This window comes from Demequina sp. NBRC 110051, from assembly GCF_002090055.1.
GTDB lineage: Bacteria > Actinomycetota > Actinomycetes > Actinomycetales > Demequinaceae > Demequina.
In genome coordinates, this window is record NZ_BBRH01000007.1 from 173,015 (window position 1) to 229,893 (window position 56,879).

Genomic DNA, 56,879 nt, shown 5'->3' on the forward strand with positions numbered 1-56,879 from the left:
CCCGGCGCGACGTAGCGTCCGAACAGAGCCAAGAACGCGGCCAGGCCCACGATCGCGACCACATTGTTGAGCACGGGCGCCCACATGAACGGGCCAAACTGCTCACGCGCATTGAGGACCTGCCCCAGCAGCGTGTACAGGCAGTAGAAGAACAGCTGCGGGATGCACCAGTACGAAAACGCGACGGCGAGCGCGGTGAGCTCCGGCGGCCAATCGTTCGTGTACAGCTCGACCCATACCGGCGCGAGCAGCGTCGCGACGATCGTCACCACCAGGGAGATGACGGTGCCGAGGGTGAGGATGCGGTCGACGGTGCGCTTGCCGCCCTCGCGCTGGAAGGCGCGCACGATTTGCGGCACCAGCACCGCGTTGAGCACGCCCGCGGCCAGGATCGCGAACATCGCGTTGGGCAGTCGGTTGGCGATGTCGTAGGCGTTCGCCGCAGCGGCCGTCGCGCCGATCGCGGCGACAAGCATGGCGTTGCGCACGAATCCGAGCGCGCGGGAGACCGCCGTGCCGGAGGCCATGATCGCGGTGTTGCGCGTGATGGAACGGCGCGGGCGGCCACCCAGCGTCTTGTCGCGGTCGTCGGCGCCCTGAGCCGCGTCGTCAGCGCCCGTCTCAGCCATCCTTGCCGTCCTTGTGGTCTGCCGCGGCGCCGTCATGCGCCACCGCGTCCTCGGTGGCGCCGTCCTCTTCGTGGCCCGGGTCGGCGGTCGGATCGATGGTCGCCTGCGACGGAGCCAGGCGGGTGTCCTTGCGGCCGCGGCGGATGGTGCGGATCACGCCGGCGATGAGCAGCAGCACCAGCAACGCCGTGAAGATGGCCGCGCCGGCCGTGCCCCAGTCGGCGCGCACACGAATATCGAAGGTCTGCAGTGGAGAGATCGCCTCGCCGTCGGCGCTTTCAAGACCCACGACCACCGTGACGTTCGCGGTCGAGACGGCGGAGACCGGGACCAGCGTCGTCGCCTCCAGCCCCGCCCCCACGGACACGGTCGGCGAGTCCTCGACGATGAGGTTCGGCGAGTTGCTGTCCATCTCGACCACGACGGACACGTCGCGATCGAGCCCGTTCATGACGGTGATGGGCACATCTCCCGAGTCGGCGAGGAGGTTGAGGTCGGAACCCTCCGCGATCGTGACCGCCCCGAGCGTCGCATCGGCCCCCGCCAGTGCCGTCGTGAAGGCGCCCTCCCTGAGGGCCGATGCCGTACGGCCCTGGGTAGTCACGCCGGCTACCAGGCCGGCTGCCCACTCGTCCATGGCATCGGCCGGTCTGTCGACGATGGTCGACAAGGTGGTGAGGTTGTCGTAGTGACTCACCAGACGTTCCACGTCGTCGGCCGCGAGGTCCGCATCCTCGCCCGCCGTCTGGGGAAGCGAGGCCTCCGCGATGTCCGTCGACGCCGCAAGGTCCGTCATCGAGATGGGCGTCACCCAGGGGGCGTCCAGGAGGGTCTCGATGAGGTGCGACATGCGTCCCGTGACAGCGCCGTCGCCGCCCACCGACACCAGCACCTGGTCGTCGCTGAGCGCGGAGGCGGCCAGGAGTGCGCCTTCGACGGCGGGGTCGGCCGAGGCCGCCGCGATGATCTCCGTGAGCACGCGGTCGGGAGAGACGATGGGGAGGTCGGAGTCGCCGGTGACACTGACGGTGCCCTCGAGCGCGTCGGCCCCCAGGGTGCCTGGCACCACCAGCGACGCCAGAGCCCCGGCCTGTTCCGCGAGGGCGACCGACGCGTCGTCGGCGACCGGCAGCGGCGCCAGCAGCGGCATGGATCCGGTCGTCAGGACCGTCGAGGAGCTCGGTCGGTTGACCGCGAAGTCGTAGAGTTCGCCGCCGCCCCCGTGGGCAAGGGACGTGAGGTCGGGGCCTCCCGCGGGAAGGCGGAGAACCTCGCGCTCGAGGAGGCCGGCGTCGAAGACCATCGCGTTGGTGAGCACGGTGGGGTCGACCGCGACGGCGACGCCGTCGAGCGCCGTGTCCTCGAGTGTCGAGGCGACGTCGAGCGCGGTGCCTTCTGCCAGCGCGAGGACGGCGACGTCGACGCCGGGTACCTCGGCATCGGCCCACGTGATGGCCACGGCGGCCACCTGAACGGAGCCGTCGGGGGACTCGAGTGAGATCTCTACGCCGTAGACCCCCCACTCGTCCTCGGGCAGTCCCAGGTCGGCGGCATCGGCCTCGACGGACATCGATGCCGCGGCGCTGGGCTCGAGCGTGATGCCGGGAAGTGCTTCTTCCTCGGCCTCGTCGGTGGTGCTGTCGTCGGTGGTCTCTTCTGCCGTGTCTTGGTCCGCGTCGGGATCGGCCTCGGGTGCCCGTGCCACCTCGGTGGTGGCGGCATCCGTGGGGTCGTCGAGGAAGGCCGCGAGGTCGTCGGTCGACTCCAGCGGTGCGTCCGTGAGGGACAGCGTTACCTGGACGCCTTCGAGCGGCTCGTCGCCGGTATTGCGGGCGGTGACGGAGGCGGCGATGGTGCCCGAGCCGCTCAGGACGGCCGGTGACAGGCTGCGCAGCTGGCCCGTGAGGCCGGCCTCATCGGTGGTGACGGTGGCGGCTCCTGCGGCTCCTGCGGCTCCTGCAGCGCCTGCAGCGACCACGCCGAGCGCGAGGCAGGCGGCGGTGGCGGCCCTCAGGGTCCGGATCACGGCTCGATCGCGAGCAGGTCGACGGCTACCTGTGCCATCTTGCGCTCGTTGGGGAACGCGAGACGCTGGCACAGGTCGGATACGGCGATCCACTCCGCCACCTCCGCCTCGTGATCCGGATCATTCTCTGTCGTGATGCGCCCGCCCTTGGCCTCGAGCAGGTAGTGGTGCACCACCTTGTGGACTCGGCGGTCGTCGCCGGTGAACCAGTAGTCGATCACGCCGATGGGGCGGATGATCTCCGCGTTGATACCGGTCTCTTCCGCAACCTCGCGGATCGCGGCTTCCTCGGGCGTCTCCTTGCCCTCGATGTGACCCTTGGGAAGGCACCATTCGAGCTTTCCTGCGCGGTTGCGGCGACCGATGCACGCGGCAAACGCCGTGCCGTCGACCACCGTGATCGCGATGCCGCCAGCGGAGGTCTCGTTCGACACCGGCAGTTGCGCCGCCCGATGTGCCGCGTTGTCCCGTCGGCGCCGCAGCGCCGAGCCGCCGGGAGGCGGCGGCGCCGGGATGGGGCGCGGAACGGGCGGGCGAGACATGCGCCAACTCTAACGAGCCCCGCCGTCGGCTCGGCGCAGCGGCACCCGGGGGCGGGGCACCCGCAACGGGATCTGGGACCATAGATGCTGTGACAACCCCCGACCTTCCCTCGCTCGACGTGCTGCGCCAGCGTGCGGGCATCCTGTGGGACGCCCTGCCGCCCGAGATTCTGGACCTCGCGGCCCGTTTCGACGCCGCCGGCCACGAGCTGGCGCTCGTCGGCGGTCCCGTGCGCGATGCCTTCCTGGGACGGTCGAGCTCCGACATGGATCTCACCACCTCCGCGCGACCCGACGAGACCGAGCGCATCCTCAAGGGATGGACCTCGTCGACCTGGGATGTGGGCCGCGACTTCGGCACCATCGGTGGTCGTAAGAAGGACCTCATGGTGGAGGTCACCACGTACCGGGCAGACGAGTACGACGGCGAGACCCGCAAGCCGGTGGTGGCGTTCGGGGACTCGCTCGAGGGCGACCTCGCCCGGCGCGACTTCACCATCAACGCGATGGCCGTGCGGCTGCCGTCCAAGGAACTCGTGGACCTCCACGGCGGCCTCGAGGATCTCGCGGGGGGCCTGCTTCGCACCCCCATCGAGCCCGATGTGTCCTTCGCAGACGACCCCCTGCGCATGATGCGTGCGGCCCGCTTCGCCTCGCAGTTGCGGCTCGAGATCGAACCGGCGACCTTCGCGGCGATGGCACGCATGGCTGAGCGCATCACGATCGTGTCGGCCGAGCGGGTGCGCGACGAGCTGTGCAAACTGCTGGTGGGCGCCGATCCGCGTGCGGGGCTCGGAGCCCTGGTGGACGCAGGTCTCGCGTCATACGTGTTGCCAGAGCTTCCCGCCCTCAAGCTCGAGGTCGACGAGCACCACCATCACAAGGACGTCTACGAGCACACCCTCACCGTGGTGGACCAGGCGATCGCGCTCGAGACCGGACCGGACGGCGCCGTGCCGGGGCCCGATCTCACGCTGCGCCTGGCGGCGCTGCTGCACGACATCGGCAAGCCGCCCACCAAGCGCAACGAGCCCGGCGGGGGCGTCTCGTTCCACCACCACGAGGTGGTGGGCGCGAAGATGACCCGCAAGCGGCTGAAGGACCTGCGCTTCGACAAGGACACCATCAAGGCCGTCACCCATCTGGTGGAGATGCACTTGCGCTTCCACGGCTACGCCGACGCGCGCTGGTCGGATTCCGCGGTGCGCCGCTACGTGACCGATGCCGGCGAGCAGCTAGAGCGGCTCCACCGCCTCACGCGCGCGGATGTCACCACTCGCAACCGTCGCAAGGCCGACCGGCTGTCATTTGCCTACGACGACCTGGAGCACCGTATCGCCGAACTGCGCGAGCAGGAGGAGATCGACGCGATCCGCCCGGACCTGGATGGCAACCAGATTCAGGAAATCCTCGGTATCGGCCCCGGCCGCGAGATCGGCATGGCCTACAAGTTCCTGCTCGAGCTGCGCATGGAGCACGGGCCGCTGGGCGAGGAGCGCGCGGCCGAGCACCTGCGCGAGTGGTGGGCGTCCCGCTAGCGTGGGCCCATGCTGACCGTCTTCCTCGCGCCCACGGTGGTCGCCGCGCTCGCCGGCGTGGTGTGTCTTGTCCTGGTGATGCGTGGCGGTGATCGGGCCGTTGCGGTGGTGCGGCGATACCCGCTCGCGCTCGTGACGTGGCTGATCGCCGGCCCTTTCGCAGCGGCGGCGGCCTTCGGCATCCTTGTGCTCAGCCAGTACGACGACGGCACGACCTCCGACGACGTGTCGTTCCTGCTTGTCCTGGGCCTCCTCGCCGTCCTGTGTGTCGCGGTGATCGTGTGGGGACACATCATCGGCCGTGGCCGAGGCCGACGCCCGTGGCTCCTCATCGCGATCGCCTCGCCCGGCATCGTCGCCGTCCTCTACGTCATGGTGCTCACGGTGACGGCGACTCAGGTGCTGTGGAGCCTGGGGCTGTTGGTGGTCGCTGCCGGGTCGATCGCCAACGGCATCCTCGCCGTACGTGTGCATGCGGCTCGGATCGCCACGACCGCGGAGCGTCAGGCGCCGATCGACGCCGCCTGACGCGGAGCCCGCGCGTACACGAGCGCCACCGCGCCGTAAGTGAGGGCCACCACCAGCATCAGCGTGCGCGAGTAGCCGTCGTCCGGAAGCGTGAGCCCGCCGATGACTGCCGCGCCCACGAACGCCACGTTGTAGACCATGTCGTAGAGGGTGAACGCGCGTCCGCGGTATTCGTCGACAGTGTCGCGCTGCACGATCGTGTCGACGGCGATCTTCCCGCCTTGGACGGCGAAAGACACGATCACGGCGGCCGCCAGCAGCGCCCACGGCGCACTCGACACGGCGAGCAGCAACTGACCGCCCGCCCCCACGCCCAGGCACCACAGGATCCAGGTCTGGCGTTCCACGCGCGCCCCCAGCATCGGGGTGAGCACCGCGGCGAGGCCGAAGCCCACGGCTGCGAACCCCACCACCAGGCTGAAGTCGCCGAGCGCCTGCTCGGGGCGATCGGGGTCGCCCAACACCGAGCGCGAGATCAGGATCGACGCAACGAACATCAGCCCGTACAGCAGCCGCTGCGCGGACATCACGCCCAGGGCGTGGAACGGCGTGACTCGCCGGCGCAGGTACCTTGCGCCGTCCACCAGCTCGGTCACCAGCGCGCGCAGGCGCTCGCCCACCTCACCTGTGGCGATGGGGTGGGCGGGGCCCAGCTCGTCGCGACCCAGCAGCGTGGCCGCCCACGAGGCGGCGCCGAAGGCGATGCCAGCCCCCACCAACGCGGCAAACGCAAGTCCGGCATCGGACACCTGCGGTGCGACGAAGGTGACCACACCGCCCACCGCGCCTCCCACGGCGGCCGCGATGGTGCCGAGGGTGGGCAGGACCGCGTTCGCCGTGAGCAGCTCGTCGGCGGGCACCACACGGGGGAGGCCGGCGGTCATGGACGCGAGCAGGAAGCGGTTGACGGACAGCGCGAGCAGCGCCAGCACGTAGAGCGACCACACCGGGCCATCGAGCAGGAGCGCCGCCACGATGGTGGTGACGAGCACGAGCCGCACCAGGTTGCCGAACAGCAGGATTCTTTGTCGCTTCCAGCGGTCGATCAGGGGACCGACGAACGGCCCGACCACGGTGAACGGAGCAAGCAGGATCGCGAAGCCGGTCGCGATGGCCTCGGGGCTCGTCGCGGTCGTCGGGTCGAAGAAGAACGCCGCCGCGATGCCCACCTGGAACATGCCGTCGCCGCCTTGGGATAGCAGCCGCTGGTAGGTCAGCCGGCGAAACCCAGACGAGTGCCACAGCGAGCGCACGTCGGAGGCGAGGGACACGCGGCAAGCCTAGGGCCAGGCGGCGCGTCCATGGATGGCCCCACGCCCGCCCGCTACTGTGACTCACGGTGCGACGTCGCGCCGCCACGTGTTCCGACAGGGGGTCTCCATGGGTTTCGCCGATGCCGTCCGCTCAGGTTTCGCCAATTTCGCCACCTTCGAGGGCCGTGCGCGCCGCTCTGAGTTCTGGTGGTTCTACCTCTTCTTGACGCTCGCGGCGTTTGGCGGCGGCTTGATCGTGATGATCGTCGCGTTCGTCACTATCGTTCCCGGCTCGCGCGAAGGCCAGGATCCGTCCGGGCTCGCCGTGGGCATCTACCTGGTCGCCGTTGGCCTGTGGCTGATTGCCATGCTGGTCCTGTACATCCCCATGCTCGCGGTGTGGGCGCGACGTCTGCACGATATGGGCCAGACGGGCCACTGGCTATGGCTTTCGCTTGTCGGCGTCGGGATCGTGCCGCTCATCATGGCCTTCTTCGACTCCGAGGCACGGCCAAACCGCTGGGGTCCGGACCCCAAGGCTCACCTGCATCCTGCGGCCCCGCCCTACGCCGCCTAGGCATTCCCGATTTCCCGTGCGGCGAACGCCGCGTGCAATCGGGCGCGGGGCGCGGCATGGTGGAGGGATGACTACTCCACAGCGCATCGCCATTGTCGGCGGCCACGGCAAGGTGGCCCTTCAGCTCATCCCGATCCTCGTGGGGCGCGGTAAGCACGTGGTCCCGCTCGCCCGCAGCGAGGAGCAGCTCCTCGAGCTCGCCGCCATGGGCGCGCACCCGCGCCGGCTGGACATCGAGAACGCGTCGGCCGAGGACTTCGCGGCCGCGTTCGAGGGCTGCGACGCCGTGGTTTTCGCGGCAGGCGGCGGCCCCGACGGCGACATCGAGCGCAAGCGCACGGTGGACCTCGAGGGCTCGACCAAGTCGATCGAGGGTGCTCAGAAGGCGGGCATCTCGCGGTTTGTCCAGGTCAGCGCGATCGGCGTCGACAACCCCCTGCCCGAGGACACCGAGCCGGTGTGGAAGGCCTACGTCGAGGCCAAGCGCGACGCCGACACGGCCCTGCGTGACTCCGGGCTCGACTGGACCATCCTTCGCCCCGGCGGACTCACCGACGACGCCCCCACGGGACTCGTCACGCTCGCACCCGAGGTCGAGCGCTCGTCCGTGCCGCGCGCGGACGTGGCTCACGTGATCGCCGACAGCCTGGACCAGCCCACGAGCATCGGCCAGCAGTGGGAGCTCATCAGCGGCGAGACCCCCATCGTGCGAGCACTCCGGCCCGCCGCGGAGGGCTAGGCCCAGCACCCGGACACACCACGAGGCCCGGGTCACCCCCACACTGGGTGATCCGGGCCTCGTGTCATGCATGGGCCGTGTCGAGCTGGCCCTTCCGGGGACTTACCTTGTTGCGCTTAGCGCTCGACCTCGCCGGCGATGAAGGCCTCGAGTTGCGCGCGGCCCTTGGTGTCTTCCATCTGGACCGGGGGCGACTTCATGAAGTACGTCGCGGCGGACAGGATGGGGCCGCCGATGCCGCGGTCCTTGGCGATCTTCGCGGCGCGCACGGCGTCGATGATGATGCCGGCCGAGTTGGGCGAGTCCCACACCTCGAGCTTGTACTCGAGGTTCAGAGGAACCTCACCGAAGGCCGAGCCCTCGAGGCGCACGTACGCCCACTTGCGGTCGTCGAGCCAGGCGACGTAGTCCGAGGGGCCGATGTGCACGTCGCGGCCGTCCTTGATGCCGCCCAGGGGGCCGGACAGGTTGGAGGTCACGGCCTGCGTCTTCGAGACCTTCTTGGACTCCAGGCGCTCACGCTCGAGCATGTTCTTGAAGTCCATGTTGCCGCCGACGTTCAGCTGGTAGGTGCGGTCCAGGCGCACGCCGCGGTCCTCGAACAGCTTCGCCATCACGCGGTGAGTGATGGTCGCGCCCACCTGGGACTTGATGTCGTCGCCAACGATCGGGACGCCGGCGTCCTCGAACTTCTTAGCCCACTCGGGGTCGGAGGCGATGAACACGGGCAGGGCGTTGACGAAGGCCACGCCCGCGTCGATCGCGCACTGCGCGTAGTACTTGGCGGCCTCTTCGGAGCCCACGGGGAGGTAGCAGACCAGGACGTCGGCCTCGGTGTCCTTGAGGACCTGAACCACGTCAACGGGGGCCTCGTCCGACTCGACGATGGTCTGGCGGTAGTACTTGCCCAGGCCGTCGAGGGTCACGCCGCGCTGCACCTGGATGTCCGTCTTGGGGACGTCGCAGATGGTGATGGTGTTGTTCTCGGAGGCCATGGTGGCCTCGACGAGTTCCTTGCCGACCTTCAGCGAGTCCACGTCGAACGCGGCCACGAACTCGATGTCAGAGACGTGGTAGTCGCCAAACTGGACGTGCATGAGGCCGGGGACGGTCTCGGTGGCGGGGGTGTTCTTGTAGAACTCCACGCCCTGAATCAGCGAGGTGGCGCAGTTGCCCACGCCGACGATCGCGACACGCAGTGAAGCCATGCTTGATCTCTCCTTAGTTGTCATCCGCGGATGCGGTGTGGTGGTCTCCGCGGGATGCGGATCGTTCGTTTTCGATGAGCTTGTCCAGCCACTCGACCTCGCGCTCCACACGCTCCAGGCCGTGACGCTGCAGCTCGGCCGTATACGCGTCGTGGCGGTCGCGAACGCGGGCGAGGCCCTGCGAGATCTCTTCGATGCGTTCCGACATGCGCGAGCGGCGCCCCTCCAGGATGCGCAACCGCGTGGCCGAATCGGTCTTGGTGAACAGGGCGAAGCGCACGTCGAAGGTCTCGTCGTCCCAGGCAGATGCCGTGGAGGACGCGAGCTCGTCCTCGAGCCTGGCCTTGCCGGTGTCCGTCAGGCGGTAGGCGATGCGCGAGCGGCGCGAGCCGGTGGCGCGCCCCGCGTCCTCGGACTCGCCCACGATCAGCCCGGCGGCGACCATGCGCTTGAGGCAGGGGTACAGGCTGCCGTAGCTGAGAGCCCGGAAAGGTCCCAGCTCGCCGCCCAGACGCTTGCGGATCTGATACCCGTGCAGCGGCTGTTCCGCGAGCATGCCGAGGATCGCGAGCGACAAGACGTCGGTCTTCGCCATGCACTCCTCCTGGGCTCGAGGGACGGCCGATGCCGTGGCCGGGTGGGTGGGCCTACCTCCGGTAGGCATCGGTTCACCATAGCAGCGCGTTGTATCGTTGCGATACATCGCGCCGCGTGTCTCGGGACCGGACGCGGTCACGAATCGCCGCTCTCGCGCGTTGGAGAGCGTGATCGGTGCGCCGCGCTGCGCGCGCACCGCCTGTCCGTGCCGCCTACTGCCTAGGGTTGACTCTGTGACCGACTCCTCGAAGACGCCTCCGCGCCGCTCGACGCGCCCGACCACGGGCACGCAGCCGCAGCGCCCCACGACGGGCGTCCAGCGCACCGCCGACGGCAAGCCTGCCAGCGGGCTGCCGCAGTGGAGCTCGACGGGCGTCCACGCGACCACGGGAGCGAAGGGCGCCAAGGCGACCACGGCATCGGCCGCTACCAAGAGTGCCGGTGGCAAGGGCGGCTCCGGCGGTGGCAAGGGCGGCAAGGGTGGCGAGAAGGAGCCGCTGGGATGGAAGGGGTGGCTCAAGCGCATCAGCCTATGGATCCTGCTCCTGATCCTCGCGGTCACCATCGTGGGCATCGTCGCCCTCGTCATCGCGTACATGCGCCTCGAGATTCCCGAGCCCGACGACTTCGCGCAGGCCCAGTCCTCCGTCTTCTATTACGCGGACGCAGAGACGGAGCTCGGGCGCCTGGGTGTCGCGGACCGCGAGTCCGTGGGCATCGAAACGCTGCCCGACTACGTGCCGCAGGCCTTCGTCGCGGCCGAGGACCGCACCTTCTACACGAACCCCGGCATCAACATCCCCGGCATGGTCAAGGCGCTGTGGGACACCATCGTGCTGAACGACCCGCGCGGCGGCTCCTCCATTACGCAGCAGTACGTGGAGCGCTACTACGTGGGTGAGACCACCACCTCGATCCCGGGCAAGATCAACGAGACGCTGATGGCGCTCAAGATCGACCAGGAACAGTCCAAGGACGAGGTGCTCGAGAACTACCTCAACACCATCTACCTGGGACGCGGCGCCTACGGCATCGAGGCCGCTGCACGCGAGTACTACGGCAAGAACGCGGCAGACCTCGAGCTCTCCGAGGCCGCCATGCTCGCCGGCCTGGTGCCCGCGCCCAGCGCCTGGGACCCGCGCGTGGACCACGACCAGGCCGAGTTCCGGTGGAACTACGTGCTCGACGGCATGGTGGACGCCGAGTTCATCACGCAGGACGAGCGCGATGCCGAGACGACCTTCCCCGAGCCCATCGAATACTCCAACCAGGACGTCTTCGCGGGCACCGAGGGCTACCTGCTCCAGACGGCGCTCGACGAGGTCGAGTCAGAGACGGGCATCTCACGCGACGACATCGAGTCGCAGGGCTACCGCGTCATCACGACCATCATCCCCTCCCACCAGGAGGCGGCCGAGGCCGCCGTGGCCGATATGCCCGACGACCACGCCGACAACCTGCAGGTGGGCGCCATCACGATCGAGGCCGACACCGGTGCGATCACGTCGATGTATGGCGGCGCCGACTACCTCGCTCGCCAGCGCAACGCCGTGACCCAGGACGTCGCACAGGCCGGCTCGACGTTCAAGCCGTTTGCGCTGGTGGCGGGCCTCGAGCGCGGCATCGGCCTCGAGAGCCGCTACCTGGGCAACAACGCCATGGAGTTCCCCGGCTTCGATGCGCCGGTGCGCAACTTTGGCGGTCAAAGCTACGGGTACGTTGACCTCGTCGAGGCTACGCAGAAGTCGATCAACACCGCTTATGTGGGGCTCAACGAAGACGTCACGCCTCAGGCCACGATGGAGACGGCGATCCGTGCTGGGCTGCCCGAGGACACGCTGGGCCTGGAGGCCAACCTGTCCAACGTGCTGGGAAGCGCCTCTCCGCACGCCATCGACATGGCCTCCGCCTACGCGACCTTCGCGACCGGCGGCGTGAGCACCTCGCCGCACATCATCGCCGCGGTGCGTGACGCCGAGGGCGAGACGGTGTTTGAGGCTGAGACCGAGGGCGAGCGCGTGTTCAGCGAGGACGTGATGGCTGACACCACGTACGCGATGCAGCAGGTGATCGAGCTGGGTTCGGGCCGCACCGCGTCTGAGCTGGGCCGCCCACTGGCCGGCAAGACCGGAACGTCGAACGACAACCGTTCCGCGTGGTTCGTGGCGTTCTCCCCGCAGATCGTGGGCGCCGTAACGCTCTACCAGGTGGGCGAGGACGGATCCGCGGAGCAGATCACCGCGTTCGGCGGCTATTCGCAGATCACCGGATCGACCGTGCCTGCCGACGTGTGGACGGCGATGATGGGTCCCATCCTCGAGGACTACGAGGTCGAGGAATTCCCCGAGCGCGCCGACGTGGGCGAGACCCAGAACGCATGGACCCCCGCGCCCGAGCCGAGCGAGACCGCGTCCGAGACGCCCTCGCCTTCTCCCGAGCCGACGACGGAGACGCCGGAGCCGGAGCCGACGACGGAGACGCCGGAGCCGGAGCCGACGACGGAGACGCCGGAGCCGGAGCCGACGACGGAGACGCCGGAGCCGGAGCCGACGACGGAGACGCCCGACCCCGAGCCGACTGAAACGGCCGACGCGGGCGGCGGCGGTGGTGGCGGTGGCACGGACACCGAGGGCGAGGCCCTCGAGGACCCCGAGCTGCCGTAGCCGCGCGGCCTTAGCGCCTGAGGGCCCGCTTGGCCTTCAGCGCCCACACGAGCGACAGGTAGCGCAGGCGCCTCACCGGAAGGTCCCATGCGGGGTCGACCTCGACCACATCGCCGAACTGCTCCTTGAACTCTCGCACGCCCATCAGGGTCGGCGCGCGGTCCGAGCCCACTCCCATGAGGTCGTACTGGGTGACGCCCTCCGCCTTGAGGCGAGTGAAGATCTCCCACTTGAGGCGGATCGCCGCGTTGCAGTCGCGCGCCTCCCTATTGCCCGCGGCATACGTGTCGCAGCCGGCGTTGTCGTAGACGGTGGACAGCACCCACGAGATGGCACGGCCGGGGCGCAGGTCGCCCTCGGGACCGGTGTCGTGACGGCGCGCGACCCACAGGCGCACGTGCTCGCCGAGCCCCTCGAGCATGTCGAGATAGGTCGACGCTGGGTAGATCCCGAACCCGTCGCGCTCGGCGGTCTCGCGGTAGATCTCGTAGAGCTCCTCGAACTGCTCGGGGGTGCAGTCAGACTCCTCGGTCACCGTCATGTCGGTGTCCTTGAGCGTGCGCCGGGTCTTGTACCGACCGCGCTTGGAGAACGACGCGAGGATGTCGTCCTCGTCGCGCGTGAGGTCGATTACCACCGTGCGGTCGTAGGTGATGGTCTGCAGCAGTTCGCGTAGGTCGTCGGCCTCGTCGTGAGCATCGAGCCTGATAAACACCGCCCACGGCGCCTCGCGGCGCACGTAGGCCGCCAGCGCCCGGCGCAGCGTCTTGGCGCGTGAGGCGGTCTCCTCGGCGATCCAGATGGGCCCGTGGCGCGCCCACAGGTACCGGAATCCGCGCCCCTCGTAGCGGGTCAGCGAGATGACAGCGACGGCCTCGCCGTCGGCGCGCACCACCAGGCGCCGCCAATGCTCGCGACCCTCGACCCGCTCGTCGTAGGCGTCCCACGCCGGACCCTGCTCGATGGGCACGGGACGGCCGGACTGCCGGGCGAGCTCAAGGAACTCGTCCGTGGGGACGGGGGCGACGGACAGCGCTGCACTCACGCCGACAAGGGTAACGGCGTGAGGGCGGCCGATGCCGTGGCGGGGCCGCGCGACCCCCGCACTTTCGTACGGGTCGGGCTAGAAGCCCGACTCCGTCGGGCGCGGGTAATGCTGCAGATACTTCGTCACCAGGCGAGCGTCGAGAGCGGCGACGTAGGCACGGCGGGCGAGTGTCGCATCGGCCGCATACTTCAGTGGATGCTGGACGCCGTGGGCCTTCCTGGCGGAGTCGACCTTGGCGCGCAGGGTCGCGTCCGGGAGGTAGCGGCGCAGCATGGGCCACGGCACCACGGAGTACAGGACGGACTCGGGAGGCAGTGCGGAGCCCTCGTGGGCGGGGGTCTGCACGTGGCCGGGCAGGAGGTCGCGGGCCATGACCTCGGCGACGTTGACGCCCGAGGCGGTCACGTAGAAGTTATTGCGGCCGATACGGGGGTTGACCTCGAAGAACACCTTCTCGCCCGTGACGGACGAGACCTTGTAATCGAAGTTCGCGAAGCCGGTGTAGTCGGCGGCGTCGAGGAACCGGCGGGCGGCGTCAAAGGCTTCCGAGTCGATCCCCGTGAGGATCGCGGCGGGGATGCCCAGGGTGCCGGGAGTGTGCTCCTCGAGCAGCACCTGGCCGCCGGCGAGCAGCGTGACCTCACCGGCGCTCGAGCGGTAGGCGGTGAGCGAGCGCATGTGGGTCTCGTCGCCAGGCACCAACTCCTGCAGCAGGAACTCGCTGGGATAGTCGCGCGCGTCGAGGTGGTCGAGCACCTCGCGCACCTCGTCGACGCTGGTGAGGTGGTGGATCTTCTGCTTGTCGGGGAACTCGACGTCGTACCAATCGGCGCTCGAGGACGGCTTGCCGATCAGCGGGAAGGTGAGCTCGAGCTCCTCGATGCGCGCGATGGCGGCGGCCGGGGTGACGGCGCCCTGTTCCGGCTGCGCCGGCGTGAAGCCCACCGGGATGGTCATTGGCGTGCGGATGCCCACCTGGTCGCACAGCGCCGCGAACGCGGTCTTCGAGGACACGCGGTCGAAGGCCTCGAGGTCGCACAGCGGCACCAGCCAGCGCTCGTCGAGTTCGGCGCGGTGCTGGGCGATGACCCGCACCGTCCAGTCGAGGTTGGTGAAGAGGACCAGCTCGTGGTCGGGGTGCTCCGCGGCGAGCCCGTTGAGGCGCGCGACGAGCGCGGCCGGCTCGTCCATGCGGGGCTCATGGAGCCATTCGGCCAGCGTGGAGCGCTTCATGAAGGTGGTCTCGACGCGGCTCATGACCTTCACGGTCCAGCCAAAGCGCTCGTGGGCGGCACGCAGGAACGCGTACACGCCGATGTCGCCGCCGAGCCCGACGACCATGACCGGCTTGGTTCTCACGCTGCCTCCTCGTGTCCGGCGGCCAGTCTACGAGGGCGGCGGCGCCTGGCGGCATGTTCTAGCCCGATCGGTTTGGCCCACAGCTGTGGCCCGTGTGCACCCATGGTGCACGGGATGTTGCCCCGGGAGTCACTCCGGTCACACGAGCCACATGCGTGGGCCAAACCGATTCTGATTGCGCCCGGCCCCGTACCGTCCACCACACACCTGGGGCGCGTGTGATGGGTGTGACGGGAGTGGAACCTCACGTGCCCCAGGGGTTTCATGCGTCACCGCTGTGTGTTGGGCGGTAAGCGGCGGGAAACCGGCCTGGCGCTCATGCGGGCGCACGGGGTATCCTTGAGGGCCGCTCGTGTGGGCACCACCCGGTGACCACCGCGCGGCAGCATCAACCCTCCTGCCATGGAACGTCCATGGCCGCTTAAGTCCAGAGGAGGTGGGTTACTCGATGCGTCAGTACGAAATGATGGTCATCCTCGATCCCGAGGTGGACGAGCGCACGGTTGCACCGTCGCTTGAGAAGTACCTGAACGTGGTCACGACCGACAAGGGCACCGTCGACAACGTCGACGTCTGGGGCCGTCGTCGCCTGGCCTACCCGATCAAGAAGAAGAGCGACGGCATCTACGTCGTCATCAACTTCACCGCGGAGTCCGCGACGGCCAAGGAGCTGGACCGCCAGCTGGGCCTGAACGAGACGATTCTGCGCACCAAGCTGCTGCGTCCCGACGCCAAGTAGCACTGATCCCGACCGCAACCAATTTCTTAGACGAGACCTAGGGGAATACACATGGCAGGCGAGACTCCGATCACCATCGTGGGCAATCTGACCGGCGACCCGGAACTGCGATTCATCCAGTCCGGCGCGGCGGTGGCCAACTTCACGGTGGCGTCCACCCCCCGCACGTTCGACCGTCAGTCGAACGAGTGGAAGGACGGGGACACCCTGTTCATGCGCTGCTCCCTGTGGCGCGAGGCCGCGGAGAACGTGGCCGAGTCGCTCACCAAGGGCATGCGGGTCATCGTGACCGGCCGCCTGGTGCAGCGCTCGTTTGAGTCAAACGGCGAGAAGCGCTCGGTTGTCGAGCTGCAGGTCGATGAGGTCGGCCCCTCGCTGCGTTACGCCACCGCCAAGGTGAACCGTACGCAGCGTCAGGGTGGCGGCAACTTCGGCGGCGGCAACAACAACGGCGGCGGCTTCGGCGGCGGTGGTTTTGGTGGCGGTTCGGCTCCGGCTGGTGGCTCGAACAGCGACCCGTGGGCCTCGGCCCCGGCGTCCGACGAGCCCCCGTTCTAAACACTTCATTTCCACTTTTCAGGAGCAACAAGAATGGCTAAGCACGACATCCGCAAGCCGCGGAAGAAGGTGAACCCGCTCAAGGCGACCAAGGTCGACAAGATCGACTACAAGGACACCGCCCTGCTGCGTAAGTTCATCTCGGACCGCGGAAAGATCCGCTCGCGCCGCGTGACCGGCGTGTCCGTCCAGGAGCAGCGCGAGATCGCGCGCGCGATCAAGGTCGCCCGCGAGATGGCCCTTCTCCCCTACGCCGGCTCCGGCCGCTGATCGGGGGTAAGAAGATGGCCAAGCTCATCCTGACCCACGAGGTCGCAGGCCTCGGCATCGCCGGTGACGTCGTTGACGTCAAGGACGGCTACGCGCGCAACTACCTCGTTCCCCGCAAGCTGGCGACCCCCTGGTCGGCCGGCGCGGAGAAGCAGATCGAGGCGATGCGTAAGGCGCAGCGCGCCAAGGAGATCGCGTCCGTCGAGGAGGCCCAGGCCGCTCGCGACTCGCTGCAGTCCGCCCCCGTCAAGGTGGCTGTGACTGCTGGCAAGTCCGGCCGTCTCTTCGGTTCGGTCACGCCGGCGGACATCGCCGACGCGATCGGTGAGCGCGCGAAGGTCGACAAGCGTCGCGTCCACATCGGCCAGCCCATCAAGGCGCTGGGCGAGTACGCGGTGCAGATCTCGCTGCACGATGACATCTCCGCGACCGTCACCGTCCAGGTGGTCGCCGCGAAGTAAGCGTCCTGCGACGCTCGCAAGGGCCCGGTTCCGACACTTGGCGGCGCCGGGCCCTTGTGCGTCGAGGGGGGAAAATCTGTGGACAACGGGCCGATGCGACACGCCGGTGGGCGACACGCCGAGGACTTTATGCGGGGTTCTGTCCACAGCCTCGTTGGCATCAACATCGCTGGTAAATAGTAGATGGTTGGACAAAGTCAGGCACTATCCACATTCCTGTCCACAGTCGTTCTCGGGCTTTATACACAGGTCTTCCACGTGTGAGGTCCAGTTGTCCACCGGTTCCTCCACGGGCGGGTCGACCCCGGGTTTGTGTCGCCCGCGCGGGGGCCTTATCTTGACGTGTCCCCCCGCGCCTGAGCCGACGATGTCACAGGGGCGAGGCAAGGTAGACAACACGGCCCACCACGGGGCCACACGGCCAGGAAGGGAGCGGCGCGCAGATGTCGATCGACGAGCTTGAGGCAAGTTACGGTGACGAGCCGCGCACGTTCGACCGCCTGCCCCCGCAGAACCTCGAGGCCGAGCAGTCGGTGATCGGCTCCATGCTGCTGTCGAAGGACGCGATGGCGGACGTCATCGAGATGATCCGCTCCGACGATTTCTACAAGCCCGCGCACGAGAAGATCTTCGATGTCGCGGTGAAGCTCTACAACGGCGGCGACCCGGTCGACGCCCTCACCGTTGGCGCCGAGCTCCAGCGCACCGGTGAGCTCGCCCGCATCGGCGGCGCCGAGTATCTCCACACCCTGATCTCGGTGGTGCCCTCGGCAGCCTCGGCGGGCTACTACGCCAAGCTGGTGCGCGAGCAGTCGATCCTGCGCCGCCTTGTGGAGGCGGGCACGCGCATCGCGGCCATGGGCTACGACGGCGATGGTGCGGAGATCGATCTGGTGGTCGACGGCGCGCAGGCCGAGATCTTCGCGGTGACCGAGCGGCGCAACTCCGCCGACTACCTGTCGATCGGCGACGTGATGGAGGCCACGCTCGAGCAGATCGATGCGTCCTCGTCGCGCGACGGGTCCATGTTGGGCGTCCCCACGGGCTTCACGCAGCTGGACGAGCTCACGGGTGGTCTGCAGGCGGGACAGATGGTCGTCATCGCGGCGCGTCCCGCGATCGGTAAGTCGACGCTGGGTCTCGACATCGCCCGCTCGGCCGCCATTCACCACAACAAGGCGGCGGTGATCTTCTCGCTCGAAATGAGCCGCGAGGAAATCACCAAGCGCATGCTGTCGGCCGAGGCCTCGGTGAAGCTGTCGCGCCTGACCAAGGGCCCCATGGGACCCAACGACTGGGAGCGCCTCGCGCAGACCGCAGCTCAGATCGCGAAGGCGCCGCTGTACATCGATGACTCCCCCAACATGACGCTCATGGAGATTCGCGCCAAGTGCCGCCGCCTCAAGCAGCAGCACGACCTCCAGCTGGTGGTGCTCGACTACCTGCAGCTGATGAGCTCGGGCCGCAAGGTCGAGTCACGTCAGCAGGAGGTGTCCGAGTTCTCGCGTGCGCTCAAGTTGCTGGCGAAGGAGATCGAGGTGCCGGTCATCGCGATCTCGCAGCTGAACCGTGGCTCGGAACAGCGTGGCGACAAGAAGCCCATGCTCTCGGACATGCGAGAGTCCGGCGCGATCGAGCAGGACGCCGACATCGTCATCCTGCTCCACCGCGAGGACGCCTACGACCGCGACAACCGCCCAGGTGAGGCCGATTTCATCGTCGCCAAGCACCGCGCGGGTCCCACCGACTCCATCGCCGTGGCCTTCAAGAAGGACTACGCCCACTTCACGGACATGGCGCCCGATATGTAGGTGCCGCGCGTTCCGGGAGTGCGCCGTGCGGTGCGTACCGGGTCAGGCCCGCGGTGGTGCGGTCGACTCCCGCTCGACGAGCTCGAGCGGCACGATGACGTCGGGGATGGCATGCAGGTGGGTCGACCCGATCTGGCTGAGCACCATGCGCACCAGCTCGCGCCCCATCTGGGGGAAGTCCTGGCGGATCGTGGTGAGTGGCGGCACCGAGTAGCGGCTGAGCGAGATGCCGTCGAAGCCCATCACGGAGATGTCGTCCGGCACGGTGAGGCCGGCGGCGTGCAGCGCAAGCATCACGCCGAAGGCCATCTCGTCGTTCGCGCACATCACCGCCGTCACGGAGGAGTTGGCGGCGAGGGCGCGGCCGGCGGCATAGCCGGACTCGGGGGTCCAGTCGCCGATGAGCGGCGCATGAATCTCCGCTCCCCTCTCCGCCAGCGCCGTGCGCCAGCCCGCGGTACGCAGGCGTGCGGGCTCAGAATCTGCCGGCCCCGCGACCAGATGCACGGTGGCGTGCCCCAGGCTTAACAGGTAGGCGGTCGCGCTGCGGGCGCCGTCGTACTCGTCGCTGACCACACGCGGGTAGCGGCCGTGGGCGCGGGAGTCGGAGACCACCACGGGCATGGTGGGTGGCAATGCGAGCGGGTCGCCAGCGCCACCCTCGGCTCGCATCACGATGATGCCGTCGACGGTCTGGTGCTGCAGGCGCTTGGCGGCGGGCTCCCACTCGGCCGACGTGGTGTCGTGGGCGCTCAGCAGCGTCACCGAGTAGTCCTCGGCCTCCGCGGCGCGCAGGATGGCGTCCGTGGTCAGCGCCTCACCGGTGCGGTCAAAGCGACGGGCGAGCAATCCGATGGAGCCGTACCGCCCGTCGCGCAGCGCTCGAGCCGCGCGGTTGGGCGAATAGCCCAGCTGTTCCATGGCGCGCAAAACCTTGTCGCGCGTCTCGGGCCGGACCACCTCCGCCCCGGTCGACACTCGTGAGACCGTTTGCGCGGAGACTCCGGCGAGACGTGCGACATCGCCGATCGACGGGCCTCGTTTGACCCCGCCGCGTGCCTCGATGCGCGCCATGGAGGGATTGTAGGGGTATCGCGATGATTCGCGCGATGTTCACGTTCCCATCGCCGAATGTGAACGTTCTAACGGCCTGGAATGCCTTTACCTGATCGTGATGTGGCGCGTGTTCCGTCCGCACCGCCGCCGCGCTATGTTTACCTAAACAACCCCGTGGGGAGCGCAGCCGGACAGTGACGTCGGCCCGCAGCGCCCGTCGCCGATGACGGCCCATCCGATCGGGGATGTTCGTCCCGGTGAGCGTTCGACGTGGTGCGCTCGTGTGTCCGGGCATGACCCGACCAGAAGGGTGGTCAATGATGACCAAGTTTCGTAAAGGACTCACTTTCGCCGCGGCCGCGACTCTCGCGTTCTCTCTGACCGCCTGCTCGAGCGACGACGGCACGGAGGGTGCTGAGGGCACCGACGGCGGCTCGGGAGAGGCCGCAGCGGCCGGCGACAACTCGCTGACCGTGTGGGCCTGGGACCCGGCGTTCAACATCTTCGCGATGGAGGAGGCGGAGAAGGTGTACCAGGAGGAGCACCCCGACTTCACCCTGGACATCCAGGAAGTGACGTGGGAGGACCTGCAGCCTCGCCTCACGACCCTCGCGCAGTCGCAGGAGTTCGGTGAGCTGCCCGACATCTTCCTCATGCAGAACAACGCCTTCCAGAAGAACGCGCTGAACTACCCCGACCTCTTCACCCCCATCACCGACTCGGGCATCGCATTCGACGAGTTCCCCGAGGGCGTGACCGCCTACTCGGTCATCGACGGCGAGAATTATGGAGTGCCGTTCGACGCAGGAACGGCCATCAGTGCCCTGCGCACGGATATTCTCGAGGAGGCCGGCCTGACGGTCGACGACTTCACCGACATCACCTGGGACGAGTACATCGCTCTGGGCGAGCAGGTGCTCGAGGCCACCGGCAAGCCCATGCTCTCGGGCATCGCGGGCGAGCCCGACACGATCCTGATGATGCTGCAGTCGGCCGGCCAGAGCCTCTTCGACGCCGAGGGCAACCCCACCATCACCGACAACGAGGCGCTCTCGTCGGCCATCGACATTTACTCCCAGATGGTCGAGAAGGGCATCTACCTCGAGGTCAACTCGTGGGACGAGTACATTGGCTCGCTGGTCAACGGCAACGTGGCAGGCACCATCAACGGCATCTGGATCTCGGGCTCGCTGCAGACCGCCGAGGACCAGGCCGGCAACTGGGGCGTGACCAACCTGCCCATCGTCGACGGTGTCGACGGAGCGACTCACTACTCCGCCAACGGTGGATCCTCGTGGGCCGTCAGCTCCAACGCCAACGTCGAACTCGCCACGGACTTCCTGGCCTCGACCTTCGCCGGCTCGACCGAGCTGTACGACACCATCCTGCCCAGCGCGGGTGCGGTCGCGAACTGGCTGCCTGCCGGTGACTCGGACGTCTACTCCGAGCCCCAGGAGTTCTACGGTGGCCAGCCCATCTACGCCGACGTGATCTCGTTCGGCGCCGAGGTTCCCGCGAACAACACGGGCGCCTACTACTACGAGGCACGTGACGCCGTGGGTGTGGCGATCACGCAGATCATGGGCGGCACCGCGCCTGCCGACGCACTCGGCGAGGCTCAGTCCACCGTCGAGTTCGCGATGAACTAACACCACCTCGGACAGGGAGGGGGTCGGTCAGCCGGCCCCCTCCCACACCCCCAAGGGAGTATCTCGTGTCAATGATGACGCCCGTGGTGCGGCCGGATCGCGCCACCACGACACCCGCCAAGCGCACCAAGGGTTCGCCGCGCTACTCGTCGCCCGCCGCTCGCCGGCGCAGTCTCACCGGCTGGGCCTTCCTGATCCCCGCCGCCGCCCTCATCGGCCTCATGATGTTCTGGCCGATGTTCCAGGCCCTCATCCTGTCGTTCCAGACCGGGCGCGGCAGCAACCTCGACTGGGCAGACCCGCTGACGTTCAACTACGACCGTATGTTGGACGACGACATCTTCCGCCTCACCCTCACTACGACGCTGCTGTACCTGGTGATCCAGGTGCCCATCATGCTCGTGACGGCGCTGGTACTGGCGAACATCCTGAACAACCCGCGCCTCAAGTGGAAGGGCTTTTGGCGCACCGCGATCTTCGTGCCCGCCGCGATCTCGCTCGTGTCCTACTCGCTCGTGTTCCGCACCATCTTCGCGACCGACGGGTTGGTGAACGATGCGCTTATATGGGTCGGCTTCATCGATAATCCCATTAATTGGCTGGGCGAGACCAACACCGCCCGCCTGGTGATCATCCTTGGCCTGCTGTGGCGCTGGACTGGTTTTAACGTCATCTTCTACCTCGCGGCGCTCCAGAACATCGACCCCACCACGCTCGAGGCCGCCAAGATGGACGGCGCCGGACCCATCCGCACCTTCTTCTCCGTGACCATCCCGCAGATGAAGCCCATGATCCTGCTCACCGTGATCATGTCGACCAACGGCACCATCCAGATGTTCGACGAGTCGTACAACCTCACGCGAGGCGGGCCCGCGAACACCACGATGACCATGTCGCACTACCTGTTCGACGTGTCCTTCCAGAACAACCCCAACTTCGGCTACGGCGCCGCACTGTCCTACGTGATCCTCATCATCGTGGCCGTGCTCGCCGCCATCCAGATGAAGGTCGGTGACAAGCGTGACTGACGTGGCAATGAAGCCTTCGAAGGCGCCCACCCGCACCACGGCCCGGTGGCGCGAGGTGCCCAAGTACGCGTTCCTCAGCATCGTCGCGTTGCTGTCGATCGGGCCGCTGTACTTCATGGTGGTCTCCGCGACCAACACCACGCAGGACGTGCTCGGCTCGAGCATGCTGCCCGGCACCAACCTCATCGCCAACTGGCAGTCGCTCACCGAGTTCCAAGACGTGGGCTCGGCGATGTATCACTCGATCATCAACGCCGTGGCGACCACCGTCCTCGCGCTCGTGGTCTGCTCGATCGCCGGCTACGGCTTCGAGGTGTACCACTCGCCCAACAAGGACCGCCTCATGTGGGTCCTCATGCTCGCGATGATGATCCCGTTCGCCGCGACCATGATCCCGCTGTTCCAGCTGTTCGCGGATGCCGGCCTGGTGAACTCCACCTGGGCGGTGGTGCTCCCCGCGATCGCCACCCCGCTGCTGATCTTGCTGTTTCGGCAGTCGGCGCGCAGCTTCCCTCACGAGATCATCGAGGCAGCGCGCATCGACGGACTCAAGGAGGTCGCGATCTTCTGGCGCATGTTCGTGCCGACCATGAAGCCCACCTATGCGGCTGCGGCGGTCATCACGTTCATGACGGCATGGAACAACTTCCTGTGGCCCAAGGTCATCCTGGTCAACCCGGACTACCAGACCATGCCCATGCTGATCTCGAACTTCACGGGGGGCTACGTGATCGACTACGGCGCGCTCATGCTCGCGGTGCTCATCACCTCGCTTCCCACCATCATCATCTTCTTCGTCCTGCAGCGCTCCTTCGTCGCAGGCTTCACTGGAGTCGTCAAGTGACCTTTGACATCGCCCGCATCACCGATCCCGAGTACGTCTGCGAGAACCGCCGGACGGCTCACAGCGATCACCGCTGGTTCGCCTCTCACGAGGAGGCCGCCAGCGGCGACAGCTCCTTCGAGCAGAGCCTGAATGGCCTGTGGAAGGTCCACCACGCGAAGAACCCGTCGATGGTGATCCCCGGCTGGGAAGCGCCCGAGTACGACGTGGACGGCTGGGACGACATCCCGGTGCCCGGCCACATGCAGATGCACAGCTACGACCGCCCGCAGTACACCAACGTCCAGTACCCCTGGGATGGTGCGGAGGACCTCGAGCCGGGCCAGGTCCCCACCCGCTGGAACCCCGTCGCGAGCTACGTGCGCCACTTCACGCTCGAGCACCCGCTGGCCGACGGAGAGCGCCTGAGCGTGACCTTCCACGGCGCCGAGTCCGGCATCGCCCTGTGGCTGAACGGCGCGTACGTCGGCTGGGCGACCGACTCGTTCACGCCCAGCGAGTTCGACCTCACCGAGCACCTGGTGGACGGCGAGAACCGCCTGGCAGCCCAGGTGTTTCGGTGGACCGCGGCGTCCTGGCTCGAGGATCAGGACTTCTTTCGCTTCCACGGCATCTTCCGCGACGTGACGCTCTACCGCCGCCCGGCGGTACACCTCGAGGACCTCAAGGTCTCGACCGAGGTGGCCGCGGATCGCACCAGCGCGACTATCACCCTCAACACCCTCCTCGAGGGCGCCGGCCGTGTCCGGGCCACCCTCGCGGGCGGCGAGGAACTTGCGGCCGATGCCGAGGGTCGCCTGAGCGTGACGCTCACCGATCCGCACCTGTGGAGCGCCGAGGACCCCTATCTGCACGTCGCCACCCTCGAGGTGCTCGACGGGCACGGCGAGGTGACCGAGGTGGTGACCCAGCGCATCGGCCTGCGTCAGGTCGTCATCGAGGACGCCCTGATCAAGGTCAACGGCGAGCGCGTGGTGTTCTACGGCACTAACCGTCACGAGTTCGGGCCGCGCGGACGCGTGATGACGCGCGCCGAGATCGAGGCGGACCTGCTGCTGATGAAGCGCGCCAACATCAATGCGGTGCGCACTAGCCACTACCCCAACCAGAGCGCCTTTTACGAGCTGTGCGACGAGCTGGGGCTGTACGTCATCGACGAGATGAACCTCGAGACCCACGCGATGTGGGACCAGGTGGTGCAGGGCAAGCTCACGGTCGAGCAGGCACTGCCGGGCGACCGTCCCGAGTGGCGGGCGGCCCTGATGGACCGCGCCGCGAGCATGTTCGAGCGCGACAAGAACCACGCGAGCATCGTCATCTGGTCGCTGGGCAACGAGTCCTTCGGCGGCACCTTGCTCCTCGAAACGGGCGACTGGTTCCGCGCCACCGACCCCAGCCGTCCCGTACATTACGAGGGCGTTCACTGGGATCCGCGCTACCCGCAGACCACGGATATCACGAGCCAGATGTACACGTTCGCCGAGGACGTCGAGAAGCACCTGGCCGAGCACCGCGACAAGCCCTTCCTGCTGTGCGAGTACGCGCACTCGATGGGCAACTCGTTCGGCGCGGTCGACAAGTACATGGACCTCACCGAGTCGGAGCCGCTGTTCCAGGGCGCCTTCATCTGGGACTTCGTGGACCAGACCCTGCCGCTGACCGACCGCTACGGCGTGGACTACCTGGGCTATGGCGGCGACCACGGCGAGGCTCCGCATGACGCCGAGTTCTCCGCCAACGGCATCGTTTTCGCCGACCGCACGCCCACGCCTGCGTACCAGGAGGTGCGCTACCTGTACCAGCCGCTGCGCACCACCATCGGCCCGGATAGCTTCGAGGTCCGCAGCCGCCGCCTGTTCATCGCCACCGGCGACCTCGAGGCCGTCGTCACCCTCGCCCGCGAGGGCGTGACGCTGCGTAGCGCGACGGTTGAGATCGACGTGCCCGCGGGCGAGACCCGCACCTACCCGCTGCCGTTCGAGGTGCCAGCCGAGGGCGAGCACACCGTCCAGGTGTCCTTCCGCCAGCGCGCCGCCACGGCATGGGCCCCGGCGGGATACGAGGTCGCCTGGGAGCAGGCAATCGTGGGGACGAACGCTGCCAGGGTGACCACGGCATCGGCCCCCCGCGTGGTGGAGTCGACCCACAACATCGGCGTGCACGGCCCGCACTTCTCGGTGCTGTTCTCCCGCCTGCACGGGGGCCTCATCTCGTACCGCTACGGGCGCACCTCGGACGGCGGGCGCGAGCTGCTGCGCGACATGCCGCAGCCCAGCTTCTGGCACGCACCCACGTCCAATGAGCGCGGCTGGAACATGCCGTTCCGTGACGGCCAGTGGCTGCTCGCGAGCCGCTATCGCAAGCGCCGCGAGGGGTGGGAGCACCCGCGGGTCACGCGTCACGACGACGGCGTCAGCGTTCAGTACGGCTTCGAACTGCCCACGGTTCCCGCGAGCGAGGTCGACCTCACGTATCGCGTGGACGGCGACGGCCACGTGGCGGTCACCATCGACCTGCGCCCGGGAGAGGGCCTGCCCGACGTGCCCGAGCTGGGCCTCCTGCTCACCGTCGACGCCGACCTCAGGAACCTCACCTGGTACGGCGAGGGTCCCCATGAGTCGTATGTGGACCGTCGCGGTGGCGCCCGCCTGGGCGTGTACTCCGCGGACGTGCGCGAGCAGCTCACCCGCTACATGCGCCCGCAGGAATCGGGAAGCCACACGGGCGTGCGGTGGGCCGAGGTCGTGGACCGCGCCGGCTACGGCGTGCGCCTCGATGCGGAAACCCCGATGGAGCTCTCGGCCCTGCCGTGGACCCCGTTCGAGATCGAGAATGCGCGTCATCCCAACAAGCTGCCGCCCATCCACCACACCGTGCTGCGACCCGCCCTCATGCGCCGCGGCGCGGGCGGCGACAACTCGTGGGGAGCCATGACCCACCCCGAGTACCGCGTGCCGACGGGTGACCTCACGTTCACCTTCGGGTTCCAGGGAGTGCTGCGCTGACCGGCGCGGCCACGCACGGCGCCGTCCTCTCCGACGGCGCCGTGCGCCTGTCCGCGGCGGGCGCGGAACTGATCCTCGATCTCGCGGCCGGCTACCCGGTGGTCCTTCACTGGGGCGCGCCCCTGGGCGCCGTCGAGGTTGCGGACCTCCGCGCGGCCACCGCCCCCGCCGCCCCCGGCGCCGACCTGGACGACCCGGTTGACCCCGGCATGCTGCGCGAGACCGCTCGCGGCTACACGGGCCGCCCCGCCCTGCGTGGCCACCGGGGGCCGCTCGCCTTCTCGCCGCTGCTTGTCGTGGAGGAGGTCTCCATCGACCCCGCCTGCGTGACCGTGCGGATGGCCGATGCCGCGGCCGGCTTGGCGCTGTCCCTCACCCTGACGATGACCGAGCACGGCGTGCTGCTCATCGACCAGGCGGTCACCAACGCCGGCGATGACACCTACAGCCTCGACGAGCTCTCCACGTGGCTGCCCGTGCCCGACCGCGCCAGCGAAACCCTCGACTTCTCCGGCCGCTGGCTACTCGAGCGCCAACCCCAGCGCCTGCCCTTCGCGCCCGGTCTGCGCCTGCGCGAGGGTCGCGAGGGCCGCTCCGGCCACGACCACACCATCGTGCAGTGCGCGCTGACCGCGGACGCGACTACCGAGCGCGGCGAGGTATGGGCGCTCGGCGTGCTGTGGAGCGGCGGCATCCGCCACCTCGCCGAGCGCGACGTGCGCGGCCGCGGCGCCCTGGGTGCAGGCGAGCTGCTTGAACCCGGCGAGGCCGAGCTCGCCCCCGGTGAGGCGTACGCCGCCCCCACCGTCGCCGCCTTCTATTCGGGCGAGGGCCTCGACGGCATCTCGGCCGCGTCCCACGCGTGGCTGCGCTCGCGGCCCGGCCGCCCGGCACAGGCGCGCCCCCTCACACTGAACGTGTGGGAGGCCGTCTATTTCGACCACGACCTCGCGACCCTGACGGCGCTCGCAGACCGCGCCGCGGCCGTAGGCGTGGAGCGCTTTGTGCTCGACGACGGCTGGTTCGGCTCGCGCCGCGACGACACGAGCGGGCTGGGCGACTGGGTGGTCTCTCCGGACGCGTGGCCCTCGGGCCTCGCGCCCCTCGTCGACCATGTTCACGGCCTGGGCATGCAGTTCGGCCTGTGGTTCGAGGGCGAGATGGTGAGCCCCGATTCCGACCTGTACCGCGCCCACCCCGACTGGATCCTCCAGGTGCCGGGCCGCGTGCCGCCCCAGGCCCGCTTCCAGCAGGTGCTCGACCTGGTGAACCCGGACGCCTACGCGCACGTGCTCGAGCAGGTCAGCGCGTTGATCGCGGAGCTCGGCATCGACTACCTCAAGTGGGACCACAACCGCTTCCTCACCGACCCCGGCCACGCGGGCGTGCCCGCGCCCCGGCGCCAGACCCAGGCGATCTACCGGCTCTTCGACGAGTTGAAGAGCCGTCACCCGGGGCTCGAGGTCGAGTCGTGCGCGTCGGGCGGCGGGCGCGTGGACCTCGGCATGGTCTTCCACGCCGACCGTTTCTGGACGTCGGACCAGAACGACCCCCTCGAGCGTCAGCAGATCCAGCGCTGGACGAGCCTCGTGATCCCGCCGGAGATGCTTGGCAGCCACATCGGCCCCACCACTTCGCACACCACGGGCCGCACCCACGGTGTAGGGCTGCGCGCCGCCACGGCGCTGTTCGGCCACGCCGGGCTCGAGTGGAACCTGCTCGAGGCCACCGAGGACGAACGCGCCGCGATCACGCGCTTTGCGGCGCTGTACCGCGAGCAGCGGGACCTGCTGCACGCGGGCCGCGTGGTGAGGGTTGACCACCCGGACCCGGCCGCGCTGGTGCACGGCGTTGTGGCGGCCGATGCGTCACGAGCGTTGTTCGCCTACGTCCAGCTGACGACGTCGGCAGGCATCACGCCAGCCGCGATGCGGCTGCCGGGGCTCACGCCCGACGCACGTTACCGCGTGCGCGTGCGCGACGTGGTCACCGGCGAGGCCATCCAGAAGCGCGGGCCGGGCTGGATGAGTGGCGTTGATGACCGTGGCGTGGACCAGGGCGCCCTCGAGCTCAGCGGCGCGGCGCTCGCACAGCTGGGGCTGAGGCCCCCGATCCTGCGGCCCGAACAGGCGATGCTCGTCGAGGCAGTACGACTCTAGGAAGGACCGCTCATGGAGAGTGCGACCAAGAACAGACAGTCCGTCGCCACGCTGAGGGCCGTGATCGAGCGCGCCTACGGAGCCGGCCAGGTGCCCGAGGGTGACGACTTCGCCACCGAGCTGTCCTACGGCTGGTTCAATGCCCTGTACTGGCTGCGTCTGCGCGACGGCTCCCAGGCCGTGCTCAAGATCGCACCGCCTGCGGACGTGCCCGTCATGACCCGCGAGCACGGGATGCTGCGCAACGAGATCGCGGCGATGAAGATCGTGGCGGAGCGCTCGGGCGTGCCGCTGCCACGTATCCATCACGTGGATCTCAGCGGCGACCTCATCGACGCCGACTACTTCCTGATGGAGTACGTCGACGCCCCGTGCTTTGGCATCGCGGCCGAGGCCGGCGAGATGACCGAGGCCCAGGTCGACGAGGGCTTCGTCCACCTCGGCGAACTCAATCGCGACCTGTGCGAGATCGTGGGCCCGCACTTCGGGCCGCTCGACGGGCCCGACTTCTCGACGTGGCGCGAGGCCGCGACCGCGCTCTTCGAGGACACCCTTCAGGATGGCCTGCGCGCTGAGTTCCAGATGGCATGGTCCTACGACGAGCTCCGCGAGACGTGGGCGAGTCACGCCCACGTGCTCGACGAGGTCGCCGAGCCCAGGTTTGTCGAGGTGGACCTGTGGGCCAAGAACTCGATGATTCGCGACGGCCGCATTGTCGCGATCATCGACCACGAGCGTGCGCTGTGGGGCGACCCCCTCATGGAGGCCGGGCTCACAGGACTCGACCTGCCCGCCTTCCCCGACCCCGCGCCGTTCATGCGCGGCTTCGGCCTCAGCGACCTCACGCAGTCGCAGCGCACGCGGCGCCGGCTCTACACCTTGTTGTTGGCGGTGACCATGGCGGTCGAGGGCCCCTACCGCGCGCAGGAGCCCGCACAGCGCGCGTGGGCGGCGGAGCAGCTCGACATCGCCATGGGGCTCCTGGGCCGCACGCGGTAGCATCCATGGCCGCGCTCGCGCCGCGCGTGGACCGCCTGGGCACCCGGCCTCTCGGCCGTCTGCTGTGGGAGTCGTGCACCCACACCACCCTGTCGGTGGGCGTCTACGGCGTCTACGCCCTGACGAACGCGTGGTTCGTCGCGCGCGGGGTGGGGCCCACCGCGCTCGCGGCCGTCAACCTGGTGGCGCCCGTGCTGCTGCTCGTGGGCGCCGTGTCGACCACTATCGGTGTGGGGGCGGCGTCGCTGGTGTCGCGCGCGCTCGGCGGGGCCCACCCGCAGCGTGCGGCGCGCGCCGCCGGCAACGCCATGGGACTGTTCTGGGTGGCCGCCCTCGCGACCACCGCGCTTGGCTTGATCTTCGTCGAGCCCCTCCTCACGGGGCTGGGCGCGACCGACGCCACGCGTGGCTACGCCCGCGACTATGCCGTCATCATCCTGGCCGGCGCCGTGGTCTCGACCGGATTCTCGAGCCTGGTGCGCGCCGAGGGCAGGATGGCGTTCTCCACGCTGTTGTGGGTGTTGCCAGTCGCCGTCCAGATCACTCTCGACCCGCTGCTGATCTGGGGTCTTGACATGGGCGTGCGCGGAGCGGCGCTCGGCACCGTGGGCGGCCAGGCCGTCTCCGCGGTCCTCAGCGTCTGGTTCTTCTTTGTGCAGCGGCGCCGGCCGTATCGGATCCGGGCGGCCGACCTTCGCCCCCACGGCGCGACGCTCGGCGCGCTGATCTCGATCGGGGCGCCCACGTTCCTCGCCGGCGCGGGCGTGACCGTCCTGGTGCTGCTGGTCAACCGCTCGCTCGCGGCGGGTGCGGGCGCCGCCGCGGCGCTTGCGACCTTCGCCGTCGCGTCGCGTATCCAGACCTTCGTCACCATGCCCCAGACCGGCATCAGTCAGGGGGCGCAGCCCGTCATCGGGTACAACGCCGGCGCGGGACTCGCGCCGCGCGTGCGCCGGGCGCTCCGCCTGTCGCTGACCGCCACCTCCTTGTACGGCGTGGCCATCGGAGCCGTGGTCGCCACCGCCGCACCGTGGCTCGTGGCGCTCTTCGTGGACGAGCCTGCGGTGCTTGATGTCGCCGTGCCGGCGCTGCGGATCCTCGCCGTGGGATGCGCCGTCGCTGGTGTGACGCCGCTGGTATCGGCCTACTTTCAGGCCATCGGCCGTCCCAGCTCGTCGTATGTGCTGTCGGTGGGGACGCTCGTCGCCATCAAGATCCCGCTCGTCGTGGTCGCGAGTCCTGCTGGCCCCACGGGCATCTGGATTGCCCTCGCCGCCGGCGAGGCGGCGGCCGCGGTCGCCGCGCTGAGCGTGGCCGCAGTTCATGTGCGCCGAGGTGAACCCATCCGCTCGGCGCGTGGCTCCGAATCCGGGGAGAATGGATCACTAGGAGGATCGCCATGACCGTCGTTCAGCACTCCCGCCGTGCGGGGATCGCCGCCCTGGCGCTCATGGTGAGCGCCTGTGCCACCGACGCTGGAAGTGAAACCGACAGCGCCACGCCCGCCGCAACCTCCCCATCGGAGGCGACACCCGCGGCCGAGCCCACGGCGACGGGTCATGCCGACGACGCGATGGACTCGTCGCCTTCTGACTCGGCGGAGCCTGTCGAGGCGCCCGAGGCGCTGCAGTTCAGCGCCACCACCCTCGCCGACGGGGAGCCCTTCGAGGGCGCCTCGCTTGCCGGCACCGACGCGATCCTGTGGGCGTGGGCGGCGTGGTGCCCCACCTGCCAAGCGGAGGCACCCGACGTGGCCGAGGCGATCGACCAGCTGCCGGACGGAGTGACGCTGTATGGCCTCCCCGGCCGCGACACCGTCGAGGCCTCCCAGGGCTTCGTCGACACGTACGCGCTGGGCGACATTGACCACATCTTCGACGAGGACGGCGCACTGTGGGCGGGCTTCGAGGTGGCCTATCAGCCCGCCTTCGTCCTCATCAACGATGACGGCTCGATCGAGACCGTGCCCGGCGCGCTCGACACCGGCGGCATTGTCGCCGCCGCCGAGGAGCTCGCGGCTCGTTAGCCGTCTCGCCGGGCCGCCCGCCGGATCGCGTCGAGGGTCGCCGCATCGGCGGTGCGAATGGCCGATGCGATGGTCGGCTTGTCGGCTCCCTCGCCCTGCGGAGGCTGAGGCTCCGACGTCGAGCTGTGTGTCGCACGGGCCGCCCGTCGTCCTCGCACCAGGATCAGCGCGGCCACGGTGAGGACCGCGGTCACGACGACCACGAGGATGGTCGTCCCCCATGAGCCGATCCACGCGGCCGCGGAGGACTGCCAAGTGAGCGTCGTGGTGAGGACGCCGTCGAGGGTGGTGATGCCAAATCGAGGCAGTACCTCGGCCAGACCAAAGACCGTGACGTACAGGCCCGCGACGATCATGATGACGCCGCCCACCCGCATCAGCGTGGGCGTGTGACGGCGGAGGGCAGAGGCGACGGTCGCGCCAGCGAGGGCTGCGGCCATCGACACGGCGAGGATCGCGGCCCCCATGCCCGCGCCGTAGATGACGAAGGGCAGGATCGCGGCGATGGCGCCCGAGGCGCCGACGGACTGGGCGACCACGCCGAGGAACAGCCCGATGGTGCAGCTGAGCGAGGCGACCGCGAAGGTCGCGCCGTAGGCGACTTGAGACAGGAATGAGCGTCGCGGCGCGGTGGTGCGCACGCGCAAGCCCGGACCGCGCAACTCGCCGGTGACGGCGAGGATCGCGCCCAGCGCGACGAGGGCGACGCCGATCACGACGGTGACGTACGACACGTACGGCAAGATCGCGCCCTGGAGGGCGATGTTGACGGCGCCGAAGAGCAGCCCGAAGGCGAGGAACACCGCCATGAAGCCCGTGGTCATCGCGAGGCCGAACAGCACCGCACGGCGCAGGGCGGCGGCGCGCGTGACCCCCTCCTCCGCGCTGCCGGTGACGAGTACCGTGAGGTAGGCCGGCAAGAGCGCAAAGCCGCAGGGGTTGAACGCCGCGACGGCGCCCAAGAGCAGCGCGTAGGCGGCATCGGCCGGATCGAGCATCGACGCTCCTCCCTCGACGGTCGCTCCACTGTAGTTCGAACGGTGCGTCACGCCGGATGGGTGGCGGGTCTGGCTCAATGCGTCGCTCGTCATTGCGAACGATAACGGTTATCATTCTGTGGTAGCGTCCTCCGCGAGGCGACCTCGCGAGCGAGCCTCGGTCACACACCACACGTTCTAGAAAGGCCGGCGTTCGCGCCGATCCCCACCATGACTGACATCGACATCACCCGTGCATTGAAGCGCCCCAGGCTGCTCGCTGGCGCCGGCGTCCTGATTCTTGGCCTCGCCGGCTGCGCGAGCGGCGACGCCGAGAGCGCGAGCCAGCCCACGGCATCGGCCACGGCCGAGGCGCACGACGACCACGACCACGAGGACGAGGGTCACGACGAGCACGAGGACGCCGCGGCCACCGAGAGCGCCGCGGCGACGCCGCGCCTGGTCGCGACCTACGACGGCGGCATCGTCGTCCTCGACGCCTCCACGCTCGAGACCGTGGCGGACATCGAACTCACCGGTTTCCACCGCCTCAACAGCGCAGGCGACGGACGCCACGTGGGCGTCTCGACGACCGGCGGCTTCGAGATTCTGGACGCGGGCACGTGGTCCGAGGCCCACGGCGACCACGCCCACTACTTCACCGCCGAGCCCGCACTCACGGACCTCGTGGTCGAGGCGGAGACGCCCGGTCACCTCGTGAACCACGATGGCTACTCGGCGCTGTTCGACGACGGCACGGGCCACGTGGTGGTCGTCGACTCGGCCGAGTGGACCCACATGGTCGAGGAGGGCCACCTCGACGTGGTGCGTGAGTACACCACCGAGGCGGCTCACCACGGCGTCGCGGTCGCGACTTCCGAGGGCAACCTGTTGGTGACCATCGGCGACGAGGACTCCCGCTCGGGTGCGACGGTGCTCGACGAGAACGGCGAGGTGATCGTGTCCTCCGAGGACTGCGTGGGAGTGCACGGCGAGACCGCGTTCACCAACGCGTCGGGCGAGGAGATCCTCATGACCGGCTGCGAGGACGGCGCGCTCGTCTTCCACGGCGACCACGTCCACAAGCTCGACGGCGGCGCCGAGTACGCGCGCTCTGGCAACCTATTCTCGGCTGAGGGCTCGGACGTGGTGCTGGGCGACTACAAGACCGACCCCGAGGGCTCCCTCACCCAGGTCGCCGTCATCGACACGGCCGCCGAGACCATCACGCCCGTCGACCCCTTCGACGGTTCCGGAGCCGAGTACACGTTCCGCAACCTGGCGCGCGGCGACAACGCCGAGCTGCTGGTCCTCGGCACCGACGGCACGCTGCGCGTGCTCGACGAGTCCGGCGCGCTGGTGCGCACCATTCAGGTCATTGACGCCTGGGAGACGCCCGACGAGTGGCAGTCGCCCCAGCCCACGCTCATCACCCTCGATGGCATGGCGTACGTGACCGAGCCCGCCACCCGCGAGATCCACATCGTCGACTACGTGGGCGGCGAGGTGTGGAAGTCCGCCGAGGTCGGTGTGACCACCAACGAGATCGTGGGCGTGACGGCCTGAACCCGCTCAGCTGAACGTACGGCCGCCGTCCCCGCGTGGGGCGGCGGCCGTACGCGGTGCGTGCTCGGGGCGACCCGAGGACGCGGCCCACCACGGCATCGGCCCTCGCCAGGACCTTCGCGGTGTGCTGCCCGTCGCCCGGCGCGGTAGTTTCGCCCCATGAGCCTCACCGGACAGCAGACCACCCTCACCCACGGCGACCAGGTCGCCACGATCGCAAGCCTGGGCGCGGCGCTGCGCACCTACACCGTGGGCGGCCGCGACGTGGTGCTGCCGTATGGCGAGGACGAGTTCCCGCCCGCCTTCGCCGGCATGGTCCTCGCACCCTGGCCCAACCGCCTGCGTGACGGCCAGTACAGCTTCGGCGGCGAGGACCTCCAGGTTGCGGTGTCGGAGCCCGACCGCGGCACCGCGTTGCACGGCCTCGCGTCGTTCCAGTACTGGACGGTGGCAACGGCCACCGAGACGTCGGTGACCCTCACCTTCGACCTCGCGCCGAGCCCCGGCTATCCGTTCTGCCTCTCGCTCGCGACCACCTACACGCTGTCCGATGCCGGGCTCACCATCACGACCGAGGCGCGCAACATCGGCGCTACCGCGCTGCCGTACGGCGTGGGCTTCCACCCCTGGTTCGCGCCCGGCGGCACGGCCCTCGACGAGTGCACGCTGCAGCTCACCGCGGATCAGAACGTGGCGGTCGACGAGCGGCTGCTGCCCACCGGAGCGGTGGATGTCGCAGGGTCATTCGATATCCGCGAGCCACGGTCGCTGGCCGGTGTGGGCTTCGACGACGCATGGGTGGCCCCTGCGCTGGATGAGGACGGGCTTTCGTGGGCCCGCCTGGGCTGGGCCGACGGCTCTACCGTCGAGATCTGGGCCGACTCCGAGGCCAAGGCCTGGCAGATCTGCACCGGCGACCAGGTGGACGCGATCCGCCGCGCCGGCGTCGCGATCGAGCCCATGTCCTGCATCGCCGACGCGTTCCGCACCGGCGACGACCTCGTCACCCTCCAGCCCGGCGAGTCGCACTCGCTGACGTGGGGCGTGCGGCTGGTCTAGGAGGTGCCTGACGCTCAGGGTCTAACCGCGCCGCGGCGCACGCTCCTGGTGGGTTGCGGGAAGTTGGGGTTGCGCCTCACCGCGACGTCTCGGGTCTGTCGACGTCCGTTGGACTCAAGGTGACACCGTGCGGTTCACACGCAAAGACGACAAGATCGTCGTCGGCCAGCCGGGCCAGCGGTCTTCGTGGCGAGGTTCCAACCGTCCCCTGGAATCCATATCCGTCCAGCGAAGGGGCTTGGTAGTGTCTCGCCGAGGGGGATTCATGAAAATCAAACGAGTTTCAGGGCCGCTGTTTGCCATGGCACTGGTCGTTTCCAGTGCAGGCTGTAGCAACAGCAATGAGACTGTGCACCAGGCCAGTCCGTTATCCACGCCAACGATGACACCGGCGATGTCGTCGACGGACGAACTCTTCAATGCATTGATGGCCGACTGTGGTATGTCGGAATCCGGATTCACCAATGCGACGAGGGCTGTGAATGACCCGACTGCGGCTGAGCAGACTTTCAGTCCTACAAGAACGATGGCATGCGTACAGGACACGCTGATCGCCGCGGGCGCTGACGATTTCGACTTCCCTTCCGCGAGGCAAGTCTTTAGATCAGAAGTTCCTGACGGGTGGGACGCCATGACACCCTCGGAGGAGAGCTTCATTGCTTCGCATGATGCAATGGTCGATGGCGAGCCGGTCAACGTCCAGGTCGCCTACCGCATTGGCTCACGCGAGCTCGACATTCTGCTCGCTTCCAACGTCACCGTTTGGGTGGAATAGATATCCAGCGCCTCCCGTGCGTACTTGATGGTTTCGTGAAGTTGCGCGTCAACTATGTGCAGTACCGTCAATTACACGGCTTGCGGCATGGGTCGCCCAGAAGCTGGGGCAATGTGTTCGACGGCTCGCTGATACAGGAGTTCCTGGGTCACCTGGAGTACCCCAGTTACCGCGACGGCTACTGGGAGATGGTCGCTGTCCGCTAGCCCACGCGCGCGGTGGTGTTCGGCTTAGGCTGCGCCAGCCAGGCGTTGCGCGCGCCGTTGTGCCTGGACGGAGGGGTCTGGGACCGGAGCAGCCGCAAGCAGCCGGCGCGTGTACTCGGCGCTCGGGTGGGTCAGGACCTGCTCGCGGTGACCCTCTTCGATGACTCGTCCGCGATGGAGCACCGTCACGGTGTCGCAGAGCTCGTCGATGACGGCAAGGTCATGGCTGATGAACAGGCATCCGAAGCCCATCTCCCGCTGCACGTCCCGAAAAACGTCGAGGACCTGCGCCTGGACGGAGACATCGAGCGCGCTGGTGGGTTCATCGGCGATGAGCAGTGTGGGACGGAGCGCCACGGCCCGTGCGATGGCGACGCGCTGCTTCTGACCTCCGGACAGCTCGTGCCCGTAATGGTCCGCATGTCCGTCGAGGCGGACGGCCTCGAGGAGCTCCTGCACGCGAGCCTTCACGGCCGCGCCCCTCAGCCCCTCGACCTGCGTCAAGGGCTCGGCGACCGTCTGGGCGACCGTGTAGCGAGGGTTGAGCGACGTCGAGGGGTTCTGGAAGACCACGCCGATGGCCTGGCGTGCGTGCCGCCGCTGTCGCGGTGTGGCGCTGGTGACCTCGCGCCCGTTGACCGCCACGTGCCCCGCGGTGATGGGAGCCGCGCCGATGACCGCGCGGCCGATGGTCGACTTCCCGCTACCGGACTCGCCGACCAGGCCACGCATCTCGCCAGGGCGCACGTGGACATCGACGCCGTCGACGGCACGCACCGTGCGCTTGAGGCGTCCGCCGTATTCGACAACGAGCCCGCTGATCTCCAGGGCACGGTCGGCGGACACGGGGGCGGGAGAGGGGCCACGGCGACCGATACGCGGTACCGCATCGAGCAGCGCGCGCGTGTAGTCGCGCTGGGGAGAGTCGAAGATGGACTGTGTGGTGCCATGTTCGACCAACGCTCCTTGGTGCATGACCAGCACGCGATCGGCGATGTCGGCCACCACACCCATGTCATGGGTGATCAGCAGGACGCCGCGGCCCTGTTCACGCCCCAGGCGGCTCAGCACATCCAAGATCTCGGCCTGGATGGTGACGTCCAGGGCCGTCGTGGGCTCGTCCGCGATCAGCAGCTGCGGGTCGGCGGCGAGAGCCATCGCGATCCCCACTCGTTGACATTGACCGCCGCTGAGCTCGTGGGGGTACTGCTTCATGCGGAGTTCGGGCTCGGGGATCTCGACGAGCGTGAGCAACTCGATTGCGCGTCGCCGCGCTTCCTTCGCGCTTAGACGCGAGGAGTGTGCGCGGACCGCTTCGACGACCTGAAAGCCGATGGTGAAGACCGGGTTGAGGGACGCGATGGGGTCCTGGGAGATGAGCGCCGCGGTGTTTCCTCGCATCGATCGCAGTTCGCGCTGGGACATCGCGAGCACGTCCTTGCCATCGAGCCGGATCGATCCGGTCACCCCAGCCCCCTCTGGGAGCAGGCGCAAGATGGACATGGCGGACACGGATTTGCCCGAGCCCGATTCGCCCACAAGCGCCACCACCTCGCCGCCCGCGACATCCAGGTCGATGCCGTGGACGACTTCGTGAGCCGGGCGGGATCCGAAAGTCACCCTGAGGTCGCGGATGGTGAGCAGGGGAGTCGAGGCGTCCGTCATCGCTAGTCGTCCGTTCCGCGAGCGTCACGCTCTCGCTTGTGCTGCTCCCAGTCGGCGAGCATCTGTGTGTGGTAGTCCTGCACCCATCGCAGGTAGTCGCGGCCGTTGCGCAGACGCGTCCGTGCCGCCGTGTCCTCGGGGCGCAGCCATCCGATGGTCTCGTCGAGCGTGCGGATCTCGCGGTCGAAGAAGCGTCGCTCGTTGGCCAGGAAGCTTCCCCACGGGTCGTCCTCCGCCCGGAAGTAGTGGTTCCGGTCCCCAGGCACCGGGTGGCGACGGATGAAGGTCATGTCAATGAGGCGGCGCGTCGCCATGGAGACGGCGCCGGCGCTCGCCCCTAGTGCGGTCGCAAGGTCGGCAGACGAGATGTAGGGCCTATCCATGATGAGCAGATAGCCCAGCACACGGCCGTCCATGCGTGACGTACCGGCCTGCTCCCAGATCAGGCTGAGGTCTTCGGCGAACTGACGGCGGTACTGCTCGCGTTCGCGCTCCTCGGCGGACTGGGCGGACTGGGTCGACTCATCCATGCGTGTGTGTCCTCCTGACGGCTCGGCGTTCATAGCATCCCATCGTTCAGCGCCGTTCACGAGGGTCGAACGCGGAGCGCAACTCCTCGCCGATGGCCACCACCGACAGCACCGTGAGTGCGAGCATCACACTGGGGAGGACCAGGACATGGGGAGCGGTTTGGAAGATGCGGGACCCCGCCGCGATCTGCAGTCCCCACGAGATCGCGGGCGACGAGAGGCCGATGCCCAGATAGGTGAGCGTGCTCTCCGCGACGATGACCATGCCGATCGAGATGGTCGCGAGCACGAAGACCGGCTGGATGGCATTGGGGAGAACGTAGCGCTTGATGATGCGCGGCAGACGGAGGCCCATCGTGCGGGCGGCGAGCACATACTCGGAGTGCCGCACAGACCTGACGGACGCGCGCATCAGGCGGGCCATGGTGGGCCACCCGAACACACCCAGGACCAGACTGACCGTCCAGACGTTGCGCGCGCCGAGCGTGTTGAGCACAACGATGGCGGCGAGCAAGAAGGGGAATCCCAGGAAGACTTCGGTGACGCGCTGGACAATCCAGTCCACGACTCGACCACCCAGGCCCGACAGCGTGCCCAGCGTCAGCGCGATCCCCAGCGCGATCGCCGTCGCGAGGAATCCCACCGTGATGGAGCTTTGGGCGCCATAGACAGAGTTGGCCCAGATGTCGCATCCCTGCAAGTCGTAGCCGAAGGGGTGGCCGGGTGCGGGCCCCTCCGCGCTGTGGGCGAGGTCGCAGGCCCGCGGGTCTCCATTGCCAAAGAGGCCCGCGAAGAACGCGGGGAAGAGCGCGAACAGGAGCAACACTGCGAGCACGGAGGTTGCGATCCACATGAGCGGGCGCCGGATCAGGGAGCGCCATAGCCCACGGTGCGCTGGGGTCGTGGGGGGCAGGTTCAAGGAGGTGTCAGCCACGGCGAATCCTCGGGTCGAGCAAGGTGTGGAGCACGTCGACCAGCAGCGTGGTGACGAGGAAGATCACGATGAGAGCCGTCGAGATCGCCGCGACCATCGCAGCCTCGTGGGTGCGGATGGCCTGGAACAAGAGGTTGCCGACCCCGGGGAGATTGAAGATCCCCTCGATGACCACGGTGCCGCCGAGCAAAAAACCTAGATCGGTGGCGAGGTAGGTCGCGGTCGGGATGAGGGAGTTGCGCATCACGTGGAGTCCGATCACGCGTCTCTCGCCGACACCTTTCGCGCGTGCCGTACGCACGTACTCGGCGCCGAGGTTCTCGATGATGGAACTACGGACCAGGCGCGAGACCGATGCCAGGCCGAAGACGGCGATCACCAGCGACGGCAAGATGTACGACAACGGCCATCCAGCGGAGGTACCCGCCACGGGGAACCACCCCAGCCTCACCCCGAAGAGCAACTGGCCCATGATCGCGAGCACGAAGACGGGGATGCAGCTCGCGCCGATGGTGGTGACGAGCAGTACCCGGTCGATGGTCTTGCCGTGGCGCAAGGCGGAGACGATGCCGATGGACAGTCCGAGCACCACCTGAATGGTCCACGCGGTCAAAGCGAGAGTGATGGTCACGGGCCACCGCGAGGCCAGCTGGGGTGCGATCGCGCGTCCCGAGAGGTCGACGCCCAGGTCGCCGTGGACGAGTCCGCTCAGGAAGTGGAGGTACTGCACCCCGACGGGCTCGTCGAGCATGTAGGCCTCGGTGAGGGCTGCCACCACGGAGTCGGGTAGTTGGCGGTCTCCCGCCAGCGCCTGGATGGGGTCCCCGGGAAGGGAGAACACGCTCCAGTAGATGACAAAGGTGACACCGAGGAAGACGAGTGCAAAGCCCGCGAGTCGTTGGGCGACGGCCAGGGCGATCTTCATTGCTGCCCCACGGTGAACACGGCCGCGAGAATCGCTCCGTACTGGACGCCGGCCAGGGCATTGATGGGCAGCGCGCTGGAGGTGTCGGCGGCTGCGGCCTCGTGTGCCCAGGACTCGAACTGTTCGCGCGTCTGCCCCGCGACCTGTCGCAGCGCGGCGCTCGCGGATCCAGTGGCAATCTCTGCCTCGAAGGCGCGCAGCAGGATGCCGCCGAATCGCAACCGGAACATGTGCACAAGGTCGTGTGCGCTGTGACGCTCCGCGACGGTAGCGCTCCGCTGCGACTCCGTGAGGGCCGAGCGCGCGAGCTGGGACTCACCGGAGGCGGCGACCATGGGAGCGAAGACGCGGCTCGCGCGCAGGAACGGCGTGTCGAGCGTGAGGTGCGGCTCGGCGACAGCGAGCAGTTCCACGAGGCGCCGACCCGACCTGAGGAGCTGCCCACCGGTGTCGGACAGGAGCTCGGCGTAGGCAAGATCGGTGGCGCTGGTGTCGTCGGTTTCGGTGCTTGACCAGAAGGGAAGCTCGGCGATCAGGGAGAAGGCTCCGTGGCGGCCCGCGTAACTCGTCGAATCGGCACCGCCCGATCCGGTCGGGTAGGGATCGAACCCCATGGCCTCGGCCCAGTCGTAGGCCTGCTCGAGGGTGCCGGTCTCGAAGATCGCATCCGCGGCCTTGGTGTAGTGCGCGGCCTCCGCCTCGCCTTGGTGCAGGGGCACGGACAAGGACGCCGGGATCGCGTGGAGCAGCCCGTAGAGCTCGGGGGCCGGCCGTGAGACGTAGTAGTAGGCGCCGCCGGCCTCACTGTTGTGCAGGGGTACGTAGACATCCGGCTCGGCGATGTCGATGGCGGCGGCCAGTGCCCGAGTCTCGGGCATCATCGCATCGAAGTGGGCCTTCTTGTAGGCGAAGGGAAAGGTCCACTCGACCTGTTCGTCCGGAGCAGGACGGTAGAACTCTCGTGCGTAAGCGACGCGGTCGCCGGGGTCCGCGAACCACCCCTCGTTGAGACGCATGGCGTCCGGATCGACACAGGGGATGACCCACCACGTGCTGTCGGCGCCGTCGCGCAGAGCCTGGTCATGAATCAGCTGCTCGACGAGGTGCAGGACCGTCCACGAGCCGATGGGCTCATTGGGGTGAACCCCTCCCACGACGAGGACCGAGCGGGCGCCGTCTCCAATGCGATACAGAGGTAGCGTCTCGCCAAGCCTGCTGGTGCCGACGTCTTGCCGGGTCACGAGGCCGGGCGCCTGGAGGCGCAACTCCTCGATCGCCCGGTGGAGAGCATCGACGGAGGGGAAGTCGCGGCGCTCGGCGAGCCCGCCGGCTCGCCGGAGGATGTCCTCCGGCGAGCCGACGGCCGCGCGGGTCGTCGCAGAGAGGGGGTCGACCACGGTGGGGTCCTTCGAGGTGGGAGTTACGACGCGAGCTGGATCTGCGTGAGGTCGGGAGCGCCCGAGACCGTGTGAAGGCCAGCGATGCGCTCGGAGGTCACGTAGAGGTAGCGGTTGCCGAACAGCGGGATGGTCGGGAAGTCCTCGAGGATGCGTTCCTGGACGGCCGTGTATCCCTCGTAGGAGGCCTCCGCGGTCTCGGCGGCGTTGGCTTCAGCGATGAGCGCGTCGACCTCGGGCTCCGAGTAACCGCCCGCACCGAAGTTTCCTTCGCCCTCGGCGGTGTAGACCGCCTGCAGCGTGTTCTGCTGGCTCGGGTACAGCGCACCCCAGCGGGCACGGAAGGGTCCGTTGACGTCACCGCTCATGACCTGATCGGTGAAGGCCGCCCAGTCAGCGGCGGGCGTGGGCACCACGTCCTCGATGCCGAGGTTCTGGCGAATCTGGTTGGCGATCGCCTCGAACAGGTCTTCCTGACCCCAGTTCGCGACGAACAGGATCTCCATGGTGCCCTCGAAGCCGCCTGCCTCGTCGAGCAGCGCCTTGGCCGCCTCGGGGTCGAACTCGCAGTACTCGCCGCAGATGCCGGCCGGGTCGCCCGGCATGGACGGTGAGGTCAGCGAGGTGGCGGGAATCTGCGAGCCGCCGAACACGGCGTCGTTGATCGCCTCGCGGTCGATGGCCATCGAGATGGCCTGTCGTACACGGATGTCGCTGAAGCGCGGGTCCTCGATGTTGAACCCGAGGAAGTCGACGCCAGGGGCATCGAGTTCGTAGAGGTGGTCGGGGAAGTCGGTACGAGCCTGCTGAGCCTGGGCGGCGGCAATGCCGACGATGTCGACCTCGCCCGCGAGGGCGTCGGTGTAGGCGACGGTCGTGTCGATGTAGGGGACGAACGTGATCGCGTCGACTGTCGGCTCGGGCCCGGCGTAGTCCTCGTAGGCGACGGTCTCAAGCGGTGCGTCGGGAGTCCACGAGCTCGACGCCTTGAAGGGGCCGTTGCCAATCGGATCCGCCTCAAACGCCTCGAGGTCGTCGAACGCCTCCGACGGCAGCGGGTAGAGCGCCGTCTGTCCGATGGTCAACTGCAAGGGGTACTGGCGATCCGGGTTTTCCAGTTCGACAGTGAAGGTGAGGTCGTCGACGACGGTCAGTCCCGACAGCGTCTCGGCCGTGGGTTCGCCCTCGAGGGGGCTGGTCTCGTCGTATCCGACGATGTTCGCGAGCTGGCCCGCGTTGACCCATGCGTTCGGGGCGTATGCGGCGTAGTTCCACGTGTCGACATAGTCCTGCGCGGTGACGGGGTCGCCGTTGTGGAAGGTCCACCCGTCACGCAGTGTCACGGTCCAGGTCACCGCATCGTCAGACTCGACCGACTCGGCGGCGAGGAAGCTGACGTCGCCGTTCTCGTCGAGCTGGACGAGCGGGGCCCACAGCGCTTCGACGATGTTGTACGAAGCGAAGTGGTTGCCGGGGATGAGGTGGTCGGGGGTTTCCACTGCGAAGCGGACGGGTTCCTGAGCTGCCTCGGTGGTGGGGGTGGCCTCTTCCTCATCGGCACTGGAGCAGCCGGCGAGGGCGATGACGCCCACGACCACCGCGCCGAGGCCCGCGCCTAGCCTGTTACGTGGTTTCCGCATGAGTTCTCCTTGTCGCCACGGCTCGTGCGGCCCGTGGTCGGATTGGCGCCCCCGGGGCTGGAGGCTGGCCACGACGTTAGACCCTCAATCTTCAAAATCAGATGAATCTTCAGAATTTTTTGAACTTGTTACAAGTACGAAACTTAGTATCGGGCACGCTGGGACTTCGTTTACGTCGCTGAAACCGATCGGCAAGCGGTCCCATGCATCAGCGAACAGCCTTCGTCGCCACACGATTGGAGCCACCATGCGCCACAACCCGGACTACGACTTCGGCGATGGTGCCGCTCTTCGGGATCTCATCCGCGAGCACCCGTGGATGACTCTTGTGACGCACGTGCCCGAGCGGGGGGTCGTGGCCTCTCACTATCCCGTGCTGCTTGAGGACGATCCGGACGACATCGTGCTCGTGAGCCATGTGGGACGGCCGGACGAGCGGCTGCACGAACTTGGCCGCCACGAATCGATGGCGATCATTTACGGCCCTCACGGCTACGTCTCGCCCAGCTGGTACGGCACGTCACCCGCGGTGCCCACGTGGAACTTCGCCGTGGCTCACCTGTATGGCACGCCCGAGATCCTGTCCGATGACGAGAACCTGCAGGTCCTCGACCGGCTTGTGGCGCACTTTGAGGCGCCGCTGCCGGAGCCACACCTGATGCGTCAGACGACGGAGAACGCCGCCTACGCGGAGCGCATCGTGCGCGGCACCGTGGGCTTCCGCATGAGGATCGAGCGGGTCGAAGCCAAGGAGAAGATGAGCCAAGACAAGCCCGCGGAGGTCGTCGGCCGTGTGATCTCCGCACTCGAGCAGCCCGGCCCGTACCAGAACGCCCCCTTGGCGCGGCGCATGGCTCACATCAACGGTGTGGCATGAGCGCGCAGGCACACGCGGACTCAGGCCTGGTTCTCGCTAATGTGCGGCCCTACGGCGGGGAGCCCTGTGATGTGACCATTCGCGACGGCGTGATTGCCGTCCTCGCCCCGGCGGGTGAGGCCCCCCGCACCGGTGAGGTTCGCGACTTCGAGGGTAGGTGGGTCGGCCCGGGCCTGTGGGACTCGCATGTGCACTTCACTCAGCAGGTCATCCGGCGCATGCGCGTCGACCTCGACGGCTGCGCGGGGCCACAGGAAGCCCTCGATCGCATGCGCACCGCACGCGAGATCGGTGCACCTTTCTTGGGCGGACTCTTGGTGGGATACGGGTTCCGCGACGCGCTGTGGAGCTCGCCGACCACGCTCGCTGCGTTCGACGCTGCCGTGCCCGACGTACCCGCGGTGATGATTAGCGGCGACCTCCACTGTGGATGGATGAACACCGCCGCGGCGGCCCGGCTCGGAGTGGACATTGACTCCTCGGGACTGCTGCGCGAGGCCCCCATGGTCGCCGCACTCGGCGTGATCGACGGCAACATCGAGTTACCCGTGTCGGCGTTTCAGGAGGCCGCCAAGGCGGGTGCCGCCCGCGGCTTGGTGGGCGTCGTCGACTTCGAGAATGCCGACAATGTGGCGCAATGGCCGGCGCGGACCGCCGAGGGCTTCGATGCCCTGCGCGTCGAGGTCGCAGCGTGGCCGGACCGACTCGACGACGTGATTGCCAGGGGCATCCGGACGGGTGACATCGTCGACGATGCCGGTCTCGTCACGTTCGGGCGACTCAAGGTCGTCGCCGATGGCTCGCTCAACACCCGGACGGCATGGTGCTGGGACCCCTACCCCGGTACGGATTCCGCCGACGTCGAGGCGTACGGCTTGCCCGGTGTCACGCCGGGAGGGCTGCGTGTGCTGCTGTCGCGTGCGCATGAGGCGGGCATCGAGGCGGCCGTACACGCGATCGGTGACCGCACCAATACGGAAGCACTGGACGCGTTTGCCGACCTGGGCATCGGCGGTGTGATCGAACATGCGCAACTGGTGCGCGACCAGGATCTTGCGCGATTTGGCGCGCTCGGCGTGACCGCGAGCATTCAGCCCGAACACGCGATGGACGACCGTGACATTGCGGACCACGTGTGGGCCGGAAGGAGCGACCGCGCGTTCGCCTTCGGCGCGCTGCACCGCGCCGGTGCACGGCTGCGTCTGGGATCCGACGCACCCGTCGCTCCCTTGGATCCGTGGATGTCGATCGCCGCCGCGGTCTTCCGCACGCGGGACGGGCGCGAGCCTTGGCACCCCGAGTTGTGCCTTCCCCTGGACGTCGCGCTCGCCTCGTCTAGCCGCACCACACTCGCGGTGGGACAGCCGGCTGATCTCGTCGTCACCGACCGCGACCCCTACACATGCGGGCCCGACGAGCTCCGCGCCATGGGCGTGGCGGCCACCTTCGTCGGCGGTCGCTGCACGTGGTCGAGCGATGTCGAGGCATCGTCGTCCGGGACAGCTGCCTGACCGCGTCTAGGACAAGCGCAGCATCACCACGTCGGTCTCGCGGTTGCCGCCCACGTCAAAGGTACGTGCGCCCACCAGGGTGAAGCCGTGGCGCCGGTAGAACGCCTGCGCGCGCAGGTTGGCATCGTTGGTGCCGAGCCACACCGGGCCGGGGCCGTGTCCCTCACGGGTGGCGGCCACGGCCGCCTCCATGAGCGCGCCGGCGAGGCCGCCGCCGTGGGCCTCGGCGCGCACGTAGATCTTGGACAGCTCATGGATCGGGTCGGTGGCGACGCCCGCGTCGCTGAGCGCGACCGCGGCCTCGGGGTCGCTGCACGGGCCGAACGTCGCCAAGGCGTAGCCGTCGAGCGTTCCGGCGACCACGGCATCGGCCACCACCACGGCATGGGTGGGCGATGAGATCCACCCGCCGATCACGTCGGCGTTGAGCTTGGCCGCGATGTGCGCGTCCATCGCCTCGCGCGTGGTGGTCGGCGGGCACGCGAGTGGGAAGGTGACGGCGGCGAGGTCGACAAGCGCGGGGATGTCCGATGCGGTGGCCGGGCGGACGGTGTGCGTGACGGTCATGATTCCCAAGGGTTGAGCACGGCGACTCCGGTGCGGGCGAAGTCCTGGACATTGCGGGTGGCGACGGGCATGCCGTGCACCTGGGCGGTGGCGGCGATCATGATGTCAGCGAGCCCTGGGGCGTCAGGTCGCGACGTTAGTGTCGCCGCAAACTGGGCTGCATCGGCCGTGAAGTCGAGGACTCTGCCATCAAAGGTGACGACAAGGCCGTCGATCCAGGTCTCGAGGCCGTCCGCCTGCGGTGCGTCGCCGCGCTGGCGAATCAGCGCCGCGCCGTGGCGCAGTTCCATGAGCACGACGGCGGGAAGGAACAGGTCCGTGACGCTGACCGACCGCGACCATCGGGCCACGGCCGGGTCCGGCGTGGTGCGGCGCAGTTCTGACAGGACATTCGTGTCGAGCGCGTAGCGCGTGGCGCTCACCGGTCGAGCTCGTCGAGTGTGCCGTCGAGGCCCGGAAAGTCCGCGTTGTCACCGCTCGGGAGTGCGCGGACCGCGTCCCACAGGGACGTCGAAGGGGTCGCGTGCTCGATGCGCACCACGCGGTAGACCGGAACGCCGCGCCGAGTGATGACAGCCTCTCCATCCGCATCGACCGCGGCCGTCACGACACCGGGTCGTTGATTGAGGTCTTGAGACTTGAACTCGCGGACGCTCACCTGCCACCTCCTAGATAGGTATCTACATCGTAGGCGCCTCGCCTGCGCGTTGCTAGGGGGCGTCGCGTGGCCGCGACGGACGAGGCTAGCGAGAACTCAGCCCGTCGCCAGGGCGTGGCCGTAGAGGGTTCCGGTGACCACGGCATCGGCCACGGGAACCGACTGAGTGGGCGAGGACACCCAGCCACCGAGCACGTCGCCGTTGAGAGTGGCTGCCATGTGTGCATTAACCGCCGCGCGGTAGCGTGCCGCAAACGAGCCGACCGGGGGGTAGGGGATGGACAAGCCGGCGAACCCATGGCACTTCTTGTGGGCCATGCCTTTGAGCTCCGCTGGTGCGATGTTCGTGTACGCCATTGCTCTGCTGAGCACCGGCTGGGTTTTCGGTGGGACGCCGCACGACGGTCTTTCCGATCCTCTTGAAACGTTGATGTGGATCGCGGTCGGGTCTGCCGTGTGGATGTACCCGGTGGCCGTCGTGCCGTGGACTCGTGCGTGGAAGCCGCGGATCATCGTGGCGTGTGGTCTCACGGTGGTCTTGACGGCCGGCATCTTCGTGTGGCTCAGCGCGTAGCGGGTGGCGTGCCCAACATGTCGTGGGGGGAGTGGCACCGCGCACCGGGCCGCGTCAGGTCGGCAACCACGCTAGGGGCAGAGCCTTGCGGCGGAAAGTCTCCATTGCACTGCCAGGTCGAAGAGACGCCGCAAGGAGGGTCGAATGTTTCAGGTTGTCCGTCTGCCTACAGCAGCTACATCTCACCCTTGCGGTTGAGCCACTGCATGGCCACGTATCCCATCGGGATACGGATCCAGTACGTGATGAACCTATAGATCAGCACCACCGGCGTCGCCACCGGCAGCGGAACGCCCGCACCCGTGAGTCCGGCGATCAGAGAGGCCTCCACGGCTCCCAAACCACCGGGGGTCGGCACCACCGCGCCCACGGCGTTGGACAGGAAGAACAGGATCGTCACGTCGATGATCGCGAGGTCCTGGCCGAAGGCCTCGAGGGTGCAGTAGAAGGTGCCGACAAAGGCCACGGTCTGCACCAGGTTGCCCGCGAGACCCAGGGCCAGGCGCCATGGCTGGCCCAGGATCTGCACCAGACGCGGCCATGTCTGGCGCACGGTCGGCATGATCTTGGCGAGGGTCCAGCGCCGCACCTTGGGCACCAGCATGAACGCCGTGATGACCACCGCCGCGACGCCGATGCCGATGAGCACCGCCGTCGACGGCAGTGCAGCGAGCGTGCCCTCGGAGCCGGTGAACAGCGTCAGGGCCAGGAGTCCGATCACGGTGACGACCACCGCGGAGACCTGCACCAGCGCGACCGTCGCGACCGCGAGTGGTCCCGCCACGCGCCGGCGCGTCAGCAGGCGCAGGTTCAGCGCTGCGGGCCCCACGCCAGCGGGCACGGCGACGGCGATGTACCCGGCCGCTACCTGGGTGAACAGTACCCGGCCCCAGGGCAGCCGCACGGGCGAGAAAGCGAGCATCGCCAGGGCTGCACCCGCATACGTCAGCAGCGACCACGCGAAGGCTCCGACGAGCCACGCGGGGTTCGCGCTCGACAGCGCCCCCAGCACCTCCTGGGTGTTGAACGTGGTGAGGATGACGGTGCCGATCAGGACGGCGGCGCCGAACAGGATGATGGTGCGCCACCCGAAACGGGCGATGTTCTGCTGCTCGATCTCGGCATCGGGCACACGCGCCACGATCGCCGCGCGCGTGTCTTTCAGCCGGTCGCCGTGCGCCTTGAGCGCCTTCTGCGTCGAGCGCGGCAGCACGATGGACTGGAGCAGGGGCGCGACCTGCTCCACGATGTCCTCGCCCAACGCGCGGAAAGCCGCGTCGACGGCGCGGTCCGATCCCACGATCGCCGCGGTGGCCGCGAGGACCTGGACGTTGTCGAGTCGCCGGGCGAGCGTCGATGTCGCCACCTCGCCCATGTCCCAGCTGGTGATCCAGACCAGCGGCGTGCCTGTGGCCTCGCCGTCGCCCACCAGGATCGTGTCGGCCGAGACCTGGCGGTGAGCGACGCCCGCGGCATGGGCCTGGCCGAACTGCGACCAGATCGAGTCGAGCATCTCGTCGTCGACCTCGTCGGCGGTCATCTCCGACAGCGCCCGCATGGCGACGGGACGTTGGTAGACCACCAGCATGGTGTCGCGCGCCTGGCTCATGCCCAGCACGCGCGCGGTCCGCACGCCCGCCGAGCGTGCGGCGTGCGAGACGAGCGCCGTGGATTCGGCCGCGTGGCGCAGGCTCACCTCGGCACGCGGGTCCAGGCCGCGGAAACGGATGGTCTGCCACCACTTGGAGATGAAGCCGGCCGCGTGCTGGTCGCCGTCGAGCGCGAGCACGATGAGCTGGTGGCCCTCGACGGTCGTCACCGAGTAGATGCGACCGGAGCGTGTGCGGCCAATCGCCGCGGCGACATCGTCGTGCCCCTCCGGCTCGTACGCGTCGTGATGGTCGGCGCGGACGATCCTGCGCGGCTCAAACCCCGCCCGGCGGATGCCGTCGGCGAGCTGCGCGCCATACGCCCGATCGGCCGTCGAGCCCACCGCCCAGCGCAGCACCAGGCCCGAGGCGCGTCCGATCAACACCACGGTGATCGCCGCAGGCAGCGTCACGATGCCCGAGATGACGCCGACGGCGGCGGCGATCCACACGAACGGCCACGAGATCGACAGCACCCGGCGCGTGGTGCGCAGCCCCGCGGCCGTCAGCATGGCGGCGACAGCGGCGAGGTAGGCGGGCAGCTGCACCACCATCTCGCCCTCGGAGGTCCTCACCGACAGCGAGCGAACCAGCTCGTCGGCGCCGAACTCGAGTGTCGTGATCGCGGCGATCACGGTGACGATGAACGCCAGGACGCCAGCGCCGATGACCTCGAGGATGCGCCGTGGCTCGCGCCTGAAGCCCAGGTCGACGATCACCGCGAGCGGCACAACGATCGTCACGATGCCGGAGAAGAGGTTGACGGGCGCGACCAGGAGGCGCTGCAGCACGCGCGCGAAGCCCTGCACATCCTCGGTCAGGCCCTCGGTGGTGGCGGTGCCGTAGGCGCCCAGCAGCAGCACCAGCACGATCCCGAGCGTCGTGATCGAGGCCGCGATGATGTCCGTGACGCGGTGCACCCGGGTCTCGGGTGCGTCGATGACCGTGACCCCCCGGAGCGGATCGTCGCTGGCAGGGGCGTCCTGCGTCGCGTCGCGGTCGGCCATGGCCTCGAGTCTAGGAGGTGAAATGCCGGTTTAGGCGACTCCGAGGGCCTCGAGCCACTCGCCCGGCACCAGCTCGGGGCCGATGAAGGACACCGCGTCGAGCGTCCAGTGCGCTGCAATGAGCGGACCGAGCCGTCCGGTGCGATGGAACCAGTACGCGAACACCACACCCATCACCATGTTGCCCAGCGCCATCGGCCAGCCTTGATAGAGGTGATACGCGCCCCTGAGCAGGGCCGATGCCGCGATCGCCGCCCACGGCGACCACGCCAATTCCTTCAGCCGGGTCACCAGATAGCCGACGGCGATCGTCTCCTCGAGCACCCCCGCGACGGCCGCCGAGAGCAACAGGATGGTGGCGGCCCACCACGCATCGGGCAGCCCCGACGTGTCGATCCGCACCGTTTGGCCGAGCGCCCGCGACACCGCGTAGAGCGCAAGCCCCGGCAGGCCGATGCAGGCAGCGAGCGCAAGCCCACGCAGGGCATCGGCCCCCGCCGCCTTCCAACCGCCGGTGAGCCCGAGGACCCGGTGCACCGACCGCCCGCCCATCGACAGCAGGTAGAACGCCAGCGCGACGGGCATCAAGAGATACGCCTGGCGCACCACCTGAGAGAGCAGGTCCAGGTAGTCGATCTGGGAGCGCGAGGGGTTGAGAGTCGTGGACTGCTGCCCAATCGCCGGCTCGGCAAGGTAGCGCTCTACCAGCGTGATCGCCGCCGAGATCGCGTAGTAACCCAGCGACAGGCCTAGCACGATGACAATCTCGACCTTGAGGCGCCGTCGGCTGGGCACGGCTGTCTGGACGGCCGATGCCGTGGCTGGCTGGGCGGCGTCCGCTGACGTATCCATGGTCACGCCACCCTAACGAGCGGCACGTTCGCTACGTCACCCCGCCGCGGCACGGGCCGTAGTCTCGAGGCATGACTGTGGTGACCGCGATCCGCCGCTATCCGGTGAAGTCGATGGGCGGCGAGTCCTTGGACCGAGTGGACCTCGACGCGCGCGGGCTGGTGGGCGACCGTGCATGGGCGGTCCGCGACGGTGACTCGCGCCTGGCTTCCGGCAAGAACACCAAGCGCATGGTGCGCCGCGACGGCGTGTTCGCGTTCAGCGCCGCGACACGGGCCGAGGGCGTCGTGGTCAGCGGGCCCGGCGGGCGCCACGGGCTGGCCGGCGATCCTGCCGTGGACGCCTGGCTCGCGGACGCGCTCGCGGCCGAGGTGGCGCTCGCTCCCGAGACGGACGTGCCGCACTTCGACGACGGCGCCGTGTCCCTCGTGGGCACCGCGACGCTCGACTGGTGCGCGCGGGAACTGGGAGCCGACGCGGACGCCCGCCGCCTGCGCGCCAACCTCGTCGTCGCAACGACGGAGCCGTTCGAGGAGGAGCGATGGGAGGGCGAGGTGCGCATCGGCACCGCGGTGCTGCAGCCTGCCGGGCGGATCGAGCGGTGCCGCACCATCGACCTGGCCCAGGACGGTGTCACGGACGCGACCCGCTGGTTGCAGCCGCTCGGCAAGTCCCGGGACCTGCGCGTCGCGATCTACCTGGACGTGGTCACGCCGGGCGCGATCGCGGTCGGGGACCTGGTGACCGCCGGCTGAGCGAGCCGCCCTATGAGAGGTAGTCGGCCACCAACTTCTCCGCGAGCCCCACATAGGTGCCGGGCGTGAGCGCGGCCAGGCGCTCCTTCACTTCCGAAGGCAACTCCAACCCGTCGACGAACTCACCAATCGCCGCGGCGTCGATGACGTGCCCACGCGTGAGGTCCTTGAGGCGCTCGTAGGGGTTCTCCATGCCGGGCACGCCCGCGATGGCGGCCGCACGCATCGCCGACTGAATGGGCTCGGCGAGCACCTCCCACGACGAATCCAGATCGGCGGCGAGCGCGGCCTCGTTCACGGACAGGGCGCCCAGACCGCGGCGCACGTTGTCGATCGCGAGCAGCGAGTGGCCGAACGCCACGCCGATGTTGCGCTGCGTGGTCGAGTCGGTGAGGTCGCGCTGGAGGCGCGAGGTGACGAGCGTCGAGGCAAGCGTGTCGAGCAGCGCCGCGGAGATCTCGAGGTTGGCCTCGGCGTTCTCGAACCGGATCGGGTTGATCTTGTGCGGCATGGCCGACGAGCCGATCGCCCCCGCCACGGCCGCCTGCGCGAAGTAGCCCAGCGAGATATAGGTCCACACGTCGGTGGCGAGGTTGTGCAGAATGCGACCGAAGCGGGCGACGTCCGCGTACAACTCGGCCTGCCAGTCGTGGCTCTCGATCTGCGTCGTGAGGGGATTCCAGGTGAGGCCGATGCCCTCCACGAAGGTCCGCGACACGCTCACCCAGTCGGTGCTCGGCACGGCAGCGGTGTGGGCACCGAACGTTCCGGTCGCGCCGTTGATCTTGCCCAGGTACTCCTGGCCCTCGATGCGACGAAGCTGGCGGCGCAGGCGGTGCGCGAGCACAGCAAGCTCCTTGCCCAGGGTGGTGGGTGTCGCGGTCTGGCCGTGCGTGCGCGACAGCATGGGGGTGCCGGCCGTCGAGCGGGCGAGGTCGGCGACCTGGGTGACCAGGGCATCGGCCGCCGGAAGCCAGGCCTGCTGGACGGCGCCCTTCACCATGAGCGCGTAGGACAGGTTGTTGATGTCCTCGGAGGTGCACGCGAAGTGGACGAGTTCGGCGAGCGGCGCGAGGCTCGTGCCCTCGATGCGGCGCTTGATGTAGTACTCGATCGCCTTGACGTCGTGGACGGTCACTTTTTCGATCTCGGCGTGCTCGCGGATGCCGTCGGCGCCGAACTCGGCGGGGATGGTGCGAAGTAACGCGATCTCCTCGACCGTGAGGTCGCGCGTGCCGGGCACGGCGGCGGTGGCGCACAGGTGGATGAACCACTCGACCTCGACGAACAGGCGCGCACGGTTCAGCGCGGGCTCGCTCAGGTGGTCGACGAGCGGCGCGGCGGCCGAGCGGTAGCGCCCGTCCAGCGGGGTGAGCGCGATCGCGGGTTGGACGTCGGCGAGGGTCACATACGAGGCGGGGTTCCACTCAGTCACGCGGCCATTGTTCCATGCACAGGCGCGCCCGGGCGGTGGCGCTGTCCACAGCCCACCGGACGGCCGATGCCGTGGTCGGCTGCCGTCCGTAGCGTCGCCCTATGGACGGGGTGAGCGTGCCGGTGCCGCTGTGGCTTCCGGCGTTCGATATCGAGGCGGCGGCCGATGCCGTGGAGGAGGCTCGTCGTCGGCTCGCTTCGGCCGCTGGGGTCGAGTGGGTCTCGGCGGCCGCCGACGAGTTCCGCGCCGAGGTGGAGGGGCTGCAGTGGCGGGTCGAGGCGCTCGCGGGGCATATCGAGGAGGCACGGGTGGCGTGGCGGCTCGCGCAGGATGCGGCGGAACGGGCGGGGCAGTGGTGAGGGCATGAGCGACCCGGTACCCGTAGGCGTGGCGGGCGGTGCCGGCGGGACGCAAGCCGTGACCGAGGACCTCGAGGCGGCCGCACGCGTGGTGGACGATGCTGCCGCCGCGCTCGACGACGTGGCCACGCGCCTGGCACGCGCCGCGGACCTGCTCGCGGAGGCGTTGCCGCGCGCGGGGCCGAGCGTGGCCGGCGCGCTCGCCCGGGCGGACGGTGTGATCGGGATGGCACGGTGGGACGTGGGCGGCGCGGGGGCGCTGTCGCGCGAGGTGGACGACGTCGCCGCGCGCCTGGTGGCGGTGGCGGAGGCGTACGCGCGGGCCGAGGACGCGGCGCGCGGCGGTGTGGGGGTGGTCGAATCGGTGGGTCGCTTTGTGGGGGATGCGGTCGCGACGGTCGGGTGGCTCGCCCGCGCCCGCGCGCTGGTGGGGTGGCGTGCGTCGGTACCGGGCGCCGTCGCGGCCGTCGCGGGCGAGGACCCGGTGGGAGCAGCGCTCACGCCCGATGCGCTGCCACCCATGACCGGCTACGTCAATCGCGGCACGGTCGGGGCCGTCACGGGCACTCTCGACGCCACCGGCCCGCCGTGGCTGCGCCACTACGACCGGATCGTCATTGCCCTGCGGGGGGCCATGACCGGCCTTGAGGCGGTGTTCGAGGATCGGCTCGCGGGCGCGCAGCCCGCCGGGCCGGCGCACCCCTCGGAGGTTCCTCGCCGCATGGAGGCGCTCGCCACGAGCATCGACTCGCTGAGCTACGCGGACACGGGCGTCGTGGCGATCGACCAGCTGACCGGCGAGGACAGTCACGACCGCTATGTGGTGACCATCCCCGGCACGTACGACAACTCCGTCACCTCTATCAACCCGTTCGATTGGCGCAGCAATCTAGACCTCCAGGACGGCGCGGTCGCCGACTCGCTGCGCTTCACGGTGGACTCCATGGAGGCCATGAGGATCCCGCGCGACGCCGAGGTGATGCTCGTGGGCCACAGCCAGGGAGGCATGGTGGCGACGGCCCTCGCGGGCCTCGACGGGATCGAGGAGCGCTTCACCATCACCGACGTCGTCACGTTCGGCTCACCCGTCGCGGACCTGCCGCACCGTGACGGCGTCACCTACGCGCACGTCGAGGACGTCTCAGACACCGTGCCGGCCCTCGACAAGGGAGGCCGTGACGAGGCGGCGAACGTCACCACGTGGTCGGGCGACGCGCGCGCGTCAGGCGACCACGCGATCGCCGCGGCGGCCCTGGGTCCCATCTCGCTGCATGCGATGAGGACGTACCGGGCCACGGCATCGGCCATCGACAAACTCAACGACCCCTCGACCGCCGCCTGGCGAGACGGGGTGCGCGGATACACGCAGTCGGTGAGCGCGCGGCGAAGAGAGTTTAGGCCGGCGCCGGTAAGTCCTGCTCCCGCCCGGCCGGCGAACGTCAGTCCCGATCGGCGCCCGTGAGTCCTCGCACGATGCCCGAGATGATGGTGATGACGAGTGCCGCCACGAGGGTCAGCCAGAATCCGCCCAGCTCGAGCTCGATGCCGTCGAACCAGGTGGTGATCCACGCGCCGATCCACAGCACAAATGCGTTCACTACCAGCGCGAACAGGCCCAGCGTGAGGATGGTGATGGGCAGCGCGAGGATCTGCAGCACGGGCTTCACGGCCATATTCAGCAGGTGCAGGATGATGCCGATGGCTCCGTAGACCAGCGCACGGGTCCACCACTCGCCCTCTCCACCCGTGACGGCGACATCGAGGGGCAGCAGCGTCGCGACCCAGACGGCGACGGCCATGGCGAGCACATTCAGCACAAACCTCATGCGGGCGAGTCTTCCATACGGACCCCAGCCCGCCACCTGGCACCATGTCCTCATGAGTCTTCCCCAGCCCCGGCCCGAGGTCACCGGCCTGCCCGCCTACGTCCCCGGTGCCCGCGGCGACGCCGACCGCCTGCCCCCCGTGAAGCTGTCCTCGAACGAGATCCCCTACCCGCCGCTGCCCTCGGTCGCCGCCGCGATCGCGCGCGTGGGCGACGGGATCCACCGTTACCCGGACATGGGTGCGGTCGCGCTGCACGAGCGGCTCGCCGAGCGCTTTGGCGTCAGCCCCGAGCAGGTCGCCGTCGGCGGCGGCTCGGTCGCGGTGCTGCAGCACATCCTCCAGGCCTACGTGGGAGCCGGCGACGAGGTGCTGTTCGCCTGGCGCTCGTTTGAGGCCTACCCGATCCTCACGTCGATCACCGGCGCCGTGCCCGTCATGGTTCCGGTCACGTCGGACGGCAGGCACGACATCGACGCGATGATCGCGGCCGTCACGGAGCGCACGCGCGTCGTGATGCTGTGCTCGCCCAACAACCCCACCGGCCCTACGCTCACGCGCGAGCAGTTCGCCCGCTTCATGGCAGGCGTGCCGTCGTCGGTGCTGGTGGTGCTCGACGAGGCCTACGTGGAGTTCGTACGGGCGGCCGATGCCGTGGCTGGCCTGGAAGAGCTGGGTCGCCACCCGAACCTCCTGGTGCTGCGCACGTTCTCGAAGGCGTACGGGCTGGCGGGGGCCCGGGTGGGATTCGCGCTGGGCTCGGCGGGCCTGATCGCGCCCGTGCGCGCGTGCGTGACGCCCTTCTCGGTGTCATCCGCGGCTCAGGCCGCTGCGCTCGCCTCGCTCGAGCCCGTGGCCGAACAGGAACTGCTGGAGCGCGTCGAGTCCGTCGTGGCCGAGCGTCCACGCCTGCGCGACGGCCTGCGTGACCTCGGCTGGGACGTGCCCGAGGCCCAGGGCAACTTCGTGTGGCTGCCCGCGGGCGCACGCACCGTGGAGATCGCGGTCGCGCTCGCGGCCCTCGAGCCCGCGGTGCTGGTGCGCCCGTTCGCCGGCGAGGGCATTCGCGTGACGGTCGGCTCGGCCGTCGAGAACGACGCGGTGCTCGCAGCGATGGAGGCGCATCGGGGTGCCTGACGGTGCCTGCTGTAATCTTGGGGCGTGTTTCGCCGCCATCGCGCCTTCGTAGGCGCTGAGAATTGCGCCGCGACCCTAGGAGACACGTGACCCCCACCGACTATGAGGCGATCGCGCGCGACGCGGGCCTCGAACGCGTTGGCGCCCGCCCGCCGCTAGGCCAGTACCTGGCCGAGATGTGGCACCGGCGCGCCTTCGCAACCTCCCTGGCGAAGTTCCGCGTCCAGGCCCAGGTGAGCGAAAACCGCCTGGGTCTCGCGTGGATCGTGCTGCGGCCACTCCTGAACGCCGCTCTCTACGGCACGGTCTTCGGCATCATCCTGCCGCGAGACACCCGTCCCGACGACGTCGCCTTCGTGCCGTTCGTTGTGGTCGGCGTGTTCATCTTCGAGTTCTTCTCGAAGTCCTTCTCCGACGGCGCCAAATCGATCACGGGCAATGCGTCGCTGGTGCGGTCGCTGAACTTCCCGCGCATGCTGCTGCCCTTGGCGCAGATCATTCAGCAGGTCATCGAGCTGGTGCCCATGCTGCTGATCCTGGCGGTCATCGTGTTGGGCTTCGGTGCGCCGCTCACGTGGTGGTGGCTCCTCGTCATCCCGGCCATGGTGCTCATGGCGATGTTCAACTTCGGCATCGCGCTCCTCGCGGCTCGTGTCACGGTGCACCTGCGTGACCTCACCCAGGTCAT

General features: G+C 68.7%; 53 protein-coding genes (2 of these 53 running past the window's edge). 29 read left to right on the plus strand and 24 right to left on the minus strand.

Going from position 1 to position 56,879, the window contains the following annotated elements:
- The 3 genes in view from murJ to B7K20_RS02365 are tightly spaced (each overlapping or abutting the next) and all read right to left on the minus strand, a layout consistent with a single transcriptional unit that may run on beyond the window.
- Window positions 1–629, minus strand: the start of a protein-coding gene (gene murJ / locus B7K20_RS02355) for a murein biosynthesis integral membrane protein MurJ (RefSeq protein WP_159449299.1). It extends 1,111 nt beyond the left edge of the window; the window shows 629 of its 1,740 coding nt (coding positions 1–629); it begins with the start codon at window positions 627–629; the stop codon falls past the left edge of the window.
- Entirely contained in the window at window positions 622–2,655 is a 2,034-nt protein-coding gene (locus tag B7K20_RS02360; RefSeq protein ID WP_084099923.1) for a DUF6049 family protein, read from the minus strand. Before B7K20_RS02360 ends, murJ begins: the two co-directional genes overlap by 8 nt.
- A complete protein-coding gene (locus B7K20_RS02365; RefSeq protein ID WP_084099924.1) occupies window positions 2,652–3,197 on the minus strand; it encodes an NUDIX hydrolase in 546 nt (181 codons plus the stop codon). The genes B7K20_RS02360 and B7K20_RS02365 overlap by 4 nt, the downstream gene beginning before the upstream one ends.
- Window positions 3,198–3,286: 89 nt before the next feature.
- Here B7K20_RS02365 and B7K20_RS02370 point away from each other — a divergent pair, with 89 nt between their 5' ends.
- A complete protein-coding gene (locus B7K20_RS02370) occupies window positions 3,287–4,735 on the plus strand; it encodes a CCA tRNA nucleotidyltransferase (RefSeq protein ID WP_234985674.1) in 1,449 nt (482 codons plus the stop codon).
- A 9-nt stretch (window positions 4,736–4,744) separates the two neighbouring features.
- Window positions 4,745–5,263, plus strand: coding sequence for a hypothetical protein (locus tag B7K20_RS02375; RefSeq protein ID WP_084099925.1), 519 nt, complete (start codon window positions 4,745–4,747; stop codon window positions 5,261–5,263).
- Here B7K20_RS02375 and B7K20_RS02380 read toward each other — a convergent pair.
- Window positions 5,239–6,534: an MFS transporter gene (locus B7K20_RS02380; protein ID WP_084099926.1), complete on the minus strand. Its 1,296-nt coding sequence runs from the start codon at window positions 6,532–6,534 to the stop codon at window positions 5,239–5,241. The two genes, B7K20_RS02375 and B7K20_RS02380, sit on opposite strands and share 25 nt — an antisense overlap.
- A gap of 109 nt (window positions 6,535–6,643) precedes the next feature.
- On the opposite strand from B7K20_RS02380, the gene B7K20_RS02385 reads away from it, so the two are divergent.
- Both B7K20_RS02385 and B7K20_RS02390 read left to right on the plus strand, forming a co-directional pair.
- Complete coding sequence (locus tag B7K20_RS02385; RefSeq protein WP_084099928.1) at window positions 6,644–7,093, plus strand: DUF805 domain-containing protein; 450 nt, start codon at window positions 6,644–6,646, stop codon at window positions 7,091–7,093.
- A 67-nt stretch (window positions 7,094–7,160) separates the two neighbouring features.
- Window positions 7,161–7,832: an SDR family oxidoreductase gene (locus B7K20_RS02390; RefSeq protein ID WP_084099930.1), complete on the plus strand. Its 672-nt coding sequence runs from the start codon at window positions 7,161–7,163 to the stop codon at window positions 7,830–7,832.
- 116 nt (window positions 7,833–7,948) lie between these two features.
- On the opposite strand, the gene B7K20_RS02395 is transcribed toward B7K20_RS02390, so the two are convergent.
- Entirely contained in the window at window positions 7,949–9,040 is a 1,092-nt protein-coding gene (locus B7K20_RS02395; protein WP_084099932.1) for an inositol-3-phosphate synthase, read from the minus strand.
- Window positions 9,041–9,053: 13 nt separating this feature from the next.
- Window positions 9,054–9,635 carry a PadR family transcriptional regulator gene (locus tag B7K20_RS02400; RefSeq protein ID WP_084099933.1) on the minus strand — a complete coding sequence of 194 codons (582 nt, stop codon included), beginning with the start codon at window positions 9,633–9,635 and terminating at the stop codon, window positions 9,054–9,056.
- A 235-nt stretch (window positions 9,636–9,870) separates the two neighbouring features.
- Here B7K20_RS02400 and B7K20_RS02405 point away from each other — a divergent pair, with 235 nt between their 5' ends.
- A complete protein-coding gene (locus tag B7K20_RS02405; protein ID WP_084099935.1) occupies window positions 9,871–12,300 on the plus strand; it encodes a transglycosylase domain-containing protein in 2,430 nt (809 codons plus the stop codon).
- 10 nt (window positions 12,301–12,310) lie between these two features.
- Here the strand turns inward: B7K20_RS02405 and B7K20_RS02410 are convergent, their stop codons facing one another.
- The gene (locus tag B7K20_RS02410) at window positions 12,311–13,345 is read right to left on the minus strand and encodes a GNAT family N-acetyltransferase (protein ID WP_084099937.1); all 1,035 of its coding nucleotides are present in this window, start codon (window positions 13,343–13,345) and stop codon (window positions 12,311–12,313) included.
- A gap of 78 nt (window positions 13,346–13,423) precedes the next feature.
- Window positions 13,424–14,707: a carboxylate--amine ligase gene (locus tag B7K20_RS02415; protein ID WP_144018490.1), complete on the minus strand. Its 1,284-nt coding sequence runs from the start codon at window positions 14,705–14,707 to the stop codon at window positions 13,424–13,426.
- Between the two features lie 448 nt (window positions 14,708–15,155).
- Between B7K20_RS02415 and rpsF the strand changes: the two genes are divergently transcribed.
- The 5 genes from rpsF (at window position 15,156) to dnaB (ending at window position 18,546) form a co-directional block, all read left to right on the plus strand.
- On the plus strand, window positions 15,156–15,446 hold the full coding sequence (gene rpsF / locus B7K20_RS02420) for a 30S ribosomal protein S6 (RefSeq protein WP_084100066.1): 291 nt from the start codon (window positions 15,156–15,158) through the stop codon (window positions 15,444–15,446).
- A 51-nt stretch (window positions 15,447–15,497) separates the two neighbouring features.
- Entirely contained in the window at window positions 15,498–16,004 is a 507-nt protein-coding gene (locus B7K20_RS02425) for a single-stranded DNA-binding protein (protein ID WP_084099941.1), read from the plus strand.
- 33 nt (window positions 16,005–16,037) lie between these two features.
- The gene (rpsR, locus tag B7K20_RS02430) at window positions 16,038–16,274 is read left to right on the plus strand and encodes a 30S ribosomal protein S18 (protein ID WP_084099943.1); all 237 of its coding nucleotides are present in this window, start codon (window positions 16,038–16,040) and stop codon (window positions 16,272–16,274) included.
- 14 nt (window positions 16,275–16,288) lie between these two features.
- Entirely contained in the window at window positions 16,289–16,735 is a 447-nt protein-coding gene (rplI, locus tag B7K20_RS02435; protein WP_084099945.1) for a 50S ribosomal protein L9, read from the plus strand.
- A gap of 443 nt (window positions 16,736–17,178) precedes the next feature.
- A complete protein-coding gene (gene dnaB / locus B7K20_RS02440) occupies window positions 17,179–18,546 on the plus strand; it encodes a replicative DNA helicase (protein ID WP_144018491.1) in 1,368 nt (455 codons plus the stop codon).
- 42 nt (window positions 18,547–18,588) lie between these two features.
- Here the strand turns inward: dnaB and B7K20_RS02445 are convergent, their stop codons facing one another.
- The gene (locus B7K20_RS02445; protein WP_084099946.1) at window positions 18,589–19,620 is read right to left on the minus strand and encodes a LacI family DNA-binding transcriptional regulator; all 1,032 of its coding nucleotides are present in this window, start codon (window positions 19,618–19,620) and stop codon (window positions 18,589–18,591) included.
- Between the two features lie 299 nt (window positions 19,621–19,919).
- On the opposite strand from B7K20_RS02445, the gene B7K20_RS02450 reads away from it, so the two are divergent.
- The 8 genes from B7K20_RS02450 (at window position 19,920) to B7K20_RS02485 (ending at window position 31,312) form a co-directional block, all read left to right on the plus strand.
- Complete coding sequence (locus B7K20_RS02450; RefSeq protein WP_234985675.1) at window positions 19,920–21,251, plus strand: ABC transporter substrate-binding protein; 1,332 nt, start codon at window positions 19,920–19,922, stop codon at window positions 21,249–21,251.
- 71 nt (window positions 21,252–21,322) lie between these two features.
- Window positions 21,323–22,279 (plus strand): carbohydrate ABC transporter permease, encoded by a 957-nt coding sequence (locus B7K20_RS02455; protein WP_084099947.1) that lies wholly within the window; start codon window positions 21,323–21,325, stop codon window positions 22,277–22,279.
- Entirely contained in the window at window positions 22,272–23,123 is an 852-nt protein-coding gene (locus B7K20_RS02460; protein ID WP_234985676.1) for a carbohydrate ABC transporter permease, read from the plus strand. Before B7K20_RS02455 ends, B7K20_RS02460 begins: the two co-directional genes overlap by 8 nt.
- The gene (locus B7K20_RS02465; RefSeq protein WP_084099954.1) at window positions 23,120–26,128 is read left to right on the plus strand and encodes a glycoside hydrolase family 2 TIM barrel-domain containing protein; all 3,009 of its coding nucleotides are present in this window, start codon (window positions 23,120–23,122) and stop codon (window positions 26,126–26,128) included. The genes B7K20_RS02460 and B7K20_RS02465 overlap by 4 nt, the downstream gene beginning before the upstream one ends.
- Window positions 26,129–26,169: 41 nt before the next feature.
- On the plus strand, window positions 26,170–28,287 hold the full coding sequence (locus B7K20_RS02470; protein ID WP_200809010.1) for an alpha-galactosidase: 2,118 nt from the start codon (window positions 26,170–26,172) through the stop codon (window positions 28,285–28,287).
- A gap of 12 nt (window positions 28,288–28,299) precedes the next feature.
- Entirely contained in the window at window positions 28,300–29,286 is a 987-nt protein-coding gene (locus tag B7K20_RS02475; RefSeq protein ID WP_084099956.1) for a phosphotransferase family protein, read from the plus strand.
- 5 nt (window positions 29,287–29,291) lie between these two features.
- Entirely contained in the window at window positions 29,292–30,689 is a 1,398-nt protein-coding gene (locus B7K20_RS02480; RefSeq protein WP_084099958.1) for an MATE family efflux transporter, read from the plus strand.
- Window positions 30,686–31,312: a redoxin domain-containing protein gene (locus B7K20_RS02485; protein ID WP_084099960.1), complete on the plus strand. Its 627-nt coding sequence runs from the start codon at window positions 30,686–30,688 to the stop codon at window positions 31,310–31,312. The genes B7K20_RS02480 and B7K20_RS02485 overlap by 4 nt, the downstream gene beginning before the upstream one ends.
- On the opposite strand, the gene B7K20_RS02490 is transcribed toward B7K20_RS02485, so the two are convergent.
- Window positions 31,309–32,361, minus strand: a complete 1,053-nt coding sequence (locus tag B7K20_RS02490) for a cytochrome c biogenesis CcdA family protein (protein ID WP_159449300.1) — start codon at window positions 32,359–32,361, stop codon at window positions 31,309–31,311. The genes B7K20_RS02485 and B7K20_RS02490 overlap by 4 nt on opposite strands.
- 159 nt (window positions 32,362–32,520) lie before the next feature.
- Here B7K20_RS02490 and B7K20_RS02495 point away from each other — a divergent pair, with 159 nt between their 5' ends.
- The 3 genes from B7K20_RS02495 (at window position 32,521) to B7K20_RS12830 (ending at window position 35,689) form a co-directional block, all read left to right on the plus strand.
- Window positions 32,521–33,855 carry a hypothetical protein gene (locus B7K20_RS02495; RefSeq protein WP_084099964.1) on the plus strand — a complete coding sequence of 445 codons (1,335 nt, stop codon included), beginning with the start codon at window positions 32,521–32,523 and terminating at the stop codon, window positions 33,853–33,855.
- 159 nt (window positions 33,856–34,014) lie between these two features.
- Window positions 34,015–34,914: an aldose 1-epimerase family protein gene (locus B7K20_RS02500; protein WP_084099967.1), complete on the plus strand. Its 900-nt coding sequence runs from the start codon at window positions 34,015–34,017 to the stop codon at window positions 34,912–34,914.
- A gap of 265 nt (window positions 34,915–35,179) precedes the next feature.
- Window positions 35,180–35,689: a hypothetical protein gene (locus B7K20_RS12830; protein ID WP_144018493.1), complete on the plus strand. Its 510-nt coding sequence runs from the start codon at window positions 35,180–35,182 to the stop codon at window positions 35,687–35,689.
- Window positions 35,690–35,919: 230 nt separating this feature from the next.
- On the opposite strand, the gene B7K20_RS02505 is transcribed toward B7K20_RS12830, so the two are convergent.
- The 6 genes from B7K20_RS02505 to B7K20_RS02530 are packed head-to-tail and all read right to left on the minus strand — an operon-like array spanning window position 35,920 to window position 42,986.
- Window positions 35,920–37,560, minus strand: coding sequence for an ABC transporter ATP-binding protein (locus B7K20_RS02505; RefSeq protein WP_084099969.1), 1,641 nt, complete (start codon window positions 37,558–37,560; stop codon window positions 35,920–35,922).
- Window positions 37,561–37,562: 2 nt separating this feature from the next.
- Complete coding sequence (locus tag B7K20_RS02510) at window positions 37,563–38,090, minus strand: GbsR/MarR family transcriptional regulator (protein ID WP_084099971.1); 528 nt, start codon at window positions 38,088–38,090, stop codon at window positions 37,563–37,565.
- 46 nt (window positions 38,091–38,136) lie between these two features.
- Window positions 38,137–39,024: an ABC transporter permease gene (locus B7K20_RS02515; protein WP_234985677.1), complete on the minus strand. Its 888-nt coding sequence runs from the start codon at window positions 39,022–39,024 to the stop codon at window positions 38,137–38,139.
- A complete protein-coding gene (locus B7K20_RS02520) occupies window positions 39,017–39,949 on the minus strand; it encodes an ABC transporter permease (protein WP_084099973.1) in 933 nt (310 codons plus the stop codon). Before B7K20_RS02520 ends, B7K20_RS02515 begins: the two co-directional genes overlap by 8 nt.
- On the minus strand, window positions 39,946–41,346 hold the full coding sequence (locus B7K20_RS02525; protein WP_084099975.1) for a M14 family zinc carboxypeptidase: 1,401 nt from the start codon (window positions 41,344–41,346) through the stop codon (window positions 39,946–39,948). Before B7K20_RS02525 ends, B7K20_RS02520 begins: the two co-directional genes overlap by 4 nt.
- Window positions 41,347–41,369: 23 nt before the next feature.
- Window positions 41,370–42,986 (minus strand): ABC transporter substrate-binding protein, encoded by a 1,617-nt coding sequence (locus tag B7K20_RS02530; RefSeq protein ID WP_084099976.1) that lies wholly within the window; start codon window positions 42,984–42,986, stop codon window positions 41,370–41,372.
- Window positions 42,987–43,233: 247 nt separating this feature from the next.
- Here B7K20_RS02530 and B7K20_RS02535 point away from each other — a divergent pair, with 247 nt between their 5' ends.
- Together B7K20_RS02535 and B7K20_RS02540 are read left to right on the plus strand one after the other, a co-directional pair.
- On the plus strand, window positions 43,234–43,863 hold the full coding sequence (locus B7K20_RS02535; protein WP_084099978.1) for an FMN-binding negative transcriptional regulator: 630 nt from the start codon (window positions 43,234–43,236) through the stop codon (window positions 43,861–43,863).
- A gap of 71 nt (window positions 43,864–43,934) precedes the next feature.
- Window positions 43,935–45,374: an amidohydrolase gene (locus B7K20_RS02540; RefSeq protein WP_234985678.1), complete on the plus strand. Its 1,440-nt coding sequence runs from the start codon at window positions 43,935–43,937 to the stop codon at window positions 45,372–45,374.
- Between the two features lie 6 nt (window positions 45,375–45,380).
- Here the strand turns inward: B7K20_RS02540 and B7K20_RS02545 are convergent, their stop codons facing one another.
- The 4 genes from B7K20_RS02545 to B7K20_RS13350 form a co-directional block, all read right to left on the minus strand.
- The gene (locus tag B7K20_RS02545) at window positions 45,381–45,941 is read right to left on the minus strand and encodes an N-acetyltransferase (RefSeq protein ID WP_084099982.1); all 561 of its coding nucleotides are present in this window, start codon (window positions 45,939–45,941) and stop codon (window positions 45,381–45,383) included.
- The gene (locus B7K20_RS02550; protein ID WP_084099984.1) at window positions 45,938–46,363 is read right to left on the minus strand and encodes a type II toxin-antitoxin system VapC family toxin; all 426 of its coding nucleotides are present in this window, start codon (window positions 46,361–46,363) and stop codon (window positions 45,938–45,940) included. Before B7K20_RS02550 ends, B7K20_RS02545 begins: the two co-directional genes overlap by 4 nt.
- Window positions 46,360–46,599 carry a hypothetical protein gene (locus tag B7K20_RS02555; RefSeq protein ID WP_084099986.1) on the minus strand — a complete coding sequence of 80 codons (240 nt, stop codon included), beginning with the start codon at window positions 46,597–46,599 and terminating at the stop codon, window positions 46,360–46,362. Before B7K20_RS02555 ends, B7K20_RS02550 begins: the two co-directional genes overlap by 4 nt.
- A 96-nt stretch (window positions 46,600–46,695) precedes the next feature.
- The gene (locus tag B7K20_RS13350) at window positions 46,696–46,818 is read right to left on the minus strand and encodes a hypothetical protein (protein WP_255372753.1); all 123 of its coding nucleotides are present in this window, start codon (window positions 46,816–46,818) and stop codon (window positions 46,696–46,698) included.
- Between the two features lie 121 nt (window positions 46,819–46,939).
- Between B7K20_RS13350 and B7K20_RS02565 the strand changes: the two genes are divergently transcribed.
- Complete coding sequence (locus B7K20_RS02565; RefSeq protein WP_144018495.1) at window positions 46,940–47,173, plus strand: hypothetical protein; 234 nt, start codon at window positions 46,940–46,942, stop codon at window positions 47,171–47,173.
- 175 nt (window positions 47,174–47,348) lie between these two features.
- Here the strand turns inward: B7K20_RS02565 and B7K20_RS02570 are convergent, their stop codons facing one another.
- Together B7K20_RS02570 and B7K20_RS02575 are read right to left on the minus strand one after the other, a co-directional pair.
- Entirely contained in the window at window positions 47,349–49,829 is a 2,481-nt protein-coding gene (locus B7K20_RS02570; RefSeq protein ID WP_084099992.1) for a lysylphosphatidylglycerol synthase transmembrane domain-containing protein, read from the minus strand.
- Window positions 49,830–49,859: 30 nt separating this feature from the next.
- Window positions 49,860–50,681, minus strand: a complete 822-nt coding sequence (locus tag B7K20_RS02575) for a CPBP family intramembrane glutamic endopeptidase (protein WP_084099994.1) — start codon at window positions 50,679–50,681, stop codon at window positions 49,860–49,862.
- Window positions 50,682–50,752: 71 nt separating this feature from the next.
- Between B7K20_RS02575 and B7K20_RS02580 the strand changes: the two genes are divergently transcribed.
- A complete protein-coding gene (locus tag B7K20_RS02580; RefSeq protein WP_084099996.1) occupies window positions 50,753–51,436 on the plus strand; it encodes an MOSC domain-containing protein in 684 nt (227 codons plus the stop codon).
- Window positions 51,437–51,446: 10 nt separating this feature from the next.
- Here the strand turns inward: B7K20_RS02580 and purB are convergent, their stop codons facing one another.
- The gene (gene purB, locus B7K20_RS02585; RefSeq protein ID WP_084099997.1) at window positions 51,447–52,871 is read right to left on the minus strand and encodes an adenylosuccinate lyase; all 1,425 of its coding nucleotides are present in this window, start codon (window positions 52,869–52,871) and stop codon (window positions 51,447–51,449) included.
- Window positions 52,872–52,972: 101 nt separating this feature from the next.
- Between purB and B7K20_RS02590 the strand changes: the two genes are divergently transcribed.
- The gene (locus B7K20_RS02590; RefSeq protein ID WP_144018496.1) at window positions 52,973–53,230 is read left to right on the plus strand and encodes a hypothetical protein; all 258 of its coding nucleotides are present in this window, start codon (window positions 52,973–52,975) and stop codon (window positions 53,228–53,230) included.
- 4 nt (window positions 53,231–53,234) lie between these two features.
- Window positions 53,235–54,692, plus strand: coding sequence for a hypothetical protein (locus tag B7K20_RS02595; RefSeq protein ID WP_084100000.1), 1,458 nt, complete (start codon window positions 53,235–53,237; stop codon window positions 54,690–54,692).
- Here the strand turns inward: B7K20_RS02595 and B7K20_RS02600 are convergent.
- A complete protein-coding gene (locus B7K20_RS02600; RefSeq protein WP_159449301.1) occupies window positions 54,670–55,056 on the minus strand; it encodes a phage holin family protein in 387 nt (128 codons plus the stop codon). The genes B7K20_RS02595 and B7K20_RS02600 overlap by 23 nt on opposite strands.
- A gap of 52 nt (window positions 55,057–55,108) precedes the next feature.
- Between B7K20_RS02600 and hisC the strand changes: the two genes are divergently transcribed.
- Both hisC and B7K20_RS02610 read left to right on the plus strand, forming a co-directional pair.
- The gene (hisC, locus tag B7K20_RS02605) at window positions 55,109–56,191 is read left to right on the plus strand and encodes a histidinol-phosphate transaminase (protein WP_084100004.1); all 1,083 of its coding nucleotides are present in this window, start codon (window positions 55,109–55,111) and stop codon (window positions 56,189–56,191) included.
- An 86-nt stretch (window positions 56,192–56,277) separates the two neighbouring features.
- Window positions 56,278–56,879 carry the 5' portion of an ABC transporter permease gene (locus B7K20_RS02610; RefSeq protein WP_200809011.1) on the plus strand. The gene runs 265 nt beyond the window's last position, so 602 of the gene's 867 nt are visible here — the first part of the coding sequence; it begins with the start codon at window positions 56,278–56,280; the stop codon falls past the right edge of the window.

Coding starts and splice junctions, on each gene's coding strand:
- B7K20_RS02365 (WP_084099924.1), bottom strand. CDS start 3,197: ATGTCTCGCCCGCCCGTTCCGCGCCCCATCCCGGCGCCGCCGCCTCCC.
- B7K20_RS02375 (WP_084099925.1), top strand. CDS start 4,745: ATGCTGACCGTCTTCCTCGCGCCCACGGTGGTCGCCGCGCTCGCCGGC.
- B7K20_RS02385 (WP_084099928.1), top strand. CDS start 6,644: ATGGGTTTCGCCGATGCCGTCCGCTCAGGTTTCGCCAATTTCGCCACC.
- B7K20_RS02390 (WP_084099930.1), top strand. CDS start 7,161: ATGACTACTCCACAGCGCATCGCCATTGTCGGCGGCCACGGCAAGGTG.
- B7K20_RS02395 (WP_084099932.1), bottom strand. CDS start 9,040: ATGGCTTCACTGCGTGTCGCGATCGTCGGCGTGGGCAACTGCGCCACC.
- B7K20_RS02400 (WP_084099933.1), bottom strand. CDS start 9,635: ATGGCGAAGACCGACGTCTTGTCGCTCGCGATCCTCGGCATGCTCGCG.
- rpsF (WP_084100066.1), top strand. CDS start 15,156: ATGCGTCAGTACGAAATGATGGTCATCCTCGATCCCGAGGTGGACGAG.
- B7K20_RS02425 (WP_084099941.1), top strand. CDS start 15,498: ATGGCAGGCGAGACTCCGATCACCATCGTGGGCAATCTGACCGGCGAC.
- rpsR (WP_084099943.1), top strand. CDS start 16,038: ATGGCTAAGCACGACATCCGCAAGCCGCGGAAGAAGGTGAACCCGCTC.
- rplI (WP_084099945.1), top strand. CDS start 16,289: ATGGCCAAGCTCATCCTGACCCACGAGGTCGCAGGCCTCGGCATCGCC.
- dnaB (WP_144018491.1), top strand. CDS start 17,179: ATGTCGATCGACGAGCTTGAGGCAAGTTACGGTGACGAGCCGCGCACG.
- B7K20_RS02445 (WP_084099946.1), bottom strand. CDS start 19,620: ATGGCGCGCATCGAGGCACGCGGCGGGGTCAAACGAGGCCCGTCGATC.
- B7K20_RS02450 (WP_234985675.1), top strand. CDS start 19,920: ATGATGACCAAGTTTCGTAAAGGACTCACTTTCGCCGCGGCCGCGACT.
- B7K20_RS02455 (WP_084099947.1), top strand. CDS start 21,323: ATGATGACGCCCGTGGTGCGGCCGGATCGCGCCACCACGACACCCGCC.
- B7K20_RS02475 (WP_084099956.1), top strand. CDS start 28,300: ATGGAGAGTGCGACCAAGAACAGACAGTCCGTCGCCACGCTGAGGGCC.
- B7K20_RS02480 (WP_084099958.1), top strand. CDS start 29,292: ATGGCCGCGCTCGCGCCGCGCGTGGACCGCCTGGGCACCCGGCCTCTC.
- B7K20_RS02485 (WP_084099960.1), top strand. CDS start 30,686: ATGACCGTCGTTCAGCACTCCCGCCGTGCGGGGATCGCCGCCCTGGCG.
- B7K20_RS02495 (WP_084099964.1), top strand. CDS start 32,521: ATGACTGACATCGACATCACCCGTGCATTGAAGCGCCCCAGGCTGCTC.
- B7K20_RS02500 (WP_084099967.1), top strand. CDS start 34,015: ATGAGCCTCACCGGACAGCAGACCACCCTCACCCACGGCGACCAGGTC.
- B7K20_RS12830 (WP_144018493.1), top strand. CDS start 35,180: ATGAAAATCAAACGAGTTTCAGGGCCGCTGTTTGCCATGGCACTGGTC.
- B7K20_RS02505 (WP_084099969.1), bottom strand. CDS start 37,560: ATGACGGACGCCTCGACTCCCCTGCTCACCATCCGCGACCTCAGGGTG.
- B7K20_RS02510 (WP_084099971.1), bottom strand. CDS start 38,090: ATGGATGAGTCGACCCAGTCCGCCCAGTCCGCCGAGGAGCGCGAACGC.
- B7K20_RS02520 (WP_084099973.1), bottom strand. CDS start 39,949: ATGAAGATCGCCCTGGCCGTCGCCCAACGACTCGCGGGCTTTGCACTC.
- B7K20_RS02530 (WP_084099976.1), bottom strand. CDS start 42,986: ATGCGGAAACCACGTAACAGGCTAGGCGCGGGCCTCGGCGCGGTGGTC.
- B7K20_RS02535 (WP_084099978.1), top strand. CDS start 43,234: ATGCGCCACAACCCGGACTACGACTTCGGCGATGGTGCCGCTCTTCGG.
- B7K20_RS02545 (WP_084099982.1), bottom strand. CDS start 45,941: ATGACCGTCACGCACACCGTCCGCCCGGCCACCGCATCGGACATCCCC.
- B7K20_RS13350 (WP_255372753.1), bottom strand. CDS start 46,818: ATGGCAGCCACTCTCAACGGCGACGTGCTCGGTGGCTGGGTGTCCTCG.
- B7K20_RS02565 (WP_144018495.1), top strand. CDS start 46,940: ATGTTCGTGTACGCCATTGCTCTGCTGAGCACCGGCTGGGTTTTCGGT.
- B7K20_RS02570 (WP_084099992.1), bottom strand. CDS start 49,829: ATGGCCGACCGCGACGCGACGCAGGACGCCCCTGCCAGCGACGATCCG.
- B7K20_RS02575 (WP_084099994.1), bottom strand. CDS start 50,681: ATGGATACGTCAGCGGACGCCGCCCAGCCAGCCACGGCATCGGCCGTC.
- B7K20_RS02580 (WP_084099996.1), top strand. CDS start 50,753: ATGACTGTGGTGACCGCGATCCGCCGCTATCCGGTGAAGTCGATGGGC.
- B7K20_RS02590 (WP_144018496.1), top strand. CDS start 52,973: ATGGACGGGGTGAGCGTGCCGGTGCCGCTGTGGCTTCCGGCGTTCGAT.
- B7K20_RS02595 (WP_084100000.1), top strand. CDS start 53,235: ATGAGCGACCCGGTACCCGTAGGCGTGGCGGGCGGTGCCGGCGGGACG.
- B7K20_RS02600 (WP_159449301.1), bottom strand. CDS start 55,056: ATGAGGTTTGTGCTGAATGTGCTCGCCATGGCCGTCGCCGTCTGGGTC.
- hisC (WP_084100004.1), top strand. CDS start 55,109: ATGAGTCTTCCCCAGCCCCGGCCCGAGGTCACCGGCCTGCCCGCCTAC.